Below are 57,671 nucleotides of genomic sequence, written 5' to 3'. Positions count from 1 at the left end.
CTCCAGGTGCGCAGTAGGAGCGGAACTCATCCATCCGCTGGTCGGCTCGGGAATGTCATAGACCGGTGTGCGATCCGCGGGTGAGGTACGAAAGCCGGGAAGGATCTCCCACTTCTCCGCCCCGTCGGCGAACATGACGGCGACGGTGGGGCGCCGGATCTGTACGACGGTGGTCGGGAAACTGGTCTGCAACGTCTCCTTCACCCAGAGCAGGGCGGTCTCGGACGTGGGCCGGTTCGCACTCATACTGACAAGCAGGTCGACATCGCAGTGATTGCGGACACCGGTTCCGTGCCCGAACGAACCAGACTCGCGGAAGAGCTGGACGCTGAACCGGGCAGAGTTCGTCAGTGAGATTTCGACGCTGCGTCGATGCCGCGCCTTGGCGTCCCGCTCACTCTGCAAAGGTGTCAGTCGTTCCAGGAAGATGTCGAAGCTCTGGGATACCGAGAATGCCATCGCGTGTTCTACCGTCCTGTCGGTGTTGTCGTCTCGTCGACGGCATAGGTCTGTCCACCGCTGCCGATGTTGCGGCGGGCCTTCTTGTAGGCCCGTCTGTTCGGCGGCTCAGCAGTCTTGTTCTGCTCATCCCGCCGCGTTGTGATCTCGGCCAGTACCTGCCGTGCCTCATCAATGGCCAAGTACGGCAGGTCGACTTCCCTGGTCTGGCGAGCCGCGGTCTGAATCTCGAGATAGGAGTTGGCGGACGCCGCGGCCTGGTTCATCCGGTGCGAGGCGTTAACCGTGGTGAGGACGGCGCCGAAGCCGGACGCCACGAGAGCGATAACACCAGCTGCTACCCGTCCCGTGGCCGAGACGAGAGCGACGGTGCCCGAGATAGCCGCCAACCCGCTCGCGGGCAGGCCGAGCCAGAGGTTGATGCCGCGCCACTGCTTGGTCATCTCGAACTGCATCTGCCCGCTGTACAGAGCGCTTTCTTCAAGCCGTCTCAACTCGGCCTCGATCGCGCTCCGGCGAGCGGAATCCGTCGTGCTGTCAGGTTCTGCCATACGCACCAAGGTACGAGTCAGCACTGACAATGGGCGCCTGATGGAGCTCTGGGGCCTGCTGATTGGAGCTAACTACGGCGGTCTTTTCGCTTAGTTGGACAGCCAGAAGGGCCCTCGCGAAGAGAATGAGGAGGGTGCCGTGACGCCCTCCTGATGAGCTTGCGCCACGCCCGCGTCATCCCGCGGCGTACCGGACTACGTGTCCGGTAGTCGAGGGCTATGTGGGTTGGCACCTTCCGGCAGGTGACCATGGTGTCGGTAGGGCATCTCGTCGGGGTACAGGTCGATGCGGACGCGCCGCCAGGCGGCGTCGAAGCTGACGTTCCCGTCGGGGGATCGTGTCAGTCGCCAGGCTCGCCAGCTCGTACGCGGTGCGAGCAGGCACCGCCACAGAGAGGTCTTCATCCGTGACGCCGGCGAGCACCACAAGTGAGCGCGCTTCGAGGAGTAGTTCATACGTTGCCTGAAGCGTCGGGGAGCGCACGCCCGTTGAGTATCGCCTGGACCTTCGCTGCGTGGTGGGGACGCTGTGCGCCCTCCATGCCGGCTGCCAGGAGCGTGTAGAGCATGCGCTTTTGAGCGTGGTCAGGGAAACTGCTCAGGAACTCGCGCAGGACTTCAACGGCCTGATACTCGACCGTCCGCTCGTGTTCCGGACGGTACTGCGCGAAGACTTCCGCTAGCGTTTTCACCTCCCCGGTGAGTGAGGGGATCTTCGACCAGTCGGCGTCGTCCCGCTCGACCCAACGAACCAGCAGGGCAGCGGGGTCGGCGAGTTCCGCCGCTACCGCCTTCGCCTTCTGCTGGCGCAGGATGTCTGCTGTGGCTTGCTTGCGCTGCGCTGCGAGCAGGGCCGCGACAGCTTCCCTGTCGTCGGACAGCAGATCGAGAGTGAGCTCGGCCCGGAAGACGACGGGCGGCTCAGTGGGCAACGTGCGCTCTCGGTTCAGGTGGTTTGCGACACGGTCGTATGCGGTTGCCAGGTCCGCCGGATCGCACGTCTTGGACACATCTTCCGCGGCAGTCCTCAGCGCTGTTCGTGCAGCGCTCACGATCCCCTCGTCCGTATCCGGGAAGGGGGGCTCGGTGAGGACACGGGCTGTGATCCGGGATGTGAAGGCTATGCCGGGACAGGAACTTCGCAGTCGGGCGTCGAAGCGGGTCAGGCCACGCCGCACCCGTCTACGGGTGCGGCGTCGTGCCCATCGGGAGATCGCCACCGTCAGGACCTCGCGGATGTGGGCTCGTCGGGAAGGGCCGCGGAGAGTGACGGCGGCAGCCTGAGGTCCTTTCGCAGTTCGATGACGGCCGAGTCATTGGCCACGCCGGGTTCGCCGAAGATCAGGGCCGAGATGGGCGTGGAGTACAGGTGCTGCACCACGACTTCGTTCAGGATTTCGGTGATGGTGTCTTCCGGCACCTGCTCCGATTCCCGTGCTCGGGCCCAGGCGACGAGGAGGCCCCGGCATTCGACGTCGACCCGGGAGTCGGCCAGGGCCACGTTCCAGCCCTCCACCAGGGCTTCCTTGATGTCGGCATCCTGTTGGGCGGCGGCGAGCATGACCTGTAGGACGTACGGGTCGACGCTCGGGTCCAGGAGTGAGAGGAACGCCCGGTGGCCCGCCAAATGCTTCTTCTCGGTGGCCCACTTGATGACGGTGCTCCACACGCGTGGCAACTGACCTTCACGGGCGGCGATGTCCCGCAGCGCGTCCTGCGCCGTCAGCACGGCCTCGTCAGTACCGGGCCGGTCGAGGATGTGCCGCAGTCGCACAAGTGACTGGCGTGGGTAGTGTTCGGCGAACTCACCCTGGCAGACCAATGCGACGACCGTGGCCACGGCCTGGGATGCGTCATGCGCCGAGTCCAGCAGCAGGGCGCGGACCTCTGCCCCCAACGTGTCGGATTCGGCTGCGACGGTGAGGACGCGGGCGATCAGCTCGCGATGTTCGGTGCTGTTGTCGCCCTTGTCGATCCAGGCGTGGATCTGGTCGATCACGCGGATGTCGTTCTCGGCGATGGCCAGTTCGACCAGGAGGTCGCCGATGTCGGCCAGCCGGTCGGCAGCGAGTCCCTTCGGGGCGGTGACGGTGTCGAGCCACTTCAGCAGGGGCGGGTGGATGTCGGCGCGCTGTTGCCACAGGTGCAGCAGAACAGCTCGGGCGTAACCGGGCTTGTGTTCGAGGGTGACAGTGCGACCGGTGACCTTGGCTCCCATCTTCTTCAAGCGGGTGGTCAGGTCGGGTCCGGTCAGAATCGCGCGGACATCCGTCTTGTCGGGCTCTCTGAGCAGGAGTCGGGCACCGCTCTGGATGGTCAGCGCATCCTTACCGTCGAGGAAGAGGGCAGAGACGAGCAGGGCTCGGTCTTCCGGGGCCTCGTCCGTTGCCTTGAAAACTCCTTGGACATCTTTGTGCCACTGCTGGAACGTGCCCAGGGCCGTCTTGAGGCTCTCGGGGGTTCCGTCGCCGTCGGCGAGCGCGGCGGCGAGGCGTACACCGTCTGCCGGGCGGCTGCTGTCGTTAAGTAGATGTGCGGCTGAACTGGCCTGCTCGACATTCCCGGTGGTCGTGCTCAGCAATCGGACCCGGTCCGGTTTGCGGTGCACCGACTCCAAGTGCGCCTTGGCCACGCGGAGTGCGGAAGGCCGTGTCGTCGTGCGGACGACTACGCGGGCGAGTGCTCCCGAGTCGTCCGGCCACCCGTGGTCGTCAGCGATCACAACCAGGTACGAACCCAGGTAGACGAGCTTTTCCGCGTAGCTGATCAGCTGTTCGGCCACGTTGCCGGGGTTGTGCCACGAGCCGATCTCGGCCGCGACGTCCAGCAAGTAGCCCCTACCTGGTTCGTCGGGCAACACGGAGATGTCGGGCGAGCCCGGTCGTTCCCAGTCGGGGCGGATCTCCTGCAGGGTCAGAGGCTTGCCCCGCGTCTCCTTCTCTCTTCGGGAGACCTCCGCCAGGGCCTTGAGCCCGGCGGTGCGCTTGCCGTAGCCGAAGGGGCCGGCTACGACGGCCAAGCGTGACGCTTCGCGAGTGAGGCGTTCGATGGCCTCGTCCGCCGTCCGGACCTTCTCGTCCCGGGCGCTCAAGTCCACCCAGGCCAGCTCCACGACATCAAGTTCGGCTTGGGGGATGTCCGCCACGGGCAGCTGAGGTTTGCTGGTCATGGTGACGGACCCAGCCGCCACGATGATCTTCGAGTTCTGGTTGTTGCCCACGTCCACACGGAATCCGGGAGCAGGTGGAGCGGCGGGTGGAGCAGGCGGACCGGGCGGAGGCGGTACGGGGCCGAAGGTGGAGTCGTCGCTCACTGGCCTGCCTCCGGCGTGCGGTAGTGGAACCCGCCCGAGGCATTGATCGCGCCAGCGGAGATGACGACCTGGCTGTTGGTGTTGTGGTGCACGCTCGTGCGGGCCCCGGGCGCCTCGTCCGGCCCCTGGACCTGGTCCGCGAACTCCTGCAGCTCCGCTGTTGCGTCCGGATGCCGCTGCAGGAAGGCTGCCAACTGAATCATCAGCTCACCGCGCAGCCGTTCCTCCACCGAGGCGCGCTCGTTCTCGGGACTGTCGACGAGTTGCTGCCGGGCCGTGTCAACGAGCCGCAGCACTTGGTCCGCGCCCTGTTCACCGTCCCGGTGCAGCAGTCGCGCCACGACTCCCCGTACGGAATCCCAGGTGCTCTTGACCATCTCGGTGACCAAAGCGGCAGCTCCGACACCCGCGACCTGCATGATGTCCGACGTGTCCCCCATGAAGTTGCGCCCGCACAGCTGAGCAGCAGGCGCCGGCGGCATATTCGACACATCAGGGTGGGCGCGGGCATGAGACCTCGCAATCGAAAGTATTTGCTACATATCGGAATCCGAAATTCCTACCCAGCTGGAACAGGCCATCGCGCAGGAAGACCTCTCGCCTCACACGGACGGGACCGACGGAACGTGCAGCACAGGATGCCGCCGCAAACCGAGACACGGCGCAACTTAGCCAGAGCACGCCCTTGGCAGTTTGTCTGAAAGCGGACAGAGCAAGGAATCTTTGCGCATAGGAGTGGGCATACAGGGGCTCCACCACGCGCATGATGCTGAGGTGCCTCATGGGATGCTTATGACACTTGCGACGGCCACATGTCCGCGAGTCTGGGCGCTAGCCGGCGCTGGAGCTCTCCAGGGCAACGGCTTCGCCCGCGGACACATTCAGTCCGGTCTGCTGGTCGCAACACCGTGTCACCGTCGCACGCGGGGCATCCCCAGGCCGATCCAGGAGATGATCTCCCGCTGGATCTCATTGTTCCCGCCGCCGAAGGTGAAGATGACGGCGGAGCGGTAACCGCGCTCCAGTTCCCCATGGAGCACCGCGCCCGCCGAGCCCTCCTTCAGCGGCCCGGCCGCGCCGACCACCTCCAGCAGCCAGGCGTAGGCGTCGCGGCGCGCCTCGGAGCCGTACACCTTGACGGCGGAGGCGTCCTGCGGGGTGAGGGCGGCGCGCTGGAGCGCGTCGACCATTCGCCAGTTCAGCAGCTTCAGGGCGTCCAGCCTGGTGTGGGTGCGGGCCAGCCGGGTGCGGACCCAGCCCAGGTCGATGACGCGCCGGCCGTCGGCGAGCTTGGTGTCCATGGCCCAGCGCTGGACGTCGTGCAGCGCGCGGATGGCCATCGTGCCGTGCGCGGCGAGGGTGACGCGCTCGTGGTTGAGCTGGTTGGTGATGATGCGCCAGCCCTCGTTCTCCGCGCCGACCCGGCGGCTCACGGGGACGCGGACGTCCTCGTAGTAGCTCGCGGTGGTGTCGTGGCCGGCGAGGGTGTTGATGAGGGTGCAGGAGTAGCCGGGGTCACTGGTGGGGACGAGGAGCATGCTGATGCCCTTGTGGGGCGGCGCTTCGGGGTCGGTGCGGACGGCCAGCCACACCCAGTCGGCGGTGTCCCCGTTCGTGGTCCAGATCTTCTGCCCGTTGACGACGTAGGAGTCCCCGTCCCGCACCGCGCGGGTCTTCAGGGCCGCCAGGTCGGTGCCCGCGTCGGGTTCGCTGTACCCGATCGCGAAGTCGATCTCGCCGGAGAGGATCCTCGGCAGGAAGTACGCCTTCTGCTCGTCGGTGCCGTACTTCATGATCGTCGGGCCGACGGTGTTCAGCGCCATCAGGGGCAGCGGCACGCCCGCCTGGGCCGCCTCGTCGAAGAAGACGAACTGCTCCATCGGCGTGAGGCCGCGGCCTCCGTACTCCTTCGGCCAGCCGACGCCGAGCCAGCCCTCGGCGCCCAGGCGGCGGACCGTCTCGCGGTAGAAGCGTTTCCGTTCGGCGGGCGCCGCGTACCGCGCGTACGCGTTGTCCGGCACCAGTTGGGCGAAGTAGGTCCGCAGTTCGGCGCGCAGCCGCTGCTGTTCGGGCGTGTATTCGAGGTGCACGGCCCCTCCTGTCCCGGTCTGACGGCCCGTCCCTGCCGTGGACTGACGGCCCGTGGGGTCGCCCGCACGGTAGAACGTGTTCCAGTAATACGGAAGGGGCGGACGCGCCCCACTTCCGCGCGCAGCCCGCCGGGTGATCTGAGAAGGTCGAGCCATGCTGCGTACCGTCCGGGCGGTCGCCGGCCACTGGACCGCCGCCCTCCCCGTACTCGCCGTCGTCCTGCTCGCGCTCGCCTGGGGCCGTTCGCTGCCCGGTCCGGTCGTGGCCCTCGTGGCGTGCTTCCTGGCCGGCGCGGTGCTCGCGGCGGTGCACCACGCCGAGGTGGTGGCCCACCGGGTGGGCGAGCCGTTCGGGTCGCTCGTGCTCGCCGTCGCGGTGACCATCATCGAGGTCGCGCTCATCCTCACCCTGATGACCGACGGCGGGGACAAGTCCGCCTCGCTCGCCCGCGACACCGTCTTCGCCGCCGTGATGATCACCTGCAACGGCATCGTCGGACTCTGCCTGCTGGTGGGCGCCCTGCGGCGGCGGGTCGCGGTGTTCAACCCGGAGGGCACGGGCGCGGCGTTCGGGACCGTGGCCACGCTGGCCGGGCTCAGCCTCGTCCTGCCGACGTTCACCACGAGCAAACCGGGCCCGGAGTTCGCACCGGCACAGCTGATCTTCGCCGCGCTCGCGGCCGTGGTGCTCTACGGGCTCTTCGTCACCACCCAGACCGTGCGGCACCGGGACTACTTCCTCCCGGTGACCGCGTCCGGCACGGTGATCGACGAGGACGACCACGCCGATCCGCCCACCCGGCGCACCGCCCTGACCAGCCTGGGCCTGCTGGCCCTCGCGCTGGTCGGCGTGGTCGGGCTGGCCAAGGCGGTGTCCCCGACGATCGAGGCCGGGGTGGCCTCGGCGGGGCTGCCGTCCTCGGTGGTCGGCGTGGTGATCGCGCTGCTGGTACTCCTGCCGGAGACCATCGCGGCGGTACGGGCCGCCACCCGCGACCGCGTGCAGACCAGTCTGAACCTCGGGCTCGGCTCGGCCATGGCGAGCATCGGCCTGACCATTCCCGCGGTCGCCGCGGCGTCCATCTGGCTGAAGGGCCCGCTCGTCCTCGGACTCGGCGCGACACACATGGTGCTGCTCGCCCTCACCGTGGTCGTCGGCACCCTGACGGTCATCCCGGGGCGCGCCACGCCCCTCCAGGGCGGCGTCCACCTGGCCCTGCTGGCGGCATATCTGGTGCTGGCGGTCAGCCCCTAGCGACTGCCTTACGGAGCGGGCGGCTCGTCCTTCAGGTCCGCGCGGTCCTGCGTACGGCTCTGGATACGGCTTTGCGCGGGGTCGCCCTCCGTGCGCGTCCGGCCGGAGTGGCGCCGCAGGTGGAAATGGGGGCCGTGCGGCATGTGCGGCGTGTGCTCATGGCGCTCGGGGCTGGACTGCGGCGCGGTCTCCGCCTGGAGGGCCCGCTCGGCCAGCCCGACCGGCACCGCGTGCACCCGCCGGCTCTCGCAGTGCGGGCAGACCGGCGAGGTCAGCGGGGAACGCACCCTGCGCCCTTCGATGCGGTACTCCTGGGAGCGCTCGCCCGCGAGGTCGGTGACGATCACGATGTCGTAGGTCTGCTTCCAGGCGTGTCCGCATCCGGTGCAGCTGAATGCGTACGTCTGCCGCAGGTCACCCGGTTCGGCCATGGCTCGCTCCCTTGTGGCCGGCGCGCCGCGCCCGGCGCCGCCGCTCCCAGGCAGCCATCATCACGCGCCCGGAGGCGTCCCGCAACGCTCGCGGCCTCCCGCGGGGCCCCCGTCCGCACGGTCACGGTGCTGCCCGAGCCGAGCGTGTATGTGGCGCACGTAGGTGGCGGGCTCCATGGGGGCCACCCCGCCGCTGCCGCCGGGCCCCGCGGCCAGTACCTTCTCCTCGACCGAGGGAGACGAGGACACACGATGCGTTATGCGGACGGCCCGGCGGCCGAGTGCGAGATACGGATCGCGGCGGCCGCGCCGCGGGTCTGGGAGCTGGTCAGCGACATCGGCCTGCCCGCCCGGCTGAGCCCCGAACTGCACCGCGTGGAATGGCTCGACGGCGCCACCGCGCCCGCGCCCGGCGCACGCTTCACGGGACACAACCGCCACCCGAAGATCGGCGAGTGGCAGACCGTCTCGCAGATCGTGGCGGTCGCCGCCGAGCGCGAGTTCGGCTGGGCCGTCCTGGACGCCGGCGGCCGGTTCGGCGCGCCGGTGGCGGACCCCGCGCAAGCGATGGCGACCTGGCGTTTCGAGCTGGAGACGGCCTCCGACCACGTCCTGCTGCGGCACTCCGTACGCGTCGGCCCCGGCGCCTCCGGGCTCAGCGTCATCATCGCCCGCCTGCCCGACCGGGAGGAGCAGCTGATCGAGGCCCGGCTCGCCGAGCTGCGCGCGGGCATGGAGGCGACCCTGACCGGCATCAAGGCGCTCGCGGAGGGCTGAGAGCCCGCGCCCAAGCCCCTCGGAGGGCTGATGAGCCTGCGCCCAAGCCCCTGACGCGACCCCCTGCGTACGGCGCGTTTGGCTCGGTTTGTACGGATTCCTGTCCGGGTACTCGACGACCGCGATCCGGACAGGAACGCCGACAGGAACGCGGGCAGGAACCGGGCAGGACCGGGGCCGGGATATCGACCGGGAGGCCGCACATGCGGGACAGAGAGCCGCAGGACCAGACGCCCACGCCCTCGCAGGCGGAAGGCGAGCGCCAGGGGCCGGAGAAGACGCGGGGGCAGCGGAGCGGCGCCGAGCGCGGCCGGGACCGCGACGTGCCCCGTACGACGCCCTCGCAGGCGGAGGGCGAGGACGAGGACCGGGACACGGAACGGCGCCGGGACCGCTGACGCGGCACGGCGGGCCACGGACGATGACGTACCGAGGACGTAGCGAGGACGACGTACCCAGGACGATGACGTACCGGCGGCCTACCGCAGCCCCGACACCTTGAAGACCAGGCGCGCCGTCTCGCTGTCGACGTGCCGCGCCAGCTGCCGCATGGCCACCGTGCCGCACAGCAGCAGCCCGCGCTCGGCCGACGTCCGGGCGCCCGCCGCGACGAACCGCCAGAGCGCGGGATCGCCGGTGAGCACGGCCGGGTCGATCTCGACCCGGCCGCCGCGCATGTCGCGCAGCACCAGCCGCTGCGCGACGCCGTCCAGCCGGCGCACCGACACCAGCAGGTCGGTCCTGACCCGCCGCTCCCCCAGCAGCCCGTGCACGGCCAGCCAGCCGGGCCCCGCGCTGACGCGGGGCGGCAGCAGCACGGCGAACAGCAGCGCCGCGAGCCCGGCCCACAGCACGGCACGCGGCGGGGTGAGCCGCCCCGTACCGCCGTCGAGCAGCAGCAGGAGCCCCAGCAGCGTGGCGGCGCACAGGCAGGCGTCCCGTAACCCGGCGGCCCACCGGCAGTCGTGGGCCACGGCGTCCGGCGGCTGCGGACATTCGTGGATGCGGTCCATGTCCATGGTGCCGACGCTAGAGAGCCGGCCGGCGAATGCCTCTCGCTTTGACGCCGTACTGATGCGCTGCTGATGCGGTACAGGCCGAGCGTTGACGGTCCGCTGACGGTGCGTCACTGTATGGCGCCGCCGCCCCACCGGGCCCCGGAAGCGGAGGCAACCCGCCGGCAGGACTCGCGATGCGTCAGCATCCCGTCAGGAGCGGCCCCTCCCCCGTCAGCGTCGCGTCATGGACCGCCGGTCCGCCCGTTTCCCCGGGCATAGCGTCGGCGATGGCCCCGGCACGCCCTCACCGTGCCGGGGCCATCGCCTTCAAGCCCGCGCCTCAAGGGGAGAACACCATGGCGGACACCGCGCTCACCGACGACCCGGAGCCCCTCGAACCCGTCCCGGACGGACCGCTGTACGTACCGGTCCGGCCGGGACCCATGGGGTACACGGCCCGCCTGTGCCGTACGCCCCTCGGCGGCCGTACCGCCGTCGGCTTCACCACCGAGCGCGGGCTGGTCTCGGCGCTCGGTCCCGGCCAGCCGTGGATCCGGCTGGCCGAACCGGCGCTGCGCGCCCTCACCGCGCCGCTGGGCATCACCCGCGTCACCGTCGACCCCCGCTTCACGGCCCCGAACCCCCGCACCGCCGACGGACCCCGCGCCGCCGCCGGGCCCCGTTCCACCGCTCCGGCCCGCGCCACCGATCCGGCCCGCACCACCACTCCGGCTCGTTCCGCCGCTCCGGCCCGCGCCACCGCGCCCGCCGGCCCGTTCCTCGTCCGGGGACGCGCCTCATGACCACCGTCGACCTGCCACCCACCTCGGCTGCGCCGGCCGGCCCGTACGAGCTGTCCGTCTGGCCCACCACCACCGTGCCGCTGCCCTCGGGCGACCTGGCGGTGGGCGGGGTGCCGCTCGCAGCGGCCGCCGAACGCTTCGGCACGCCCCTCTACCTGCTCGACGAGCACGACGTACGGGCCCGCTGCCGTACGTATGCGCAGGCGTTCCCGGACGCCGACATCCTGTACGCGGCCAAGGCGTTCCTGTGCCGGGCCATGGCGCGCTGGGTGGCCGAGGAAGGACTCGGCCTGGACGTCTGCTCGGCGGGCGAGCTGGAACTCGCGGTGGCCGCCGGCGTCCCGCCCGAGCGCATCGTGCTGCACGGCAACGCCAAGAGCCCGCACGACCTAGAGGCCGCGCTGCGCCTCGGTGTGGGCCGCATCGTCATCGACAGCCCCTCGGAAATCGCCCGGCTGGCGGCCGCCGCCGGTGGCGGCCGGGACCGCCTCAAAGTCATGATCCGAGTGGTGCCCGGCATCGCCGCCGGGGCGCACGAGAAGATCCGTACCGGTACCGAGGGGCAGAAGTTCGGCCTGTCGGTCGCGGACGGCAGCGCGCAGCACGCCGTCGCCCGGGTGCTGGCCCAGCCGTCTCTCGAACTGGCCGGTCTGCACTGCCACTTGGGATCACAGATCACCAGCGCCAAGCCCTATCTCGCGGCGGTGCGCCGGATGGTGGGGCTGATGGCCCGCATCCGCGACACCCACGGCATGGTGCCGCGCGAGCTGGACCTCGGTGGCGGGCACGGCATCGCCTACCGGCCGGGCGAGCCCGCGCTGGACGTCCCCGCGCTCGCCGGAAAGGTACGCAACGAGCTGATCGAGAGCTGCGCGGCGGCCGGGCTCACCGTGCCCCGGCTCGTCATCGAACCGGGCCGGGCCGTCGCGGGCCCCGCGGGCGTCGCGCTGTACCGGGTGCTCGCGGTCAAGCGCACCGAAGCGCGCACCTTCGTCGCCGTGGACGGCGGGATGAGCGACAACCCGCGGCCCGCGCTCTACGGGGTGCGCTACGCGCCGCGCCTGGTGGGCCGGCACTCCCCCGCCGAGCCCGCCCCGGTGACCGTGGTCGGCCGGCACTGCGAGGCGGGCGATGTGCTCGCCGCCGGGGTCCCGCTGCCCGGCGACATCCGGCCCGGCGACCTGCTCGCCGTACCGGCTGCGGGCGCCTATCACCTGTCCATGGCCTCCGCGTACAACCTCGTCGGCCGTCCGCCGGTGGTCGCCGTGGCAGGCGGCGAGGCCCGGCTGCTGGTACGCCGCGAAACCCTGGCCGACCTCAGCAGGCGCGACGTCGGCCGATAGCCCCGCCACCCTCCGCACCGGTTTTCCGCGGCTCGGAGCGGGGCGCGTATGGGTTGCGTCAAGGGCGGGCCGCCGCTCGTAAGGGAGCCGTCAACGGGCACGGGGATGGCTCAAAACGGCGCTTTGCTCTCACCATCCGTTCATTTCCCGACCTACCTCAATCAGGAGCTCTCCATGGCCGACGTGGCCTTCGTCGTCACCACGCTCGCGGTCTTCGCGCTGGTGGCCCTCGTCGCCAAGGGGGTCGCAAAGCTGTGACCACCGAAAACATCGTCGGCCTCGTCGTGGCCGTCGCCCTGCTGGGCTATCTCGTCCTCGCCCTCATCGATCCCGAGAGGTTCTGAGCACAGACATGAGCCCCGTACTTGCCGGCGTGCTCCAACTGCTGGTACTCATAGCCGCGCTGGCGCTCGCGTACCGCCCGCTCGGTGACTACATGGCCCGGGTCTACTCCTCCCCGCGCCACCTGCGGGTGGAGAAGTGGATCTACCAGGGCATCGGCGCCCGCCCGGACACGGAGATGCGCTGGCCCGCGTACCTGCGCGGCGTGCTGGCCTTCTCCGCGGCCGGCGTCCTCTTCCTCTACCTGCTGCAGCGGCTCCAGGGCTCCCTGCCCGGCTCGCTCGGCTTCGCCTCGATCGACCCGGACCAGGCGTTCAACACCGCCGCCTCCTTCGTCTCCAACACCAACTGGCAGTCGTACGCGGGCGAACAGGCCATGGGCCACGTCGTGCAGACCGGCGGCCTGGCGGTGCAGAACTTCGTCTCGGCGGCGGTCGGCATGGCCGTCGCCGTGGCCCTCGTACGCGGCTTCGCCCGGTCCCGCACCGGCGAACTGGGCAACTTCTGGGCCGACCTGGTGCGCGGCACCGTCCGCATCCTGCTGCCGATCTCGGTGCTCGGCGCGCTCGTCCTGGTCGCCTGCGGCGCGATCCAGAACTTCGCCGGCATTCACGAGGTCGGCCAGTTCCTGGGCGGCCACCAGCAGTGGCAGGGCGGCGCCTACGCCTCCCAGGAGGTCATCAAGGAGCTGGGCACCAACGGCGGCGGCCTCGCCAACGCCAACAGCGCCCACCCCTTCGAGAACCCCGACGGCTTCACCAACCTCTTCGAGATCTTCCTGATCCTGCTCATCCCCTTCGCCCTGACCCGCACCTTCGGCCGCATGGTCGGCTCCCTCAAGCAGGGCTACGCGCTGCTGGCGACCATGGGCGTCATCTGGCTGGGCTTCGTGGCGCTGATGATGTGGACGGAGTTCCACCACGGCGGCCCGGCGCTCCAGGCCGCGGGCGGCGCGATGGAGGGCAAGGAGACCCGGTTCGGCATCGGCGGCTCCGCCCTCTTCGCGGTCTCCACCACGCTGACCTCGACCGGTGCCGTGGACGCCTTCCACTCCTCGCTGACCGGCTTCGGCGGCGGCATCACGATGCTGGGCATGCAGCTGGGCGAGATCGCGCCCGGCGGCGTGGGCTCCGGCCTGTACGGGATGCTGATCATGGCGATCATCGCGGTGTTCCTCGCCGGGCTGATGGTCGGCCGCACGCCGGAGTACCTGGGCAAGAAGATCGGCACCCGTCAGATCAAGCTGGCCGCCTGCTACATCCTCATCACCCCGGCGCTGGTGCTGTGCTTCACCGCCGCCGCGATGGCCCTGCCCACCCCGCCCCACTCCATGACCAACACCGGCGCGCACGGCTTCTCGGAGATCCTGTACGCCTACACCTCCGGCGCCAACAACAACGGTTCGGCCTTCGCCGGGCTCAACGCCGACACCCAGTGGTTCAACACCACCATCGGCCTGGCGATGCTCCTCGGCCGCTTCCTGCCGATGGTCTTCGTCCTCGCACTGGCCGGCTCGCTCGCCGAACAGACACCGACACCGGCCACCGCGGGCACCCTCCGCACGGAGAAACCCCTCTTCACCGGCCTGCTGACCGGCTCGATCCTGATCATCACCGGCCTGACCTACTTCCCCGCCCTCGCGCTGGGCCCCCTCGCCGAAGGACTGGCGTCTTGACTTCTCTTCCTCGCGAACGAGGAGATTCTCACAGCTCGCGCCGTGAGGGTTTCTGCTTCATCGCCGACTGCCCGCCCGGAGTTTTCCGTTGAGGTCTTACATCAGCTCCACAGACTGTCACCGCCAGCCCGGCGGCCAGAAGGTTCCTCGCCGCGTTCACGTCCCGGTCATGGGCCGTGCCACAGTCAGTACACGTCCAGGCGCGGACGTTCAGCGGCATCTTTTCTGCCAAGGCGCCGCAGGCGGAGCACAGCTTGGTGGAGGGGAACCAGCGGTCCACCACCACGAGGTTCCGCCCGTGCCAGGCGCACTTGTACTCCAGCATCGTCCGCAGCTCTCGCCATGCGGCATCGCTGATGGCGCGGGCGAGGCCGCGGTTCTTGACCATGTTGCGCACGGTCAGGTCCTCGATCACGAGCGTTTGGTTTTCACGCAGGAGACGAGTGGTGAGCTTGTGCAGACCGTCTCGGCGACGGTCGGTGATGCGGGCGTGGATCTTGGCGACCTTCCGCCGGGCCTTGGCCCGATTCGCCCCGTCACCCCTGGCCTTGCGGGACATCTCTCGCTGGGCACGGGCGAGCCGGGCTCGGTCTCGACGCTCATTCCTCGGATTGGTGATCTTCTCCCCGGTGGAGAGCGTCACCAGGTGATCCAGACCCGCGTCAATGCCGACCGCTGCCTCGACGGTGGGGAGCTGCGCGACGGTGGGATCTTCGCACAGCAAGGACACGAACCAGCGCCCCGCCGCATCCTGGGACACCGTCACCGTCGAGGGCTTCGCGTCATCCGGCAACGGCCTGGACCACACGATGTCCAGCGGCTCGGCCATCTTCGCCAAGGTCAGATTGCCGTTACGGAAGCGAAAGGCGCTGGTGGTGTACTCGGCGGACTTCCGGGACTTCTTCCGGCTCTTGAAGCGCGGGTATTGGGCCTGCTTGCCGAAGAAGTTCGTGAAGGCGGTCTGCAAGTGCCGCAGGGCCTGCTGGAGCGGGACGGAGGAGACATCATTGAGGTAGGCGAGTTCTTCGGTCTTCTTCCACGCGGTCAGCATCGCCGAGGTGGCGTTGTAGCTGACCCGCTCCTGACGTGCCCACGCCTCAGTACGGGCGGCGAGCGCCATGTTGTAGACCTTCCGCACGCACCCGAACGTGCGCGACAGCTCCATTGCCTGCGCATCCGTCGGATAGAAGCGGCACTTGAACGACCGCTTCACGTGAGTCGCCACAGCCCGCACGCTAACACGTCAACCACCGTCTTTTTGCGGGGGTTTGGGGACGAACGACGAGCCACCCTGATGGGTGGAGTAGCTATGGAGAAATCGGAATGACCACCGACACGACGAAACAGACGGAACACGACCACTCGATGCGCACCGTCACGCCCACCCCGGCGCCGCACCTGGACCCGCCGCCGACCGGGCATGAGGGCCAACGGCGCGTCGGTTCGGGGATGTTCGCGCCCGGGCAGTTGGTGAAGTCGTTGCCGGACGCGGTGCGCAAGCTCGATCCGCGCGTCATGGTGAAGTCGCCCGTGATGTTCGTGGTCCTGGTCGGCTCGGTGCTGACCACGGTGTTCTCCTTCACGGACCCCGGTGACTGGTTCGGCTGGACGATCAGTGGCTGGCTCTGGCTGACGGTCCTCTTCGCGAATCTGGCGGAGGCCGTGGCCGAGGGGCGCGGCAAGGCGCAGGCGGACACGCTGCGCAAGGCCAAGACCGACACCGTGGCCCGGCGCCTCACCGAGGACGCCGAAGAGCGCGTCCCCGGTACCGAACTGCGCGTCGGTGACCGGGTGGTGTGCGAGGCGGGCGACATCATCCCCGGTGACGGTGACGTCGTCGAGGGAGTGGCGTCGGTCGACGAGTCCGCGATCACGGGCGAATCGGCGCCGGTCATCCGGGAGTCCGGCGGCGACCGGTCCGCGGTCACCGGCGGTACGAAGGTGCTGTCCGACCGCATCGTCATCAGGATCACGGCGAAGCCCGGCGAGACGTTCATCGACCGCATGATCAACCTGGTCGAGGGCGCGGCCCGGCAGAAGACGCCCAACGAGATCGCGCTGAACATCCTGCTCGCGTCGCTCACGATCGTCTTCCTGCTCGCCGTGACCACCCTGCCGTCGTTCGCTTCGTACGCGGGCAAGCACCTGACCATGGTGGTGCTGGTGGCCCTGCTGGTCTGCCTCATCCCGACCACGATCGGCGCGCTGCTCTCCGCGATCGGCATCGCCGGCATGGACCGCCTCGTCCAGCGCAACGTCCTGGCGATGTCCGGGCGGGCCGTCGAGGCCGCGGGCGACGTCTCCACCCTGCTGCTGGACAAGACCGGCACGATCACCCTCGGCAACCGGCAGGCCGCCGAGTTCGTACCGGTCAAGGGCACCACCGCCGCCGAGGTCGCGAACGCCGCGCAGCTCTCCTCGCTGGCCGACGAGACGCCCGAAGGCCGCTCCGTCGTCGTGCTGGCCAAGGAGAAGTACGGCTTGCGCGAGCGTACTCAGGGGGAGCTGGCGCACGCGGAGTGGATCGCGTTCACCGCGCAGACCCGGATGTCGGGCGTCGATGTCGACGGGCGCCGCATCCGTAAGGGCGCGGCCGGTTCGGTCCTCACCTGGGTCGGGGAGCAGGGCGGCACGGTCGCCGAGGACGCCGACGAGATCGCGAACGCCATCTCGGAGGCGGGTGGCACGCCGCTGCTGGTCGCTGTCGAGGACGCCGACGGCGCGCGGGTCCTGGGCGTCATCCACCTCAAGGACGTGGTGAAGGAGGGGATGCGGGAGCGGTTCACCGAGCTGCGCCGGATGGGCATCAAGACCGTCATGATCACCGGCGACAATCCGCTGACCGCGAAGGCCATCGCGGACGAGGCGGGCGTGGACGACTTCCTCGCCGAGGCCACGCCCGAGGACAAGATGGCGCTGATCAAGCGGGAGCAGGCGGGCGGCAAGCTGGTCGCGATGACCGGCGACGGTACGAACGACGCTCCGGCGCTGGCCCAGGCGGACGTGGGGGTGGCCATGAACACCGGCACCTCCGCCGCCAAGGAGGCCGGCAACATGGTCGACCTCGATTCCAACCCCACCAAGCTCATCGAGATTGTGGAGATCGGTAAGCAACTCCTCATCACACGAGGGGCGTTGACAACCTTCTCGATCGCCAACGATGTCGCCAAGTACTTCGCGATCATTCCGGCGCTGTTCGCCGCGGTCTACCCCGGCCTGGACAAGCTCAACATCATGCGGCTGTCCTCCCCCGACTCCGCGATCCTCTCCGCGGTCGTCTTCAACGCGCTGATCATCATCGCGCTGGTGCCGCTGGCCCTGAAGGGCGTGCGGTACCGGCCGACCAGCGCGGACAGGATGCTCCGCCGCAACCTGGGGCTCTACGGCCTCGGCGGGCTGGTCGCCCCCTTCCTCGGCATCAAGATCATTGACCTGCTTCTCTCCCTCGTCCCCGGGCTGCGTTGAATCAGAAAGCGTGCTGATCACTGTCATGAACAACTCGGTCACCAACACCGCCCGGCTCGTCGGCGCGGGGCTGCGCGCCCTCCTGCTGCTGACCGTCGTGTGCGGCGTGCTCTACCCGCTCGCGGTCACCGGCGTCGCCCAGGGCCTCTTCCCCCATCAGGCCAACGGCTCGGAGATCAAGGCCGCCGGGAAGGTGGTCGGCTCCGAACTCATCGGGCAGCGCTACGACTTGCCGCTGAAGAAGGGGCAGCAGGCTCCCGCGCCGGACCTGAAGTGGTTCCAGCCCCGCCCCTCCAACGGCCTAGGCACCAACAGCGTCAACACCCAGTACAGGCTGCTGGTCTCCGGCGCGACCAACCGTTCCGCCGACAACCCGGAGCTGCTCACCTGGGTGAAGGACGCCAAGGCCGCCGTCATCAAGGACAACAGCGTGCCCGGCTACCGCGTACGCCCCTCCCAGGTCCCCGCCGACGCGGTCACCTCCTCCGGCTCCGGTCTGGACCCGGACATCTCCCCGCGGTACGCCCGGCTCCAGGTCCACCGCGTCGCGGAGCGCAACCACCTCCCCGTCGCCCGGGTGGCCAAGCTGGTAGAGGACCGCACCGAGGGCCGCGTCGCCGGCTTCATGGGCGAACCTCGGGTCAATGTCCTCCAACTCAACGTCGCTCTGAGGGACTTGACGCGGCGTTGAGAGACCCGGCAGGCAGAGCCCGGTGGCCGTCCCGTGTGGCGCCACCGGGCTTTTACCCGCCCGAGGCCGCTCAGCGGAGGCGGGTGTTGAGGGCGTACGCGAGGCCCTCCTCCGTTTCGGTTTCCAGGCCGTCGCGGAACGCCGCTTCGTAGGCCGCGTCGCCGATCCGCTCCCGGATCCGGCGTTCGCACGACTCGCGGGCCGCGATCAGTTCGGCAAGGCCGATCTGCTGCCTGCCGAGGGTGTGCCAGAGCCGTTCGGCGATGCCGATCAGCCGGGCCGCCTGTGCCTCCCGGCCGACGTCCGCCGCGAGCGCCGAAGCCAGTACGTCGGTGCACATGGCCCAACCCAAACTGTCGTTGAGCTGCGACTTCACCGCCAGCGCCGTACGGGCGCAGTCGGCCGCCTCGCGCGGCCTGCCGAGAGCGAGCGCGTTCCAGGCTTTCGCGTAGTAGGCCCACCCCAGGGAGTGACGCTCGCCGCGGCTCTCGCACGTCGCGCACACCGCGTCGACCTCCGCCATGGCCTCTGCCGACTCACCGGCGTGGACGAGGACGAACGCCCGGCTGACCCGGATCAGGAGCCCCACTCCCGCGTACGGGCCGCTGTCGTCCCGCCGGCGCAACGTCGTGCCGTACACCGCGATGCCCTCTCGCAGCCGCCCCCGCAGCACCAGGGCGGTGCCTTCGAGATAGGCCGCGGCGTTCCGGATGCCAGGGCTGCCGTCCCTCTCGGCCGCCACCTCGAGCTCCCGGCCCGTCGCGGCACAGACTTCGGCGTCCCCCTGCGCAATGGCGACGACACCGCGCGCGAACACCCCGCTGCTGCGGACCCGGCCCGGCACCGGCCAGCGGTCGAGCGCCCGGTCCAGGTAGTGACGCCCCTCGCGGGCGAATCCGCAGGCGTGCCAGAAGAACCACAGCGTGCCCGCCAGGTCCAGCGCACTGCGGCCGTCGAGGTCGGACAGGCCGTACTCCAACGCGGCCCGGAGATTGGCGTGTTCGGTGACCATGCGCATGCACCAGCGCACCTGCTCGGGGCCGACCCACCCGGCGGCCGCCTGCCGGGCCAGCCCCCGGTAGTACTCCCAGTGCCGGCGCCGCCACTCGTCCTCCTCGCCGAGCCGGTGCAGCCACTCCGCGCCGTATTCCCGCACCGTGTCGAGCAGGTCGTAGCGCGGGCGCGCCGGGGCGTCCGTGGGCAGGCGGCGCACCAGGGACTTGGCCGCCAGGCCGGCCAGTACGCCGGGGACCGTGGCGGCGGTGAGCGGGCCGCCGGAGCACACTGCCGTCGCGGCCGCGCGGTCGAAGCCGCCGGGGAAGACCGACAGCCGTGTCCACAGCAGCCGTTCGGGCGGCGAGCACAGCTCGTGGCTCCAGCCGATCGTCGTACGGAGGGTCAAGTGGCGCGGCAGTACGCCGTCGCCGCCGCCGGCGGTCCGTGCGGTCAGCACCTCGAAGCGGGCGCGCAGCCGGTCGCGGAGCTGCTCGACCGACAGCTCCGCCGCCTGCACCGCCGCCAGTTCGATGGCCAGCGGAATGCCGTCGAGCCGTCGGCACACGGCGCGTACCGCGTCCCGGTTGGCGGTGCTCACCGTGAAGCCCGGCAGCACGGTGGCCGTCCGTTCGGCGAAGAGCGTCACGGCGTCGCCGTCCCGGTGCTCCGCGTCTTCGACGGAGAGCGGGCTGACCTCCAGTTGCCGCTCTCCCGTCACGCCCAGTGGCTGCCGGCTGGTCACGACCACGTGCAGTTCCGCGGCGGCTGCCAGCAGAGTGCGTACCAGGTCGGCGCAGGCTTCGACCAGGTGCTCGCAGGAGTCGAGGACCAGCAGCAGCCGTTTGTCCGCGAGCCACTCGGCGACCACGTCGGCGGACGGCCGGGTGGACGCATCGGCCAGCCCCAGGCCCTCCAGCAAGGTGATGCCGAGCAGCTCCGGGGCGCGCAGCGGGGCCAGCGGCACCAGCCACGCTCCGTGGTCGAAGCCCCGCACCGACCGGGCCGCCGCCCGCAGCGCCAGCCGCGATTTGCCGACGCCGCCCACGCCGACCAGCGTCACCAGCCGCGATTCGGCCACCATGGCGTCGAGGACGGCGAGTTCGCCCTCCCGCCCCACCAGGCTCGTCGACTCCGCCGGCAGGTTCCCCGTCAACCGCCCGGGTCCGGACACGTCCGTCACGGCCCCTCCCGCTTCCGGCCACCGTTCGACCGCCGTACCAGTCTGCCCGCCGCCAGGGAACATGGCGCGGGATCCCTGTGAGCGGCTCGCTCTTGGTGCGGTACCGGGCAGAAACCCTCGGGAAGCCGTCCCCTTTGGTTCACACACCGCCACCTTCGGTCTCCGGGCTTCCGCCTTGCCGGTGCACGCCATGCAACGAGTCGCGCCCGCACCGCAACACAACGCAACGCATCGCACCGCAACGCCAGGGTTCGTCGACGCTCCGTCACCGGATTCCGGAATTTCGTCAGCAACGCGTCAGGATTCGTACGTTTTTCCGCTCCAGCGGGCACATGGTTTCTGGCGCGCCCCGGAGGACCCCAGCTCCTCAAGGAGGAAATGCCATGTCGGACGTCTCACCGGCCGAAGAGCCGGAAGCGCGTGGCCAGGGCCGGGCGGGAGCACTGTACGTACCCGTCCGGCCCGGGCCTGCCGGATACGCGGCCCGCCTGTTCCGTACGCCGCTCGGCGAACGTACCGCCGTCGGCTTCACCACCCTGCACCAGCTGGTCACTACGCTCGGCCCCGGCCAGGCGTGGATCAAGCTCTCGGAACCGGCTCTGCGGGCCCTGACCGCCCCGCTGGGCATCACGCGTCTCCTGCTGAACCCCGCGCTCGCGGCCTCCACCGCGGCGCCGAGCGCACTCGCCGCGGCACCGCCCCTCGCCGTCCGGCGCGGCGGAGCCCGGAAGCGTTCCCAGGTGACCGCAACGCTGCCGAAGCGCTCGGAGGTGGCCACGGCACTGCATGCGATAGCCATCCGTCAGCATCTCGTGAAGACCGGCACCGTCGGCGCGAAGACCGCGTAAGGACGGCGTCCGGCCGGTCGGGAGCGGCGGGAACCTGGGCGGACCTGCGCATGTAAGGAGTCAACCGCATGTCCGTCCTGACCACGGAGCCCGAACCCGGGCCCGGCACCGCCCTCGCGCGGTCCGGGTGCGGCACCGCCCCCGCGCGCGAAGAACCCGCGGACCCGGCCGACCCGGCCGACCCGCCCGACCCGGCCGACCCGCCCGACCCGGCCGACCCGGGTGACCGGCACCGGCTGACGGCCGTGACCGGGCTGGCCGCGCTGTCGCTGGACGCGATGGCGTCGGTGGCGTACGGGCCCGAGGCGATCGTCCTCGTCCTGGCCGCCGCGGGCGGCTACGGGCTCGGCTTCACGCTGCCGGTGACGCTGACGATCGCCGCGCTGCTGGCGGTACTGGTCGCCTCCTACCGGCAGGTGATCGCCGCGTTCCCGGCCGGCGGCGGCTCGTACGCCGTGGCCAGGACGTACCTGGGCCGCCGCACCGGCCTGGTCGCCGCCGCCTCCCTGGTCCTGGACTACGTACTGAACGTCGCGGTGGCGGTCACCGCCGGCATCGCCGCCCTGACCTCCGCCTTCCCCGCCCTGTACGCGGACCGGCGCTGGCTGTGCCTGGCCGTCCTCGCCCTGGTCACCGCGGTCAACCTGCGCGGCATCGCCGACTCGGCGCGGCTCTTCGTCCTTCCCACCGCGGTCTTCGTCCTCTCGATCCTCGCGCTGATCACGGTGGGGCTGTTCCGCTCCGCGCCGGTGAGCACCGCGACCGCCGCCGGACACGCCTCGGTACTCGCGGACCACGCGACCACCGTCGGCGCCCTGTTGCTGCTCAAGGCGTTCGCCTCCGGCTGCTCCGCCCTCACCGGCGTCGAGGCGATCGCCAACGCCGTGCCGTCCTTCCGTGCCCCGCGGGCCCGGCGCGCCCAGCACGCGGAGGTCGCCCTCGGCGCGCTCCTCGGCGTGCTGCTGATCGGACTCGCGGTGCTGATCTCGCGGTTCGGGCTGCGGCCGGTCGCAGGCGTCACGGTCCTGGCCCAGCTCGCCGATGCCGCGCTCGGGCACAACTGGGCTTTCTACCTCGTGCAGTTCGCGACCATGGTGCTGCTCGCACTGTCCGCGAACACGTCCTTCGGCGGACTGCCGGTGCTGCTGAAACTGCTGGCCCGTGACCACTGCCTGCCGCACGTCTTCGCGCTCAAGGCCGACCGTCAGGTCCACCGGCACGGCGTACTGGCACTGGCCGCGGTCTCGGCGGCGCTGCTCGCCCTCTCCGGAGGCGATACCAACGCCCTCGTCCCGCTCTTCGCGATCGGCGTCTTCATCGGCTTCACCCTCGCCCAGGCCGGCATGGTCCGCCACTGGCGCCGGGTGCGCGGCCCGTGGTGGCGGGCCAAGGCGGTGCTGAACGGTTCCGGTGCGGTCCTCACGGGTGTCTCCGCGTTGGTGGTCACCGCCACGAAGTTCGCCGACGGCGCGTGGCTCGTCGCGCTCGCCGTGCCGTTGCTGGTCGCGGCGTTCGAGGCGGTGCACCGTACGTACGCGGCGATCGGCGAGCGGCTCGGACTCGGCCGGGTCCCCGAATGTCCGCGCCGGGTCCGTTCGTTGGTGATCGTGCCCGTGGCGAGCCTGTCGAAGCTGACCAGCGAGGCGCTGACCGCCGCGGTGTCCCTCGGCGACGAGGTCCGCGCGGTGACCGTCTGCCACGCGGCCCCGGAGGACCGCGCCGAAGCCGACGCCCTGGCGCGGGACTGGGCCCGGTGGGGCCCGGGCGTCCCGTTGGTACGCCTCCTTCACCCCCACCGGGCACTGGGCGGCCCGATCGCCGCGTACGTACGCGAGATCACGGCCGCCGAGCCCGGCACGCGGGTCACGGTGCTGATTCCGGAGGTGGAGCCGGCCCGCCTGTGGCAGAGGATGCTGCAGAACCAGCGCGGCGCCGTGGTCGCCCACGCGGTCCGCCGCGACACCGACGCGGCCATCTGCCGACTGCGCTTCCGCCTGCCCTGACGCGCGACCACATCAGCCACCGGCCGCGTCAGCCGCCGACCGCGTCCGTCTCCGCTGCCGCGTTCGTCTCCTCGGCCGCGAGCTTGCGCACCAGCGAGATGAACTGGTGGGCGGTCGAGTGGGCGTAGAACTGTCTGGGCGTCACCTTGGGCAGGTGGTGGGTGCGCAGTGCGGCGATGGCCTGGATCACCAGGAGGGAATTGCCGCCGAGTGTGAAGAAGTTGTCGTCCGGCCCCACCTCCGTCCTCAACAGCGCGCTCCAGATGCGGAGGATGTCTTCGGCGGGGTCGGCCGGGGCCGCTTCGGCCTCCGCTTCAGGGGTGACGGGCGAGAGCGGCGCCGCCGCGCGGGGGTCGGGCAGCCGGGTCTCGTCCAGCTTGCCGTTGAGGGTGAGGGGGATCTCGGCGAGGAGCGTGACCGTGGACGGGACCATGTAGTCCGGCAGCACGGCACGGACGTGGGCACGGACCTCGTCGAGGTCGAGCGGGCCCATCGCGGCCACGTAGGCGTCGATCCGTCTGTCTGCCGGGTCCGCCGGGTCGTCCTGACGGACGACAACGGCGGCTGCGATGACCCCGCTCGCGCCGAGCAGCACCGTCCGGATCTCGTCCAGTTCGATCCGGTAACCGCGCACCTTGACCTGGTTGTCCAGCCGGCCCAGGTGGTCGAAGCCGCCGTCGGGACGCAACCGTCCCCTGTCTCCGCTGCGGTAGACGCGCTCTCCGCTCAACGGGTCGCGTACGAAGCGCTCGGAGGTGAGGCCGGGCTTGCCGAGGTAGCGGTCGGCCACCCCCGCCCCGCCCACGTAGAGCTCTCCGGGCGCCCCGGGCGGGAGCAGCCGGCCGTGTGCGTCGCGGACGGAGAGGTGCCAGCCCGGCAGTGCCCGGCCCACCGACCGGGAGCCGGCGACGACGTCCTGCGGCAGCACGGTACGGGCGCTCACGTGCACGGTGGTCTCGGTGATCCCGAACATGTTCACCACGCGGCAGTGCGCGGGCGAATGGCGGGCGAACCACGGGCCGAGCATTCCGGCGTCGAGCGGTTCACCACCGAAGACGATCAGCCGGAGCGCCGTCTCGCGTGCCGCCCGGCGGTCGGCGTTGATCAGCTGGGAGAACGCCGAGGGCGTCTGGTTCAGCACGGTGACCCCCTCGCTGCTCAGCAGTTCACAGAACTCGTCGGCGTCCCGCGTCACCCAGTGCGGCACCACCACCAGGCGGCCGCCGGTGAGCAGACAGCCCCACATCTCCCAGACCGAGAAGTCGAAGGCGCTGGAGTGGAAGAGGGTCCAGGAGTCGTCCGGGCCGAGCCCGAAGTCCGTCGTTGTGCTGTCGACCAGGGCCAGGACGTTGTGATGCGGCACGACCACGCCCTTGGGGCGGCCCGTCGAACCGGAGGTGTAGATCACGTAGGCGGCGGCCGTCCCTGCCTCGTCCGAGGCCCGTGGCGCGGCCGGCGCGGCCGGCGGGGCCGAGCTCGCGCGGGCCGCCAGCTCGGCGGGGCTCACCACGACCGTCCCTGTTCCCTCGGGGAAGCCGTCCATCGCCGTGACGACGACGGACAGTGCCGCGTCCTCGGTCGTGTACCGCAACCGGTCGACCGGGTGCCGGGTGTCCATCGGTACGTAGGCGGCGCCCGCCTTGAGCACGGCCAGCAGGGTGACGACGAGGTCCGCGTCGCGTTCGAGACAGACCCCCACCAGGTCTCCGGGGACGACACCCAGGGCTCGTAGCCCGGCGGCTTCCTCCTCCGCGCGCGCGTCGAGTTCCCGGTACGTCAGCCGGGTGTCTCCGGCTGTCAGGCAGACCGCGTCGGGCCGGTGCCGGGCGATCTCCGCGAAGCGCTGATGGATCAGTCCGCCCGTGGAGCGGAGGGTGGTGCCCAGGCCGCCCATGGCCAGGATCTCCCGCGCCCGGTCACCGGTCAGCGGATCGATGTCGGCGAGCCGTCGCCCACTCGGCCCGTCGACGAACTGGGCGGCGCTGCTTGCGAGTTGGTGGCAGAAGTCCTGGGCGATGCCGGCCGCGACGGCGCTCTCGTCGAAGAGGCACGTGGCGGACAGCGTTCCGTCGGCCTGCTCCGCGACCTGGAGGGTGAGCGGGAACAGCGGGGCCAGGCAGGGCTCGTACTGACCGTCGCCGGCATCGTCCGTGCGGACAATACCCACCGCGGGCAGCGGCTCCGGCTCCGTCTGCTCCTCGGGCCGTTCGCCGGCCTGTCCGAGCAGCCCTGCCACATCCTGGTCCCCGTGTGCGGTGAGCGTCAGGAGGCCCGGCCGCCCGTTCGTGGCCGGGTCGAGGACGCCCAGCCGGACGGTCTCCTCCCCGCTGTACCGGGCCAGGGTGAACGCCGTGGCCGCGATGAGGGTGCGTACGCCGATGTCACCGCCGGGGGCGAGCTCCAGCGGCAGCCGGCCCGCCCGGGAGGGGGTACGTGGGTCAGCGAGCCCCCAGGAGGGCCGGGTGGCGGGCCGGGGGCCGGTCTCCGGGGCCGCGGGGAAGGGCGGTATCGCGTCCGGGGCGGAAGCCTCGTCGCTGAGCAGGGCCGCGACCTGACGCAGAGCCGGGAGCGGCACGCGGGAGCGGTCGGCCACGAGGACCAGGTCGTACACGTCGTCGGCGTAACGCAGCAGGACCGCTCGCAACGGGAAGGCCCCCGCGCGCACCGGGCGGGCGGCTTCGGTGCTCCGGCTGCGCCGCGCGTCGGCATCCGTGGAGCGCGCGTGCACCTCGGTCTCCCAGAGCTTCAGCTCTGCCAGTGGCGGCCGGTGTACGGCGGCCGCGGCGATCCGTTCACGCGCGCGCACGCAGTCGTAGCCGTCATCGAGGCGGATGACAAGGCTGTGGCATGCCGCACCCGGCGAGAGTGTGGTGAGGTCTGTTGTCGCGTGTGTCGTCATGAGCGGCCTTCTGCCTGTGCGATCCGGGGTGGGAGCGGTGGACGCCGTCAGCGGGCGGTGAAGCCCCCATCGACCGTCAGGACGGTGCCGGTCACCTGGCGGGATTCGTCTCCGGCGAGCCAGAGGGCGGCGTTGGAGATGTCGGAGGGGTCGATCAGCGCGTTCATGGGCTGATCGCGGACGAAGATCTCTTCGTGTTCGGCGACGGAGACGTCCAGGGACCGGGCGATCTCGGAGAGCATGCGGCCCTCGCGTACCGGTTCGTCGTGGACCGACCCCGGGCAGAGCGCGTTCACGCGTACCCGCACCGGCGCGTAGTCCAGTGCCGCGGCCTTGGTCAGCCCGATCAGGCCGTGCTTGGCGGCGACGTATCCGGCGAAGCGCCGGTATCCGACCGTGCCCGCGGTGGAGGAGACGTTGACGATGCTTCCCGACCGCTGTGCGGCCATCGTGGGCAGCGCCGCCTTCATCATCCGCCAGGCGCCGGAGAGATCGACGTCGAGCATGAGCGACCACTCCTGCTCGGTGATGTCCTCGACGAGCTTCCCGGAAGGCGCGGCGATGCCCGCGTTGTTGACGAGGACGTCCAGCCGTCCGAACCGGTCCAGGGCGGTGTCGACGGCTGCGCCGCAGTCCTGCTGTTTCCGCACGTCGGCGGTGAGGACGACGACGGCCGCACCGGCCCGTTCGCACTCTTCGCCGGTGTACTCCAGCTGGGCCCGCGAGCCGAGCGGGTACGGAACGCCGTCGAGGTCCGTTCCGATGTCGAGGAGCACCAGGTCGGCTCCCTCCTCGGCGAACCGGACAGCGCAGTCGCGCCCCAGCCCGCGGGCCGCGCCGGTGATCAGGGCGGTCCTGCCCTTGAGTCTCATCGTGTGTCTTCCGTTCGGTGCAGTGCGCCGGACAGGAGCCGAAGCAGCGGATCGGGGTTCTCGGCCAGGTACATGTGGCCGCCGGGGAGTTCCTCGTACCCGAAGTCACCCCTCGTCGCGGCCGCCCACTCCCGCGCCTGTTCACGGGTGACGAGGCGGTCGTCGGCGCCGCGGAGTGCGGTGATGGGGGCGGACAGCGGCTCGTGGTCGGCGGGCCGGTAGTCCTCGTGCATGGCGACGTCGGCGCGCAGGACGGGCAGCAGGAGCTCGCGGAGCTCCGGCACGTCGAACGCCTCGTGGCGGTATCCGGCGAACTCGTGGACGCGCGCCAGGAATTCCTCGTCGCCCAGTCCCGTGGCGCGCTCGCTCCGTCCCCCCTCAGGCCCGGGGGATCCGCTCACGTACAGCCGGCGCAGGCGGCCGGGGTGCGTCCGCTCGATCGTGCGGGCCATCTCGTACGCGATCACCGCGCCGAGGCTGTGTCCGAAGAGCACGACGGGGGACGCGGGATCCGACTCCGCCAGCACTTCGGGAACGAGGGCCGCCGCGGCCGCACGCACGTCTTCGAACAGGTCCTCGCCGAACAGCTCCTCTCGGCCGGGCAGTTGGACGGGAAGGAGGCGGGCCCTGCCCGCCAGGGGCGCTGGTGACCAGGCGCGGTAGAACGCCGCTCCGCTTCCGGCGAAGGGCAGGCAGACGAGGGAGAAGGGCTGAGTCGACATGGTCCTCTGGTGTCCGTGGAGGCGAGCGGTGGAGATGGTCGGGTGGTCGGCGCGGCGGTGGCGGACGCGCGGGGCGGGCGGGGAGGACGAACCGTGGAGGTCCGTGAGAGCTCGCTAGCGCTCCCGCTCCCCCCGTTCCGTGTCCGCGCCTGTGCGGGCCGCCATCTGGCGCTGAATCCGGCCGGTGACCGCCGCCATGTGGTCGTTGAGGTAGAAGTGGCCGCCGTCCAGTAGGTGGACTTCGCCGGATCCGGTGGTCAGCTCCGGCCAGCGCGCCACGTCCGCCGGGGCGACGGCCACGTCGGTGGTGCCGCCGAAGGCGACGACCGGGCAGTCCAGCACGCGGCGTTCCTCCCCGTAGTGGTACGACAGCGTGACCTCGCGGTCGGCGCGGCACGCTTCGAGTACGAGTTCCAGCAGTTCAGGGTGTTCGAGGGCGGCCCGGTCCATGCCACCGCGGTCCACCAGGGCTTCGACGAGCTCGGCGTCCGTCGGCTCGGCGGGTGTGGGTGCGGGGTTGCGCGGAATGTGTGAGGCGGGCGCGGCCGACGGGAAGAACGCTCGTACCGGCCTGCCCATGCGCGCCAGCCGCCAGCACACCTCGAAGCCGAGCATGGCGCCGAGGCTGTGGCCGAAGACGTGGAGTTCCGTCTCCTCGGCCAGGGCTTCGGCGATGGGATCGACCAGGGCGGCCATCGAGCGGGCGGCCTCTTCTCCGAAGCGGGGGCCCCGCCCGGGGTACTGCACCGCGATGACCCGTATGTCCTCGGGAAACCACCGGGCCCACTTGGCGTAGCCCTGGGCCAGTCCGCCGGCGTGCGGCAGCACGACCAGCGTCGCGCGTACCGGCGCTCCGGCCGGCCGCGGCTCCCACAGCCACTTCTTTCGGTCCCGCACGAGTGCGTCCGCGTTCGCCGTGCTCATCGCTCCCCCTCTTCCTCGCTGCGTGCACTGCGTGTCCGCTCGGGCCCCCTGTGCCCTCCGGCGGGGAACAGGGGGGAGTCCGGCTGGTGTGCGAACCGGTTCGGCAGGGCGGTCACTTCGTCCGCCATCGCGCGCAGCGCGGGCTCGCCGATCCGTTCGGGATCGAAGTAGAACCGCCCCGTCATCGCCTCGCCGGACAGTTCGATCATCAGGGTCAGATCGAACCGGGCCGGGGGAACGAACAGCCAGGGGTGGGCGGTCACCACCGCACCGTGCACCGGGCCGGGGTCCTGCGGCTTCTCCTCGACGGAGAAGGCAACATTGCACAGCGCCGGCGCCGCTGAGCCCCCGCGAGCCGGGGCGAGGGCCCGGACCACGTGCTGGAACGGAATGTCCTTGTGGAGCAGTGCGTCCACCGCGACATCACGCACCCGCTCGACGAACTGTCCGGCCGTCGGGGCGCCGTCGGTACCGACGCGGAGCAGCAGTGTGTTGTCGAAGGGGCCGATGACCGCCTCGAACTCCTCGGCGGGGCGGTCGGTGACGGACGTGCCGACGATCAGGTCCTCGGCTCCTGTGTGGTGTGCCAGGGCGCCGGTGAACGCGGCGAGCAGCACCATGAAGGGGGTCGCGCCGAGACTGTCGCAGGCCGCGGTGACGTCGCGCACCGCCGCCGGCGGGAAGGCGAATTCCACCACCGCGCGGCCGGTCTCGGCGGGCGCCCCCGGCACCGGGCCGGGGCCGCCCAGGACCAGAGCGGTCGGCGGATCGTGGAGCCGCCTCGTCCAGTGGGCGAGCTGGTCGGCCGCCTCCGGAGTGTCCAGCCAGGCGCGTTGCCACTGGGCGAAGGCGGCGTACGTGCCGACGGGTTCGGGCAGGTCCGGGGCCTTCCCGGAGGCATGGGCGTCGTAGAGGTGCCAGAGCTCCCGGGTCAGGAGGGGGCCGGACAGCCCGTCGAAGGCGCCGTGGTGCAACACGACCAGCACGATGTGGACATCGCCGGGGAGGGCGACGATCCGTACGCGCAGCAGTGGCCCGGTGAGCAGGTCGAACGGGCGCAGTGCCGCCTCGTACAGCAGGGTGTCCAGGGACTCGCCCGGGCCGTCGGCGGCGGTCCGCTCGATGTCGGCCTCGACGGCTTCCGGCGCCGTCAGCCGTCCCACGAGGAGGCCGTCCTCGGTGTCCTCGATGCGGGTGCGCAGTGCCTCGTGGCGTCGGGTCAGGGAGAGCACCGCCCGGCGCAGGGCGTCCTCGTCGAGGGTTCCGGCGAGCTCGAAGCACAGGGCGACGTTGTAGCTGCCTTCGGGGGACAACTGGTCCAGGAGCCACAGGCGTTCCTGGGTCGCGGACAGCGGAACCTGCCGGTCGGTGTCGGGCATGTGTCTCTCCAATGGGCGGTGCGGCACGGGCTCAGGCCGACGGGGACGAGAGGCCCGTGCGGTTGTTGCGGAGCGGGCCGGAGACCAGCCCCAGCAGCCCGACACCGGCGATCACCACGGCGCAGACGATGACGGCGGCCGCCGGGCCGCCGAGTCCGGCGAGGTTGCCGAGTACGTTGTTCATCAGCAGCAGGGCGAGGCTCTGTACGAGGACGAGTACGGCCTGGATGCGGGACAGGTGGCTCTCGGGTGTCACCGCGAGGACCAGCGGCGCGATGTGCGCGGCGAAGACGCCGTTGCCGATGCCGATGACCAAGCCGGCGGCCGTCGCCGCCGGCACGCCCGGCGCGAGTCCCAGTCCGAGTACGCCCAGGCCCGCCACCACGAGTCCGCTCGCGGCGAGCAGTCCTGGGCGGCCCAGTGGTCCGCGCCGCACGACGATCAGGGTGACCGCCACCATGCCGGCCCCTTCCGCCCCGATCACCAGGCCGGCGGCGCCCGCGCCCCAGTGCTCCGCCCGCGCGAGCAGGGGCAGCAGCAGCGGCAGGACCGGCAGCAGGAAGCCGGCCGCGACACCCGTGAGCAGCAGCCCCGGACGCAGCACCGGGTGGGAGAACGCGACGCGTACGCCGTCCGAGGCGTCCTTGACCAGGCCGGCCGTCTTCGGCGCGGGCGGCACCTTGCGCCATGACCGGACGACGATCAGCACGATCAGTACGAGGGCGAAGGTGACGGCGTTGACCAGGGCGACGCCCGCCAGCCCTGCGATGCCCACGAGCACGCCGCCGAGCGGCCCGCCCCCCATGTTGACCACCTGGCCGCCGACCTGCCGGAGGGAGAGCGCGCGCGGCAGCTGCTCCTTGGTCACCAGCCGGCGCGGCATCGCCCCGGAAGCCGGAAGGTAGAAGGCGTCGGCGACACCGACCACGACTCCGGCCGCGATGAGGAGGGCGGGCGGGGCCCCGAGCCGGTAGGCGACAGCGGCCAGCACGAGGGAGAAGACCAGCATCGCCGCGTCTCCCGCGATGAGGACTCGGCGCGCGCTGACCCGGTCGCTCACCGCGCCGCCGATGAGCAGGAGGAGCACGCGGGGCAGTGTGACCGCGCTCAGGACCAGGCCCGCGACGGCTCCCCCGTGCGCACTGGCCGCCCAGCCGAGAGCGAAGTAGAAGACCGCGTTGCCCGCGAGGGAAGCCAGGATGCCGGCGAGCCACAGCAGGTAGGAACGGGGCAGCCGGGCCGCGCCGGGCACGCGTTCTTCCTCGGCCGCTTCGGGCGGGGCGGCCTCGGAGGCGCCCGTCGACGGGCTCAAGAGGTTCTCTTCGGGAGCTGAAATCGGGCACTCCTGAGGGGCTGACAGCTGATGTGGGGGGTGTCGTCCTGCGGCGCCGGGTCAGGCGCCGGCGGCCTGGGCGGCGACGAGTTCGTCCAGTACGGCCGCCAGCGCTTCCACGGTTCGGTTGGCGAAGAGCTGACGCATCGTCAGCCGTACTCCCAGCCGGCTGCGGAGCGTGGCGACGACCTGGGTGGCGATCAGGGAGTGGCCGCCGAGCTCGAAGAAGTCCGCGTGCGCACTCTCGACCGGCAGGTCGAGGACCTTGGACCAGACCTGCGCGACGAGTTCCTGAGTGGGCGTCGACAGCGCGGCGAAGGATGCCGGACGGTCCGCGGCCTCCTGGCTCAGCCGGACCAGCTCCGCCTGGTCGGTCTTGCCTGCCACGGTCTGCGGGAGGCGGTCCAGGCACAGTACTTGGGACGGCACCAGGTGCTCGGGCAGCTTCGCCCGGAGCGCGTCGCGCACCGCCTCCGGCTCCGGACCCGCGTCGCCCTCGGGCACCACGGCCAGGGCCAGGACGGAGCCGGCCGGCCCGGGTACCGCGAAGGCCGCGGCGGCCCGGACTCCCGGCACCGCGCGAGCGGCGGACTCGACCTCCGCGGGTTCCACGCGAAAGCCACGGATCTTGAGCTGGTCGTCGGCCCGTCCGGCGAATTCGAGCGCCCCGTCGGTCCGGCGCCGCACGAGGTCGCCGGTTCGGTACATCCGCTCGCCGTTCCCCGAGGGGTCGGGCCGGAACCGAGCGGCCGTCACGCCGGGACGGTTGTGGTATCCGCGCCCCACGCCGGCACCGGAGATGAAGAGCTCACCGATCTCGCCGTCCGGGACGGACCGCAGCCGTTCGTCCAGTACCTGCACGCGGTAGTGGGGCAAGGGGTGCCCGATGGTCGACGGGTCGTCGCCCGCCTCGCTGTCCGCCCAGGTGGCACAGATCGTCGTCTCGGTCGGGCCGTAGGCGTTGATGAACCGCCTGCCCACCGCCCAGCGGGCCGCGAGGTCGGGCGCACATGCCTCGCCTGCCGAGACCACCGTCCGCAGGCCCGCTTCCGGCGCGGGCGGTTCGTGCACCGCGAGGAGGGAGGGAGTGGCCGTCACGACGGCCACCTCGCCCTTCAGCAGGGTGTTCTCCTCGTTCCGCGGATCGGCGAGCACGACGCCCCGGCCGTTCACCAGCGGGATCAGGGTGGACCAGAGCCAGCCGTCGAAGGAGGGGGCCAGCACGTTCCCGCCCTCCTGGCCCTCGGCCGGCGCGAGGGTGCCCACGCTGTCGAGCAGATTGGCGAGGTTGCCGTAGGTGATGCCGACGCCCTTGGGCTCGCCCGTGGTGCCCGAGGTGTAGACGATGTAGGCCAGCGACTGGGACGGCGACGCGCCGGCCGGAGTGCCGGCTTCCCTTACGGTCGCGGTGTCCGGGTCGATGCGCGCGATCCGGCCGTCCGCGAAGGGAGCGTCCTGGCGCGAAACGACCACCGCGAGACCGGCGTCCTCGGCGATGGCGGCCAGCCTGGCGTGCGGGTGGGCCGGGTCCAGCGCGACGAACACCGCGCCGGCGCGCCAGGTGCCGATGAGCGCGGCGACCAGGTCGCGGGACCGGTCCAGATGCGCCCCCACCGCCGTCTCCGCGCCGGCACCCAGGCGCGTCAGCTCGGCGGCTATCGCATCCGCTCGCCGGTCCAACTCCCGGAAGGTGTACGTCCCGTCGTAAGCGCGCACGGCGATGGTCTCCGGCGTCCTGCGGGCGTGCTCCCCGACCGTCCGCGCCGGGTTGGCGGGTGCGTCAGGCACCCTCGGCGCTTCGTCACGGACTTCGGTTTCGACGGCATCCAGGCGTGCGGTCATTGGCTGAAAACCCACTTCCATTCCAGAGGCACGGGATCATCACAACGCTCGGTGGGGCGCGCGCCTCCGCGAAGCTACGAGGTCGGCGAAGCCCGCCGACCGTCAACGGAGCACGAGGGGGGTGGCTGAAAAACTGCCTCATTGGGGGATGCAATGAGAGGGAGATCATCGGAACAGCCATATCCGGTCGGCCAGTAGAGCACCTCGATCCGGTAAATACAAGAGTGGATCTTGCGGAAAAAATCTGTTTATAGTGCTCCGCCCACGCCATCCCGACTTGGGCTCATGTCCCGTCCCGCACTGACCAGCGGGGCCGCATGGACCGCGGCCCGGAACAGCCGCGCCCATGCCCGACTCCGCCGCACGGAAGATTCCTTGAACCACTGACGTTCCGGTTCGGCTTTCCGTGCGCCATCCACGCCAGTTACGGGAGCACCCATGACCGACACCCCCACCACGATGTGGACCGTTCTCGCCAACTCGGAGGAGCAATACGGGCTTCACCCTGCCGACCTGGCGATTCCGGAGGGCTGGCAGGCCGTCGGATTCACCGGCAGCGAGGAGGAATGCATCCGCCACGTGGATGCCGTCTGGACCGACATGCGGCCGCTGAGCCTTCGGGCCGCGCTGGGCTCCCCGGCCTCCTGAGCTCCCTGCCGACGAGCGGCTCCCCGGAGGATTGCCCTCATGCAAACGATGAAACTCCCCAACGGCCTTACCGTGAATCATGTGGATGCCGGTGAAACGGCACTGTTGTACCGGGACATATTCACCGAGCGCTGCTACATGCAGCACGGAATATCGCTCTCCCCCGGTGACACGGTGTTCGATGTCGGCGCGAACATCGGCATGTCCGCGCTCTTCTTCCACTCGGAATGTCGCGGGCTCACCTTTCACGCCTTCGAGCCGGCGCCGATTCCCCACGCGGCGCTCACGGCGAATTTCGCCGTACACGACATCAAGGGAACGGCAACTGCCTGTGCGCTGTCCGATTACTCGGGCACCGGCACCATGTCCTACTACCCGGACTCCTCCACGATGTCGGGCTTCCACGCCGACCCGGAGGCCGAGTCGGCGCTGATGCACACCTTCCTCGAGCGCAGCGGATTCGACGACGAGGACATCGACGACATGGTGAGCGGCCGCCACTCCTCGCTGTCCATCGAATGTCCGGTGCGGACCCTGTCCGAGGTGATCGCCGAGCGCGGTGTCGACTCGATCGACCTCCTCAAGGTCGATGTCGAGAAGAGCGAGCTGGAGGTCCTGCGCGGGGTCGCGGACGCGGACTGGCCGAAGATCAAGCAGGTCGTCGCCGAGGTACATGACATCGACGGCGCGCTCGACGCGTTCACCTCGCTGCTGCGCGGCCACGGATTCACCGTCGCGCTGGAACAGGACGCGCTGCTGAGCGGGACCGAGATCTACGAGGCGTTCGCCGTCAGGAAGGAAGGCTGAGCCGTGTCCGTCACCACCGACGTCGCGGACCCCGGTCTGTACGAATCGGGTGATCCGGTCGCCACCTGGGCACATCTGCGCGCGACGACGCCCGTGTTCTGGAACGAGCACCCGCCCGGCCCCGGTTTCTGGTCGGTCATGTCCTACCGGCCGGCGCTGGAGGTCTACCGCAACACGAGCGCCTTCACCTCCGAACTGGGGATGCGGGTCGATTCCGATCCCGCGGCCGTGAAGGCCGCCGCGGGCAAGATGCTGATCGTCACCGATCCGCCGGTGCACCCGCGCCTGCGCCAGCTGATGAACTCGGCCTTCGTCCCCCGCGTCGTGGCGACGCTGGAGGAGTCCATGCGCCGGGTGATCGAGCCTCTGGTGGATCAGGTGCTGGAGAAGGGGACCGTCGAGTTCGTCAGCGAGGTCGCCGCCGTACTGCCGGCCGCGATCATCTGCGACATCATGAACGTCCCGCAGGCGGAGCGCTCGACGATGATCGAACTCACCAGCCAGGCGTTCGGCGCGTCCGTGGGCACGTCCGGCGGCTGCCCGATGGACCAGCTCCAGAAGACCGAGGCGCACTCGGAGATCTTCCTGTACTACACCGACCTCGTGGCGGAGCGTCGGCGCAACCCCGGCGACGACGTGGTCAGCGCGCTGATCCAGGGCGACATGGGCGGGCGCCCGCTCACCGACGAGGAAGTCCTGCTCAACTGCGACGGCCTGGTCACCGGAGCGAACGAGACCACCCGGCACGCCTCCGCCGCCGGCCTGGTGGCCCTCATCGAGAACCCCGGCGAATGGCACCGCCTGAAGACGGGCGAGGTGGACATCGAGTCGGCGGTCGACGAAGTACTGCGTTACACCAGCCCGGCCCTGCACGTTATGCGTGTGGCGACCCAGGACGTGGAGGTCGGCGGGCAGCAGGTGCGCGCCGGTGAGGCCGTCGCGCTCTGGAACTCCTCGGCCAACCGGGACGAGAGCGTGTTCCCGGACCCCGACCGGTTCGACCTGGGGCGTACGCCGAACCGGCATCTCACCTTCGGCCTGGGGCCGCACTTCTGCCTGGGCGCACCCCTCGCGCGGGTGGAGCTCAAGGTCCTCCTCCAGGTTCTCGCCGACCGTGTGGGTCACATGGAGATCACCGGCCCTGTGAAGCGCATGCGGTCCAATTTCATGTGGGGCATCGACCGCCTGCCGGTCGCCCTGTCGAGGGAGACGCAGTGACCGACCACACCATCGGCCCCGTCCGGGAGCACGCCGCGGCCGTCTGGGCGGAGGTCCTGAACGGCCACGCGCCCACCGACGCCGACAATTTCTTCCGGACGGGCGGCACCAGCCTGAAGGCCCTGCGGCTGTGCGCGCGACTCGGCCCGCTCCTCGGGCACCAGGTCTCCGTCAAGGTCCTGCTCAAGAACAGCACCTTCGGCGCCTTTGTGAACGCTCTGGAGAAGGGCGCCACATGAAGAAGCTGGCTGTCGTCCACGACAAAGGCGCTGTACACCCCATGGAGGTGTACAGCGGTCTGTCCGGCACCGCCTCGCTCGTCTTCGCTGTGGCGTCCACGCCCGCCGCACAACGGCTCCTGCCCGTGATGGAGCGGCTCGGCGACGTCGTCGCACTTACCGGCGAGCACACTGCCGACGTCAGGGCGCTCGCCGCCCACCGCCCCGACGGCATCGTGACCTTCAGCGAGTCGATGCTGCCCACCACGGGCGCGCTCGCCGGTTCCCTGGGCCTGCCTTACCACGATGCCGCCACCGTCACGCGGCTCACCGACAAGCACGCACAACGCGCCGCCCTGCGGCAGGCGGGCATCGACACCACGGCACAGCGTCTGCTGCGCGGTGCGGAGGACTGGGACTCCGCGGTGGCGGCCGTCGGCCTGCCGGCGGTACTCAAGCCCGCTTGGGGCGGCGGCAGCCGGGACACCCACCGCGTGGACGACGCCGAGGCCGGGCGCCGGACCCTGCGGACCCTGCTGGCGCGGGGCCCGTCCACCGCCGGTTTCGTCCTGGAGGAGCTGCTGTCCGGCAGCCCGGACTCGCCCTTCGGGGACTATGTGTCGGTCGAGAGCCTGGTCCTCGGCGGCGAACCCGAGCACATGGCGGTCACCGGCAAGTTCCCGCTCGCCCCGCCCTTCCGCGAAACGGGTCAGTTCTGGCCCGCCGCACTGGACGACGGGGCGCGGAGCGAGGTCCTGGCGCTGACGACGGGCGCGATCCAGGCCATGGGCGTCACCTCGGGCATCACCCACACCGAAATCAAACTCACCCCGCAGGGGCCGCGGATCATCGAGGTCAACGGCCGCCTCGGCGGACACATCAACGAACTGGCCCTGCGGGCCTGCGGCGTGGACATGGTCCGGCTCGCCGGGCTGACCGCGCTCGGCGAGCCGGTGGTCCCCGTCCGCACAGCCCCGGACCGGGTGTTCTGGCAGTACAACAACCCCGCCCCCACCCGCCCTTGCCGACTCGTCGAGGTCACCGGGTGGCGCGCGGCGTGCGCCGTCCCCGGAGTGAGCCGGTACACCCCGTACATACGCGCCGCGGACCTCGTGGACAGCGGTGTCATGACCCAGGCGCTGGATCTGGTCAGCGGTGACGCCGCCGACCACGCGGAGATGCGGCAGCAACTGGCGCGCGTCATGGACCTGGTGTCCTTCACCTTCGACTTCGAAGGCGAGACCCGGACGGTTCCGGCGTCCGCGCTGGCCGCCCACTGACAGGAGCCCGTTCCCATGACCGACCCGACATCCCTCGCCGGGGCCCCGTCGCTGAATGTGGACCTCACCGATCCGCGCGTCCACGCCGAGCAGGACCTCCGCCCCCTGTTCGCGGAGCTGCGGGCCGGCCGGCCGGTGGTCTGGCACCCGCCGCGCTCCGCCGGCGCGCCCGGCTTCTGGGTGGTCACGCGCCACGCCGACATGACGGCCGTGTGCCGCGACGCGGACCGCTTCGTCTCCACGGGCGGCAACGTGTTGTCCACGCTGCTCGGCGGCGGTGACTCCGCCAGCGGCCGGATGCTGGCGGTGAGCGACGGGCACCGGCACAACCGACTGCGGCGGCTGCTGTGGCAGGCCTTCACGCCCGCCGCGCTGGCCTCCCTGCGGGAACGGATCTTCGCGGCCACCGGATCTCTGATCGCCGCCGCGCTGGAGAAGGGCGAGTCCGACTTCGCCCAGGACGTCGCGGCGCGCATCCCGCTCACCGCGATCTGCGACCTGCTGGGCGTCCCGGAAGCCGATCGCGCGTTCATCCTGCGGCACACCAGCTCGGCCCTCAGCTCGGACTCGGCCCAGGAGGCGGATGCCGGTACCCGGCTGTCCCAGGGCGAGTTGCTGCTGTACTTCGCACGGCTGGCGCGGGCCCGGCGCGCCGACGCCCAGGACGACCTGATCACCCTGCTGGCGAACGGGACCGTCGACGGCGGCCGGCTGACCGACGACGAAGTGGTGTTCAACTGCTACAGCCTGATCCTGGGCGGCGACGAGACGACCCGCCTCGCCATGATCAGCGGGGTGCGCGCGCTGCTGGAACATCCGGACCAGTGGCGCGCCCTCAAGGACGGCTCGGTTTCCCTTGAGTCCGCGACCGAGGAGATCCTGCGCTGGACCTCCCCGGCGATCCATGTGGGACGTACCGCCACCCAGGACACGGTCCTGCACGGGGAGCAGATCCGGGAGGGTGACGCGGTCGTCGCGTGGACGCTGTCGGCCAACTTCGACGAGGCCGAGTTCGACCGGCCCCTCCGCTTCGACCTGGCACGCACCCCCAACCGCCATCTCACCTTCGCCTACGGCCCGCACTTCTGCATCGGCGCCCACCTGGCACGCATCGAGATCTCCGCCCTGCTCGCAGCGCTGCGCGACCTCGTCGGCAGCATCGAAGCGGCCGGGCCCGCCCTGCCCATCTACTCGACGTTCCTCCGGGGCTTCAGCAGCCTCCCGGTCCGCCTCCACCCCTGACGCCCCGACGGACGGAAAAGCCATGCCCCACGACAACCAGCCCCACGGCGACACGGCCGAGCCGATACACGTCCGCTTCGACCGGGTGGCAGCGCAGGATCCCGGCCATACCGCGCTGACGAGCGGCGAGCGGACCGTCAGCTACGGCGAACTGCGGGAGCTGACGGACGCGCTGGCCCGCCGACTGCGCCGGGCAGGCGTGGAGATCGAGACTCCGGTCGGGGTACTCGCCCACCGCTCCGTCGCGTTCGTCGTGGCCGCGCTGGCCGTGCTCAAGGCCGGCGGAACATACGTACCGCTCTCGCCCGAGTACCCCGCCGACCGGCTGCGGCACCTCGTCGAGGACGCCGACGCGCGAATGATCCTGACGACGCCCGAGCACGCCGAGCAGGCAGCGGAGTACGGCCGCCCGGTACTCGGCATCGAGGGCCCCGAGGAGGACACGGCCACCGGCGGCGTCGACACCGGGACCTTCCCGCTGCCCGACGTGCCCGTCGACTCCCTCGCGTACCTCATCTACACCTCGGGCTCGACGGGGGTGCCCAAGGGCGTGGGCGTGACGCACCGCAATCTGACCGGGCTGGTCACGCACCAGAAGTACGTCCACTTCGGCCCGGAGGAGACCTTCCTCCAGTTGGCACCGACCTCTTTCGACGCCTCCGCCTGGGAGATCTGGGGAGCGCTGCTGTCCGGGGCCCGGCTGGTGATCGCGGCGCCCTCGTACCAGGCCATCGAAGAACTGCCCGCGGTGCTGCGCGAACAGCAGGTGACCACGCTGCTGCTCACCCCGCCGCTCTTCCACGAACTGGTGCGCACCCGTATCAGCAGCTTCGCCTCGGTCCGTCAGCTCATCGTGGGCGGTGAGGCCATGGCCGTCCCCGTCGCGCGCGCCTATGCGGCCGACGCGGGCCGGCGAGGCGCCGTATTCGCCAATGTCTACGGCCCCACCGAGACGACGACGCTGGTCAGCCGGTACGAGATCAGCCACGTGGCCGAGGACGCGGCGTCGGTCCCGATCGGCCGACCGATCGAGAACGCCACGGTCCGGTTGCTGGACTCCCGGCTGCGGCCGGTGCGGGTCGGCGAGATCGGGGAGATCCACATCGGTGGAGCCTGTGTGACCCGCGGCTACCACGGCCTTCCCGGGCTCACCGCACGGCGCTTCGTCCCCGACCCCCACTCCCCCGTCCCCGGTGCGCGCATGTACGCGACCGGCGACCTGGGCCTGTTGCGCCCGGACGGGGAGATCGAGTTCATCGGGCGGGCCGACGAGCAGGTGAAGATCCGCGGCCACCGGGTGGAGCCCGGCGAGGTGGAGTCGGTGCTCATGGGACACCCCGGGGTGCACGCGGCCGCAGTCGTCGCCACCCCGTCCGAGAGCGACACCCGGCAGCTCGTGGCCCACGTGGTCACCGTGCCCGGAGCGGACGCCCCGGAGGTGCTGGCCGAAGTACGCGAACTGGCCGCGGCCGCGCTGCCGGCGTACATGGTGCCGTCCGCCTACCGCACCACGGACGCGCTCCCGACGACTCCCGGCGGCAAACTGGACCGGGCCGCGCTGCGGGACGTACGCGGCGACACACCGCCCGCGAGCCGCCCGGAAGCCGCGCCGGAGACGGCGATGTCCGAGGCGCAGCGGGCCCTGGCGGAGATCTGGCGCACCGTGCTCGACCTGCCGGAAGTGGGCCTCGACGAGGACTTCTTCGCGCTGGGCGGCGACTCCATCCTCGCGATCCGGGTCATCGGCGCCGCGGAGGAACGTGGCATCGAGATCTCGCTCACCACGCTGTTCAGCACCCCCACCATCCGCGCCATCAGCCCGGACGCCGAGCCGGAGGCCGCCGAGGCCCCCCTTGAGGAAGCCGCCCCCGCCGCGGCGGTCCCCGCGCTGCTGAGCCAGGAGGACCGGGCCGCGCTCCCCGACGGCGTGGAGGCGGCCTACCCGGCCACGACCATGCAGCTCGGCCTGATCTTCGAGAGCGTCCTCGACGAGGACGGCGCCCTCTACCACGACGTCATCTCCCGGCGGGTCGAGGGAGCCTTCGACGAGGGGTTGTTCCGCCGGGCTCTCGGCCTCGTCTCGGCCGCGCATCCGGTGCTCCGCACGCGCTTCTCCCTCGGTGATTTCAGCGTCCCGCTCCAGCTGGTCGAGCAGGACCTGGCGATTCCGCTCACGGTCGTGCGCCGGGATGCCGCGAGCGCGGGGCCCGAGGCGCCGGAGGAAGACATCGCCGACGCGGCGCGCCCCTTCGACCTGGCGCAGGGGCCGCTGATCCGCCTCCGCGTCAGCACGTTCGGCGACACCGCCTTCCAGATCACGTACGGCTTCCATCACGCGATCATGGACGGCTGGAGCGAGTCCGTCTTCGCCGCCGAACTCCTCAGCGCTTACGTGGAGTTGCTCGACACGGGCACCACCATGGTCGCCGCCGAGCCGGCCGCCGGCTACGCCTCCTTCATCGGCCTGGAACAGGCGTCCCTCGACTCCGCCGTGTCGCGCGCCTTCTGGGCCGAACGTCTCCGTTCGCTGCCCAGGAACGCCCGCCCGCAGGAGGCGCCGCGCTCCGCCGAGCGCATCAGACTGACCGAGACACTGCCGCCGTCCGTCGGCCAAGGGCTCGTGAGCGCACGGGAACTGACGCGACTGCCGCTCAAGAATCTCGCACTGGCTGCCCATCTCGCCGCCCTCGGTGCGCTCCGGAACACGACCGTCCCGGTGACCGGTGTGGTGATGAACGGACGCCCCGAGACGCCCGACGGAGACCGGCTGATCGGGCTCTTCCTGAACCTGCTGCCCCTGGGGATCGATCTCGGGGGAAGCTGGGCCGATCTGGCACGCAAGACCTTCGACCAGGAGCGCGCGCTCCTGCCGCACCGCCGGTTCCCCTATGCCGAACTGCACGAGATGGCCGGCGGGGCGCCTTTCGACGTCTCGTTCAACTATGTGCAGTTCCACGAGCGGTCGCGGCTGTCCGCACTCGGCGGCATCACGGTCGGTGAGGCCGACATCCGGGACCGGTCGAGCCACCCGCTGCGGGTGGAGGTCATCCAGGAACCGGACAACGACCTGTTGGTCCTCGATGTGGCCGCCGACCCGGGATTCTGGTCGCCCGCGCAGGTCCGCGAGGCGGTGGCCGCCCATGTCGACGCCCTCACACGGCTGGCCGAGGACCCGGCCGCACCGGCCACGGCGGCCGGCCGTCCGTGATCACCGGCCCCCGGCGGCCGGGCCCCTGAGGTCCCGGCCGCCCCGGAAGGAGCACCCGCGCATGTTCACGTTCCCCTCCTTCGACGGCGTCGAACTCGCCTACCACTCCGCAGGGGAAGGCCCCCCGGTCGTCTGCCTGGCAGGTGGCCCGGGACGCGCTTCGGCCTACCTCTCGGACCTCACCGACTGCCTGCCGGGCCGGACCGTCGTACGCCTCGACAACCGCGGCACCGGGGACTCCGCGGCACCCGATGACGCTGCCACCTACCGCGCCGCCGCGGCGGTCCAAGACGTCGAAGCCCTGCTGAAGCATCTCGGCCACGAGCGCCCCGCGCTGCTCGCGCACTCCTCGGCTGCCAACACCGCGATGCTGTACGCCCTGCGGCACCCCGATCGCCTCTCGCACCTGATCCTGGTGGCGCCGAGCAGCCGGCTGGTGGGCATCGACGTGGCGGACTTCCACCAGGCACTGCTGCTGCGTAGGCACGAGGAGTGGTACCCGCGTGCCCGTGCGGCGATCGACCGCTGGGTCGGCTCCGCCACCATGGCGGAAACCCTCCCGTACCGGGTGCCGGCGGCCCCCTTCTACTACGGCCGTTGGGACGACCGGGCACGCTCCCACGCCGCCGCCGAGCCGGAGCAGATCGGCCTCGCCGCCGCCGAGGGGTTCTACGCGGGATTCGACTTCGACGCCGCGGCCGTACGGACGGCGCTGGGACGGCTCTCCGTCCCCGTACTGGTGATCACCGGCGAACTGGATCCCTTCCCCACCCCGCGCACCGGCGAACAACTCGCGGCGGTGTTCGCCCACGGCACGTCCTTCGTCCAGCCGTCGGGCGGCCACTTCCCCTGGCTCGACGACCCCACCACCCTCGCAGCCGTAATCAATGCCCATCTCCGCGGAACAGCCGCCCGCCGGACCGGAACACCACGGCACTGACTTACGGCATCGAGGCCCCGCGCCGCCGCGCAGAAAGATGGCGCCGCGGCCCCGCGCGGCTCAGGCGGGTACGGCGTCCTCGTCCACGGGATCGCGCAGCCGTGGGATGAACAGGGAGAGCGCCAACGTCGCGAGAGTGACGAGGGCGCCGAGCCAGAACACCCCGGTGTACCCGGCGTCCTGGTAGAGCGCGGTGCCCTTCGCCACGGTGCTGTGGGCGTTCAGGACGGCGTAGGCGCCGGCGGTGAGAACGGCGCCGAACAGGCTGACCAGCATGTTGAGCATGCCGCTGCCGAGCCCCTGCTCCTCGCGCGAGACGACGCCGACGACGAGTACCGGTGCCACCGCCATCACCACGCCGGAGCCGATGTTGGCCAGGCAGGACGTCAGGGCGAGTTCGAGCTCGTCGCCGTGGAAGAAACCGACGAGCGCGTAGCCGACCGCCATGAGCACCAGCCCCGCGCTCCACACTCTGCGCGGGTCCAGGCGGCGCAGGCACCGGCCGGCGAGGAGGCCGGTGCAGAGCATCACCAGATTCCAGCTCACACTGACCACGGCGTTGTGCTGTGCCGTCCAGCCGAGACCCGCCGAGACACCGGGAATACGGGGGTACAGGGCCAGCACGATGGCGAGACCGGGCATCGTGAACGCGACGGTCTGGGCGAGTCCCGCGGCGGTGAGCGCCACAGCCACCGGGCGACGGCGCAGCACCCGCAGATCCAGGATGGGATGGGCACTGGACCGCTCGACACGGAGGAAGACGGCCAGCGCCACGAGACCGGCGGCGAGCCAGCCGAGCGTTCTGCCGTCGGCCCAGCCCCAGCTCTGCCCCTGGCCGACGCCGTAGACCAGGGCGGTCAGCCCGCCACCGAGGAACAGGCCGCCGAGCCAGTCGAAGCCGGAGTCGAAGGCGTGCCGCGGCGTCTCCGGAATCACCCAGGCGACCAGCGCGAACGCGAGGGCCGTGGAGCCGGCGAGGAACCACAGCCCGCCGCGGAAGCCCCAGGCGTCGATGAGCCAGCCCGCCAGGAAAGGTGCGCCCAGACCCACGAGCCCGACGCTGCTGCCCATGACGGCGCTCGCCGACTTCACCAGCCGGTGCGGGAAGATGTCCCGCACCGCGGCGAACGACAGCGCGCCGAACGGCCCGTAGAAACCGGCGATCGCCCGGCCCGCGAGGACGAGCCAGAAGCTGCCGGCCATGGCGGCGATGGCCTCGCCCAGCGCCCCCAGAGCGGTCATGGCGAGCATGACACGCCTCTTGCCGTACAGGTCGCCCAGCTTGATGACGAACGGCGTGAGCAGCGTGGACACCAGCGTGAGCGTCAGACCGAACCACGCCACCTGAGTGGTGTGGAAGGTCTGCGCCACGCTCGAGGTGGCGTTGGCGCCGATGATTCCGCCGGCGGCCAGCAGCTGCGTGGGCCAGGCGAGCGCGATCAGCACCAGGACGAGACGGAAGGACCATCGTCCGCTCGCGTCGGCCGGAGACGCACTGTCGGGTGAGGGGCTCGGCGACGTCAGTGTCATGCCAGCCCTCCTTTCACGGAGGTGCGGGAAGGTGAAGGCGCAACGGGAGGCGCGGAGGAACCAGTCCGCCGTCGCACAGCCCTGCGGGGGTGACAGCGCGGCAATCCATCGCGGCGTGGGGTCGATGATGACCCGAACACTTAGTGGCCGCTAGGTGTTCGTTACGTGACCCACGTCACACGTCACTTCGCCGCACGACCGGCTCGCGGCGCCGCCCCGGTAACGTGCCCTCATGGCAACACCCAGGGGGCCGCGCGGCGGCTACACGACAGGCCGCGCCCGGCGCACCCAGATCCTCGAGGCGGCGTTGGTGCGCTTCGGGCAGGACGGCTACCGCAAGACCTCGCTCGCCCGCATCGCCCGGGACGCCGAGATCACCGACGCCGGGCTGCTCCACCACTTCCGCGACAAGCAGCAACTCCTGCTGGCCGTGGTCGAGTACTGGCACGAGCGCATGGACAAGCAGTGGGAGCGCGTCTCGGACTCGGTACGGGACGCCTTCCGCTGCCACCTGGAGGACACCGCCGAGACGCTCACCATGCCGGGCATGGTGGAACTCGCCGTCGTGATCGCCGCCGAGGCGACCGCGCCCGACCACCCGGCCCACGACTTCTTCGCCCAGTGGCAGGAGAAGGGCGTCCGCGAGCTCACCGACCGGCTGCGCGACGGCAGTAACAGCGGCGAACTCAAGCCCGGCATCGACCACCAGGGCATCGCCCGCGAGTGCGCGGCCCTGGACGCCGGGCTGCGTCAGCAGTGGCTGGCCGGCGGCCGCTCCTTCGATCTCATCGCCGTGATGCGCGCCCACCTCGACCGCTTGATGCGGTCCGTTTCGGCCGACGGGCAGGGGTTGTAGCGGGTCGACCACCTGCACGGCAGGCGCACGGCGCCGATGTGGTGTTGTCATGTACTCGTCACCCCACGGGGTCGTGGTGCGCGTCACACAACTCAACACCTAGTATTCACTAGGTGTTGGCTGCATGATCGGGCCTGCCCGTCCCGCTCCAAGGAGATCCACATGCCCCGCCACTGGACTGCCCGTGCCATCGCCCCCTCCCCGGACGGGCGGCCGTCCACCGCGGCGCCCCGGCCGGGCGCGCTGCTGCGCGGCACGTTCACCGCGCGGGGAGCGGTCGCGACGGCCGAGCTCTGCGTCACCGCGCTGGGCGTGTACGAGCTGGAGCTGAACGGGACCGTCGTGGGCGATCACGTCCTCGCGCCCGGCTGGACGAGCTACCGCCATCGCCACCGCTATCAGGTCTTCGACGTCACAGGGCTGGTCCGCGAGGGCGCCAACGCCTGGGGAGCACACCTGGCCGACGGCTGGTACCGAGGCCTGCTCGGCTTCAACGGCGGCACCCGCGACATCTACGGCAGGCACACCGCACTCTTCGCCGAACTGCGCGTCGAGTACGCCGACGGCACCATCGACACCGTCGCCACCGGCAGCGACTGGCGCTGGAGCCCGGGACCCGTCGTCGCGGCCGGCCTGTACGAGGGCGAGGAGTACGACGCCCGCCTCGCGCAGGACGGCTGGAGCGAGCCCGCCTTCGACGACTCGGCCTGGCGTCCGGTGCGTGTCCTGGACTCCGGCAGCGTCGACAACTCCGACGGCTTCGACACCTCCGTGCTCTTCCCGGCCGACAGTCCGCCGGTGCGCCGCACCGAGTTCCTGCGTCCGGTCGCCGTCACCACCTCGCCGGCCGGCCGTACGATCGTCGACTTCGGCCAGAACCTGGTCGGCCGCCTGCGGCTGCGCGTCCGGGGCGAGGCGGGCCGTACCGTCACGCTGCGCCACGCGGAGGTCCTGGAGAACGGCGAGTTGTGCACCCGGCCGTTGCGGCACGCCACCGCCACCGACCGTTACACGCTGCGCGGCGCCGACGGGGGCGAGGAGTGGGAGCCCCGCTTCACTTTCCACGGCTTCCGCTACGCGGAGATCGAGGGCTGGCCGGGCGCTCTGGACCCGGCCGACGTCACCGCCGTGGTCCTCCACAGCGACCTGCGCCGCACCGGATGGTTCTCCTGCTCGGACCCGGCCCTGGAGCGGCTGCACGAGAACATCGTGTGGGGCATGCGCGGCAACTTCCTCGACGTGCCCACGGACTGTCCGCAGCGCGACGAGCGCCTCGGCTGGACCGGCGACGTCCAGGTCTTCGCCCCCACCGCGGCCTTCCTGTACGACGTGCGCGCCTTCCTGCGCTCGTGGCTCCGGGACCTGGCCGCCGACCAGGGCGACGACGAACGGCGGATCCCGCCGGTGTTCAGCCCCGACATCCCCGTGCACATCCCCGTACCGACACCCCCGGGCAACCCGCCCATGGCCGGCTGGTGCGACGCGGCCGTGATCGTCCCCTGGGTGCTGTACGAACGCTACGGCGACGCTGATGTGCTGCGCGCCCAGTACCCCTCCATGCGTGCCTGGGTCGACGCCCTCGACGGCCTCACCGGCCCCGACCGCATCCGGGACGAGGGCTTCCAGTTCGGCGACTGGCTGGATCCGACCGCGCCGGCGGACGATCCCGGACGCGCCATGACCTCGCCCTCCCTGGTCGCCACCGCGTACTTCGCGCACTCAGCACGGCTGCTCGCCCGCACCGCCGAGGTCCTCGGCGAGAAGGACGACGCCGGGCGGTATCACGCCCTGGCCGATTCCGTACGGGACGCCTTCCGGCACCGCTTCCACACCGGCGGCGGACGGCTGACGGAGGAGACCCAGACCGCCTACGCCCTCGCCCTGTGCTTCCGGCTCCTGGAGGACGGCGCCGAGCGCGCTGCGGCCGGGCGCCGGCTGGCCGCCCTGGTGGCCGACCGGGGCCACCGCATCGGTACCGGATTCCTCGGCACGCCTCTGGTGTGCGACGCGCTGACCGACACCGGCCACGTCGACACCGCGTACCGGCTGCTGACGCAGCGGTCCTACCCGTCCTGGCTGTACCAGGTCGACATGGGCGCCACCACCGTCTGGGAGCGCTGGGACAGCCTGCTGCCCGACGGCAGTGTCAACCCCGGCGAGATGACCTCGTTCAACCACTACGCGCTCGGCGCCGTCGCGGACTGGATCCACCGCACCGTGGCAGGGCTCGCCCCCGCCGAGCCGGGCTACCGCCGCCTGCTGGTGCGCCCCCGTCCGGGCGGCGGTCTCACCTGGGCGAACGCCGCGCACGAGACCCCGTACGGACGTGCCGAGATCGGCTGGCGTATCGCGGAAGACACGCTGCGCGTCGACCTGCTCGTACCGCCGCACGTCACCGCGCTGGTCGACCTGCCGGGCCGGGAGCCCGTCGAGGTCGGCCCCGGCCGGCACTCCTTCCACACTCCGTAGGAGCACACATGACACACCGCATCAGCCTGCCCGACGGCTTTCTGTGGGGCGTTGCCACCGCAGGGCACCAGAACGAGGGCGACAACGTCGCCAGTGATACCTGGTTCCTGGAGCACACGACCCCCTCGCTCTTCCGCGAGCCGAGCGGACCGGCGTGCCGGGGCTACGAGCGGTGGGAGACGGACCTCGATCTCGTCGCGGGACTCGGGCTCAACGCCTTCCGGTTCTCCGTCGAATGGGCACGCATCGAGCCCGAGCCCGGCGTCGTCTCCACCGAAGCCCTCGACCACTACGAGCACATGGTCGACGGCTGCCTCGCGCGCGGCCTCGCCCCCCTCGTGACGTTCAACCACTTCACCGCCCCGCACTGGTTCGCAACAGTCGGTTCCTGGACGTCTCCTGACGCACCGTCACGGTTCGCCGAACAGTGCGACCGCGTGATGGCACGCTTCGGCGACCGGATCGCCTACGCCGTCACCCTCAACGAACCCAACCTCGAGCAGTTGTTGCAGACCGGCGGCAAACTGCCGGCCGAGGCGGAGCTCCTCAAGACACAGATGCTCGCGGCGGCGGCACGCGCCGCGGGCAGCGCCGACTACGCCGCCTCGAACGTCATCCCGGCCGCACGGCAGGAGGAGTTCCAGGAGGCGCTCACCCACGCCCACCGGGCCGCCCGCGAAGCGATCAAGGCCCGCCGCGGCGACCTGCCCGTCGGAGTGTCCCTCGCGATCGCCGACGAGGTCGCCGTTCCCGGCGGCGAAGAACGCCGCGACGCGAAGCGTGCCGCCGTGTACGACCACTGGCTGCGCGAGGCGCGCGACGACGACTTCATCGGCGTACAGAACTACGAGCGCATCGTGCACGGGCCCGACGGCGAAGTGGCCGTCGACGGCGAACTCAACGGCATGGGGACCGCCATCGCGCCCGGCTCCCTCGCCGGCGCGGCACGCTACGCCCATGAGGTGTCGGGGGTGCCGGTACTCGTGACCGAGCACGGCATCCAGACCTCGGACGACACCCAACGCGCCGCTTTCATCCCCGCGGCCATCGACGGGCTCGCGGCCGAGATCAGCGCGGGCACGCCCGTCCTCGGCTACTGCCACTGGACCCTCATGGACAACTTTGAGTGGATCTTCGGTTACGGTGCTCAGCTCGGCCTCCACGAGGTCGACCGCGAGACCTTCCACCGCCGCCCGAAGCCGAGCGCGACGGCCTATGCCGACGTGGTGCGCGCCTACCGCGGCATGCTCACCGACACGGCGAGCTGATCGCTCGTACAATCGTGGCATGGCATTCATGAGCACCCCGCACTGCTGCTTCCTGTGATCCGGAGGCGTTGAGGGCGATGCCGGCCGGCGTCGCCCTCCTTGGTGTGCCTGCTGCGTGAACCACCTTTCCGGCGCTGCCCGTACCGATGCGGCCGGACGTCGGCCCCGCCCCTTCCCGGGTCGGCGACTTCCCGAGCGCACAAGCAGGCACGGTCCCTCCCCTTCACCGTTGCCAGGAGTGCCTTGTGCCCGTGTCGCTTCCCCCCGCCCTCGAACCGCTCCTCGACCTGCTCCGCTGCCCGACATGCCGCGCCCGTCTCCACCCCGGCCCCGGCGCACTGCGCTGCCCGGCGGGTCACACCTTCAACATCGCCCGCCAGGGCTACGTCAGCCTCCTGACGGGCACCCGCGCCACCAGCAGCGACAACGCGGCCATGACCCGGGCCCGGGACCGGTTCCTCGCCACGGGCAAGTACGGGCCCATCTGCCGGGCCGTGGCCCGTCTGGCGGCCGACGCCGTGCCCGAGCAGGGCAGGGTCATGGACGTCGGATGCGGCACGGGCTACTACCTGGCCGACATACTCGACCAACTACCCGGCACCCGCGGCCTGGGCCTGGACACCTCGGTGCACGCACTGCGCTCGGCGGCCCGGGCCCATGCCCGGGCCGCCGCGGCGACCTGGGACGTCTTTCGTCCCTTCCCACTGGCCGACGGAGCGGCCGACGTCGTGCTGGACGTGTTCGCCCCGCGCAACCCAGCTGAGTTTCACCGGGTGTTGCGTCCGACCGGACGGTTGGTCGTGGTGCGTCCTACCGGGCGGCACCTGGCCGAGCTGCGTGACCAACTGCCCGCCGTGATCACGATCGACCCGGCCAAGGAACAGCGCCTGCACCAGGCCCTGACCCCCTTCTTCGCGGCCACCGGCACCGAGCAGATCGAGTACGCCACGTCCCTGACCAGGTGTCAGGCCATCGACTTGGTGGGCATGACGCCAAGCGCACGCCACCTCAACCGTACGGACCTGCACGATGACAACCTCCTGCCCGACCGGGTCACCGTCTCCGTACTGGCCACGGCCTACCGGCCTCGGTGGCCACGAACGGGCGCACGCGCCGAGCGGTGACACGTATCCCGGTAGGGGGCCATTCCCGGAGTGTCGTCAGCGCTGCTCAACAGCCAGCGCCGGCCGCCACGTGTACGGGATGGTCGAGGACCTGGTTGTACAGATATCCCAACTGGTTCCACGGGACAAGGTCCGGCTGAGTGCGGCCCCGGTCGTCGGTGGCGCGTACGGCGAGGGTGTGGTTGCCGGGATCGGGGTTCCAGGCGAACTGCCAGCGTGTCCAGGCGCCTGCCTCCTGGGGGCCGGTGAGCTGGGCCGCGCGCCAAGGGCCTCGGTCGATGCGGTACTCGACTGTCGCGATCCGGTGTTCTCCGGCGAACGCTCGCCCTCGGATGATCTGCGGCCGCGGCTTCAGGCGGGCGGGCCAGTCCAGTTCCACCAGGCTGGTCACCGGCAGTTCGTTGATCGGCGTGCCCAACGCGGCGCCGTTCCCCGGGTGTTCGGGGCCAATGAGCACGTAGTCCTCCGTGTCCCAGGGCACCTGGAGTGGCTGTCGCGACACCTCGATCCTGCCGACCCACTTGATGCTGGCCGCACCGAGCCAGCCGGACACCACGACCCGGGCCGGGTAACCGTGATCGGGCGGCAGCGTCTCACCGTTCATGGCGAGGGCGAGCAGGGTGTCGTCGGCCATCGCCTTGGCCAGGGGCATCGGCCGATGGGCGCGGGCCTCGTCCAGCGCTTCGGGCATGACGTCGTGTGCGTCCGGGCTGAGGCCCGCCGGTTCGAGCAGGTCGCGCAGTCGCACGCCGGTCCACTCGGCCGTGCTGACGGCGCCGCGACCCCACGGCGTGCCGGGGATGTGCTGACCGTACTGCCGACCGAACAGCACCCGGCGGTTGCCCGCACACTCGATCGTGCGGGTGAGGGAGACCAGTGGAAACGCGCGCCACAGGTCGTCGTAGGTGTAAGTGACGGGCGACCGTACAGCGTCGCCCTCGATCCGAAGCGACCACTCAGCGGCGTCGATCCGAGGAGTGGGGGCGTGACTGCGGACGAAGAAGCGGTCGTTCGGAGTGAGGTGGCCCGGCATGCGGTCCGCCCTGGTGCCGAAGTCAAGACCGGTACCGGTGTCCTCCATGTCCTCGGCCGAGGTCGGTTTGACGATCCCACGTGCTGCGCTGTTTGCACTGCTCCCTGTCGTCATAATTCCACCGTGGCCCCGTGTTTCCCGGTTCGGTAGGCTCTCCGTCCCTATGAGGCCATAACTACGGCCTATGGCTTGTGGCTTGCGTGCTGGTCAGCGCCAGCGGCCTGCCCCTCGGCCCGGTCGGGTGTCGGAACACCCCGCCTTACAGCCCTACGACTGGGGCGTCCCGTCCCAACGCCATGTGGCGAGACGAGGGCGCCCAGGCAGGTCGGCGCGCCCCGTGGCGAGCACCTGCAACAGCCCGGCGGGCCCTGTCGCTCGGTCCGCGTGCACGGTGTTCACCGGGCCACCCACTGGGCCACCGGGCCGTCGACTTTCGCACAGGAACGGAACCCAATCCCACAACGGCGGTACCCCGGGCGCGAGTTGGGTGGCGTAGGTGAACAGGTCGTCGCTGAGGTGCTCGACGGTCTCCCAACAGTCCCACTCCGGTCCTTGGCATCCCGCCGCTGTTGTACGACGCGTTGAAGGTGAACTCGTCGCAGTCCGGGGTGTCCGTGCTGCTGTTCATCGCGTCCGAGTCGTACAAGCTGATGAATCAATCAGCGACGCCGGGGACGGCCCGACGCCCACGCTTTGCGGCGCCTCGCCGTGGGGCGCTCGCGACATCCGCGGCCGCTCACGAGGACCGCCAACCCTTCCGACTGCTACTGCTTCCGGGACCCCTGGACGAACTCTTCCTTGGAGATCTGACCGTCCGAGTTGCGGTCCACCTGACTGAAGGCCTTGCGGATGTTGGACTCGGAGACCCCCTCCCGCTTCCCCGCCACGAGCAGTTCCGGCTCGCTGACGGTGCCGCTCCCGTCCGTGTCGATCTGCTGGAAGGTCGGAGGGGCGCTCGCGGGGCCGGTGGCGAAGGCGGAACCGCCGGCTCCGAGAACGCCGGCCGCCGTGAGAGCCATCGCGATGACAGCGGTACGAGTCTGCATTGGTGTCTCCCCTCGGCCCTCCGCCGGACGGCGGGAAGGCCGGATGCGTAACGGTCACTTCCACGTACAGGCACCCACCGTAGTGGATCAACAGCGCAACGTCACGAACGGTGTGGAGTCGCTACGCGAAGCACGAGGTGTCGCCCGCTCCGCGGCGCACGATCTCCGCCTCACCGCCAGAGGCTCGACGCTTGGCAGATACTGGCGCAGCCCCCAACACGCTTTCCACATATTCATCCGGGGTTCGCGGCGTCCGCGCGCACTTTTCCCACGCGCACTGCTGAGCCTGCTTGGCGGGGCGTCGGAAATGAGACTGCCCAGGAGAACCTGAGTGCGCCCGTACCGCCGTGTTCGCCTGCGCACGCCGTCCCGCATTGTGCGCGCGGTTGCGGCCCAAGTGCCACCGATCCACTGGTTCGTGTGGGTTTGACAAGCCGGACGTGTGGGCGCTGCGGGGCGGGAGCAGAATGCCGGCGGTCCGTTCCGTTCGGGTTCTGTGGGCTGTCACGTTGGTTGCCCTGACCGCTGCCCGCTGCCCGCTGCCCGCTGTCGACGGAGGTGGTTCTGCGCACGAGCGAAAGAGGCACCGGAAAGCCAAATGCCGCCCAGGCCCCGGCTCTTGACCATCTCCAGCCCGCAGCCTGCTTCAAGGAGGCGCCCATGCCGCAGACCGTGAACGACTTCGCCCTGCCACCCCTCTACTGTCCGCTGCCGAAAGCGGTCAGTTCCTTCACGGACCGCGCCGAGCAGCATGTGCTGGAGTGGCTGGACTCCACCGAGCTGGGCCGACGGCCCCACTTGCGTAACCGGGCGCTGGAACTTCGAGGGCACCGCTCGGCGGGCTTCTGCCTCAATGGCGCCGAGGATGAGGAACTCTTCCGCATCATCGCGTGCTTCGGGGTGTGGATCCTGACGAGTGATGATGTCCTCGAGGCCCAGCCGGATGCGGGACGGGCCGCCGAGGTGGCGGGCCGGTACCTTCGAGCCTTCACCGCCCCCGGCTACCGGCTCCCGAACCGTGAACTGGCCGGGGATGAGGAGGTGTTCATCGACGCGGCGTGCGGCCTCGCCGAGCAGCTGCGGGCCCGTTGCCATCCCACCCACTACAACCGGCTCGTGCACGAGCTGCGCCACTACTACCTCGGCGCGCTGCGCATGCTGGCCTCCGGGCAATGCGAGACCCCGCCGAGCGAGGACCAGTACCTGGCGATGCGCATGGAGGACGGGGCCGTCCGCCACATCTGGGTGATGATGGAGATCGGCCGACAGGAGGTCGTGCCGGACGATGAGTTCTGTGCTCCTGCCGTCCAGGCCGCGCTGGACTCCGCCGCCACGAGCGTGATCTTGGACAATGATCTGTACTCCTACCGCAAGGAGCTCGACGAGCCCGGCAAGGTCAACCTGGTCACGGTGATTCGGGACAACCGTGGGGTCTCGCTGGAGGAAGCGGTTGCCGAGGCCGTCACCATCCGGGACCGCACCCTGCTTCTGTTTCTTCGTCTGCACGAGAGGCTGAAGCAGACGGCCGGCCCGGCTCTGAGCGGCGTGCTCGATCAGATCGCCCGGGTCACACGCGGACACCTCGAATGGGCCATGGAAACCCCGCGCTACCGGCTCAGCATCTCACCGGAGGAATTTCCCTGGCCCTCGGCCCCCTCCACCACCGACAGCAGTCCGCTGCCCTACCCCAGCATCTCCTGGTGGTGGAACCACCTCTGACAGCAGCCAAGCCCTCGCTGCTTGGAGCAACCCGGCTTCCGGACGCGCTGCCTACCGAGCGGAGCAACCCACAACGCAGCACGTGGATTGGGAGGTACTTGATGCGAACGGGGACCACGAAGGACGTACGAGGTCGGGTCTGCCTGGTGACCGGTGGGGCCGGCGGGATCGGCTGGGAGATCAGCAAGGCGCTCGCCAACGCGGGCGCTTTGGTCCATATCTGCGACAGCTCCCTCAAGAACCTGCGCACTGCGGCGGCGCAGGCACCGAAGGACGCTTGCGTCTTTCATCAGCTCGATGTCGCCGAACGGCACTCTTTGGAACGCTGGATCACGGACACGTACACCGCTGCCGGACGGGTCGATGTACTGGTCAACAACGCCGCGTTCGTCCGCTGGACCGACGTGACGGAGATGTCGGCCACGGATACCGAACGAACTCTGTATGTCGGCATCCACGCCACCGCGCACGCCATCCGTACCGTCCTGCCGCTGATGCAGGCCGGGGGCAGCGGTCACATCATCAACATGGGCTCCGCGGCCGGCACGCTCCTCGTGCCGGGCCCCTCAGCCGCGTATGCCGCCTCCAAGGCCGCCATCGCCGCCTACACCGACATCCTTCGCGCCGAACTCCACCGCGCCGACTCCCCCGTCCACGTAACCCTGGTACGCCCGGGAGCCGTGGCCGGTACAGACTTCTTCCGCCGCCATGTGCCCTCCAGCCGGATGCCGCGCGCCACGGACTGGCTTCCCGCCACCCGGCCCGAACAGGTGGCCCAGGCCGTCCTCCGCGCCATCGAGCACCATCGCCCAGCTGTCGACATTCCCCCCTACCTACCGCTCCTGTACCGGCTCTACGCCCTGGCCCCCGGACTCTTCCGCCGCTTCGCTGCCGCCTCCGGCCCCAGCAGACGCGACTACGCTCACCACCCCGGCGACCACTCGCCCGCGAAGAAACGCGCATGACCGCTGTGGACACACCCTTCCCGCCCCCGCCGTGGCGGTCGACCGGCACCCTGTGGGCAGCCTTACTCACGACGTGCCGCCCCCTTCCCCTGCCGCCCGCCCTACGCCCTCTCGGCAGCCCACAGCGGCTGGTGATGCTGCTGATTCGCTACCGTCATGGCACCCTTCGCTACGACGAATTCGCCCTCGCCAGTCCAGCCCGCTCCGGTGTCAGGGCGGGGCTGTTCACCCATCACATCTGGGTCGACACTCCCGCCTCCCTGTCCGGTGGGCGACAGATCTGGGGCGTGTCAAAGGAATTGGCGCACTTCGCGTGGAGCCGGCACTCACTCCTGGTCTCCGACGACGACGGCCCCATCGCCGGCCTGCGCTTCGGGCCTCGCGGCCCCCGCCTGCCGACGCTACCCGCCCTCGGACCAGCTTTCGGTCAACGCGACGGTCGACTACTGCACTTCACTTCTCGGCTCACCGGCCGGATCGCCCGCCACCCACTGCACATCACCACATGGGCACCGCGACTCCCCCGCCTCGACGCACCACCCCGCCAGGCCCTGACCGTCGACCCATGCCACATGACCGTGCCCGCGCCTGGTCACCGCCGCCGGTGTCAGTGACACCGCGACCGGCCAGCGCCTGACGGGGGTCGAGGCAGCCCCTCCACGCATCCGCAAGGCCTGGATGGACGCGGGGTCACAGAGGGCTGTGCTGCCTTGGACATGACCCCTGTCGCATGCGGCGTCTGCATGCAGAGGTCCTCCACCCCGCACGACAGTGCCAAAACGCCGGCCTTACCGCGGCGGCCGCACCATGGAAGCCACCCTCCTGCGTGATCCGTGACCTCGGCCGCCTTGGGCCCGATACTGAGGCTGGACGGTTCCAGGAGGAGGTGAAGCAGGGTCTCGATTGCCGCTGTCGAGGCGTCAGGGAAGTCAGCGACGAGTCAGCGTCAGACCCGCCGGGAGCCGCTTCGGAGCGACATGGACCGCCAAGATCGAGAGCTGGGCATACCTACCGCGACCTGCGGAAACACTGCCCAGAGGCCAGGTTGTCAGTCTCACCAGGAGGTACCCGTGAAGATGTTGATGAATGTGCCGGAGAGTGTGGTTGCGGACGCTTTGCGGGGGATGGGGGCGGCGCATCCGGAGCTGGTGGTGGATGTCGAGGGGCGGGTGGTCGTGCGGCGGGACGCGCCGGTGGCGGGGAAGGTCGCGCTGGTGTCCGGCGGCGGGAGCGGGCACGAGCCGCTGCACGGGGGGTTCGTCGGGCCCGGGATGCTGGATGCGGCGTGTCCGGGTGAGGTGTTCACCTCGCCCGTACCGGATCAGATGGTGCGGGCCGCGGCGGCCGTGGACAGCGGCCGGGGCGTGCTGTTCATCGTGAAGAACTACACCGGTGATGTGCTCAATTTCCAGATGGCGGCGGAGCTGGCGGAGGACGAGGGCGTGCAGGTCGCCAGCGTGCTGGTCAACGACGACGTGGCGGTGACGGACTCGACGTTCACGGCGGGGCGGCGCGGGACGGGGGCGACGCTGTTCGTGGAGAAGGTGGCCGGTGCGGCGGCCGAGGAGGGGCAGCCGCTGGAGCGGGTCGAGGCGATCGCCCGTCAGGTGGTGGAGACCTCGCGGAGTTTCGGGGTCGCGTTGAGCGCCTGTACGACGCCGTCGAAGGGCAGCCCGACGTTCGATCTGCCCGCGGGCGAGCTGGAGTTGGGGATCGGGATCCACGGCGAGCCGGGGCGGGAGCGGCGGCCGATGATGACCTCGGGGGAGATCGCCGACGCGGCGGTGGGCGCGATCCTGGACGACTGGCGGCCGGCCGGACCGGTGCTGGCGCTGGTCAACGGGATGGGCGCGACGCCGCTGCTGGAGCTGTACGGGTTCAACGCGGAGGTGCACCGGGTGCTCGGCGAGCGCGGCGTGCCGGTGGCCCGTACGCTCGTCGGCAACTACGTCACGTCGCTGGACATGGCGGGCGCCTCGGTGACGCTGTGTCAGGCGGACGAGGAGGTGCTGCGCCTGTGGGACGCGCCGGTGCAGACGCCCGGGCTACGGTGGGGGCGCCGACCTGCCCGTATCGATGACGCTCGGACGACCGACGACTTCCCGTACTTCGTACCCGTCCCCGTACCCGTACCTGTCCCCGTACTCCCCCCGCACTCGTACTCGTACCCACACCCGTGCTCGTACCCACACCCGTACTCGTATCGCGATCTCAGGAGCAGCACGTGACCGAAACGGCCCTTGACGCCGCGTTCTTCGTCCGCTGGATGCAGGCTACCGCCGCCCTGGTGGACCGGGAGGCCGAGCGCCTCACCGAGCTGGACTCCCCCATCGGCGACGCCGACCACGGCAGCAATCTGCAGCGCGGCTTCACCGCCGTCGCCAAGGCGTTGGAAGCGGAACCGCCGGTGACGCCCGGCGCCGTACTGACCACGGCGGGGCGGCAGTTGATCTCGACCGTGGGCGGCGCCTCGGGGCCGCTGTACGGGACGCTGCTGCGCCGTACGGGCAAGACGCTGGGCGACGCGCCCGGCGTGACCGCCGAGGAGCTGCGGGCGGCGCTGCGCGGCGGGATCGACGCGGTGGCCCAGCTGGGCGGCTCTGCGGTGGGCGACAAGACGATGCTGGACGCGTTGTACCCGGCGGTCGAGGCGCTGGGCACGTCGTTCGCGGCCGCCGCGGAGGCCGCCGAGAAGGGCGCGGTGGACACCACGCCGCTGCAGGCACGCAAGGGCCGGGCCAGCTACCTGGGCGAGCGCAGCATCGGCCACCAGGACCCGGGGGCGACGTCCGCCGCGTTGTTGTTCGCGGCGCTCGCGGAGGTGACGGCGTGAGCGCGGCGGCCGGCGGCGGCGCTGACGCACTGGTCGGCATCGTGCTGGTCTCGCACAGCGGACCGGTGGCCGAGTC

Annotated in this window: 48 protein-coding genes and 1 pseudogene (1 of these 49 running past the window's edge); 29 read left to right on the top strand and 20 right to left on the bottom strand. The window is 70.8% G+C overall.

Features of this window, described 5'->3' with window-relative positions:
• The 6 genes from ABT381_RS10490 to ABT381_RS10465 all read right to left on the bottom strand — a co-directional run.
• Nucleotides 1–459: the 5' portion of an SMODS domain-containing nucleotidyltransferase gene (locus ABT381_RS10490; protein WP_351590765.1), read on the bottom strand. It extends 411 nt beyond the left edge of the window; the window shows 459 of its 870 coding nt (coding positions 1–459); it begins with the start codon at nt 457–459; its stop codon lies beyond the left edge, outside the window.
• 8 nt (nt 460–467) lie between these two features.
• Nucleotides 468–1,010: an SLATT domain-containing protein gene (locus ABT381_RS10485; protein ID WP_351590762.1), complete on the bottom strand. Its 543-nt coding sequence runs from the start codon at nt 1,008–1,010 to the stop codon at nt 468–470.
• Nucleotides 1,011–1,462: 452 nt separating this feature from the next.
• Complete coding sequence (locus ABT381_RS10480) at nt 1,463–2,062, bottom strand: hypothetical protein (protein ID WP_351590759.1); 600 nt, start codon at nt 2,060–2,062, stop codon at nt 1,463–1,465.
• A 170-nt stretch (nt 2,063–2,232) separates the two neighbouring features.
• A complete protein-coding gene (locus ABT381_RS10475; RefSeq protein WP_351590756.1) occupies nt 2,233–4,230 on the bottom strand; it encodes a hypothetical protein in 1,998 nt (665 codons plus the stop codon).
• Nucleotides 4,231–4,319: 89 nt separating this feature from the next.
• Entirely contained in the window at nt 4,320–4,763 is a 444-nt protein-coding gene (locus ABT381_RS10470) for a hypothetical protein (protein WP_351590753.1), read from the bottom strand.
• Between the two features lie 471 nt (nt 4,764–5,234).
• Nucleotides 5,235–6,413, bottom strand: a complete 1,179-nt coding sequence (locus tag ABT381_RS10465) for an acyl-CoA dehydrogenase family protein (RefSeq protein ID WP_351590750.1) — start codon at nt 6,411–6,413, stop codon at nt 5,235–5,237.
• Between the two features lie 154 nt (nt 6,414–6,567).
• Here ABT381_RS10465 and ABT381_RS10460 point away from each other — a divergent pair, with 154 nt between their 5' ends.
• Nucleotides 6,568–7,668: a calcium:cation antiporter gene (locus tag ABT381_RS10460; RefSeq protein WP_351590747.1), complete on the top strand. Its 1,101-nt coding sequence runs from the start codon at nt 6,568–6,570 to the stop codon at nt 7,666–7,668.
• Between the two features lie 8 nt (nt 7,669–7,676).
• Here ABT381_RS10460 and ABT381_RS10455 read toward each other — a convergent pair whose 3' ends face one another.
• Nucleotides 7,677–8,099: a hypothetical protein gene (locus tag ABT381_RS10455; protein WP_351590745.1), complete on the bottom strand. Its 423-nt coding sequence runs from the start codon at nt 8,097–8,099 to the stop codon at nt 7,677–7,679.
• A gap of 252 nt (nt 8,100–8,351) precedes the next feature.
• Here ABT381_RS10455 and ABT381_RS10450 point away from each other — a divergent pair, with 252 nt between their 5' ends.
• Together ABT381_RS10450 and ABT381_RS10445 are read left to right on the top strand one after the other, a co-directional pair.
• Nucleotides 8,352–8,876, top strand: a complete 525-nt coding sequence (locus ABT381_RS10450) for an SRPBCC family protein (protein ID WP_351590742.1) — start codon at nt 8,352–8,354, stop codon at nt 8,874–8,876.
• Nucleotides 8,877–9,079: 203 nt separating this feature from the next.
• Nucleotides 9,080–9,274, top strand: coding sequence for a hypothetical protein (locus ABT381_RS10445; RefSeq protein ID WP_351590739.1), 195 nt, complete (start codon nt 9,080–9,082; stop codon nt 9,272–9,274).
• Between the two features lie 81 nt (nt 9,275–9,355).
• Here the strand turns inward: ABT381_RS10445 and ABT381_RS10440 are convergent, their stop codons facing one another.
• Nucleotides 9,356–9,895, bottom strand: coding sequence for a hypothetical protein (locus tag ABT381_RS10440; RefSeq protein ID WP_351590736.1), 540 nt, complete (start codon nt 9,893–9,895; stop codon nt 9,356–9,358).
• A gap of 335 nt (nt 9,896–10,230) precedes the next feature.
• Here ABT381_RS10440 and ABT381_RS10435 point away from each other — a divergent pair, with 335 nt between their 5' ends.
• The 5 genes from ABT381_RS10435 to kdpA all read left to right on the top strand — a co-directional run bounded on the left by ABT381_RS10435 (nt 10,231) and on the right by kdpA (nt 14,037).
• On the top strand, nt 10,231–10,677 hold the full coding sequence (locus ABT381_RS10435; RefSeq protein ID WP_351590733.1) for an SAV_915 family protein: 447 nt from the start codon (nt 10,231–10,233) through the stop codon (nt 10,675–10,677).
• Complete coding sequence (gene lysA, locus ABT381_RS10430; RefSeq protein WP_351590730.1) at nt 10,674–12,020, top strand: diaminopimelate decarboxylase; 1,347 nt, start codon at nt 10,674–10,676, stop codon at nt 12,018–12,020. Before ABT381_RS10435 ends, lysA begins: the two co-directional genes overlap by 4 nt.
• Before the next feature lie 123 nt (nt 12,021–12,143).
• The gene (locus tag ABT381_RS10425; RefSeq protein WP_351590728.1) at nt 12,144–12,278 is read left to right on the top strand and encodes a hypothetical protein; all 135 of its coding nucleotides are present in this window, start codon (nt 12,144–12,146) and stop codon (nt 12,276–12,278) included.
• Nucleotides 12,275–12,364 (top strand): K(+)-transporting ATPase subunit F, encoded by a 90-nt coding sequence (gene kdpF, locus ABT381_RS10420; protein ID WP_351590726.1) that lies wholly within the window; start codon nt 12,275–12,277, stop codon nt 12,362–12,364. Before ABT381_RS10425 ends, kdpF begins: the two co-directional genes overlap by 4 nt.
• Before the next feature lie 8 nt (nt 12,365–12,372).
• A complete protein-coding gene (kdpA, locus tag ABT381_RS10415; protein ID WP_351590723.1) occupies nt 12,373–14,037 on the top strand; it encodes a potassium-transporting ATPase subunit KdpA in 1,665 nt (554 codons plus the stop codon).
• Between the two features lie 28 nt (nt 14,038–14,065).
• On the opposite strand, the gene ABT381_RS10410 is transcribed toward kdpA, so the two are convergent.
• A complete protein-coding gene (locus ABT381_RS10410) occupies nt 14,066–15,262 on the bottom strand; it encodes an RNA-guided endonuclease InsQ/TnpB family protein (RefSeq protein ID WP_351590720.1) in 1,197 nt (398 codons plus the stop codon).
• A 98-nt stretch (nt 15,263–15,360) separates the two neighbouring features.
• On the opposite strand from ABT381_RS10410, the gene kdpB reads away from it, so the two are divergent.
• Nucleotides 15,361–17,502 carry a potassium-transporting ATPase subunit KdpB gene (kdpB, locus tag ABT381_RS10405; protein ID WP_351590717.1) on the top strand — a complete coding sequence of 714 codons (2,142 nt, stop codon included), beginning with the start codon at nt 15,361–15,363 and terminating at the stop codon, nt 17,500–17,502.
• Nucleotides 17,503–17,527: 25 nt separating this feature from the next.
• Nucleotides 17,528–18,193: a potassium-transporting ATPase subunit C gene (locus ABT381_RS10400; RefSeq protein WP_351590799.1), complete on the top strand. Its 666-nt coding sequence runs from the start codon at nt 17,528–17,530 to the stop codon at nt 18,191–18,193.
• A gap of 70 nt (nt 18,194–18,263) precedes the next feature.
• Here the strand turns inward: ABT381_RS10400 and ABT381_RS10395 are convergent, their stop codons facing one another.
• A complete protein-coding gene (locus ABT381_RS10395) occupies nt 18,264–20,369 on the bottom strand; it encodes an ATP-binding protein (protein WP_351590714.1) in 2,106 nt (701 codons plus the stop codon).
• 383 nt (nt 20,370–20,752) lie between these two features.
• On the opposite strand from ABT381_RS10395, the gene ABT381_RS10390 reads away from it, so the two are divergent.
• Together ABT381_RS10390 and ABT381_RS10385 are read left to right on the top strand one after the other, a co-directional pair.
• Nucleotides 20,753–21,217, top strand: coding sequence for an SAV_915 family protein (locus tag ABT381_RS10390; RefSeq protein WP_351590711.1), 465 nt, complete (start codon nt 20,753–20,755; stop codon nt 21,215–21,217).
• Nucleotides 21,218–21,285: 68 nt separating this feature from the next.
• Nucleotides 21,286–23,220 (top strand): APC family permease, encoded by a 1,935-nt coding sequence (locus ABT381_RS10385; protein ID WP_351590708.1) that lies wholly within the window; start codon nt 21,286–21,288, stop codon nt 23,218–23,220.
• A gap of 28 nt (nt 23,221–23,248) precedes the next feature.
• On the opposite strand, the gene ABT381_RS10380 is transcribed toward ABT381_RS10385, so the two are convergent.
• From ABT381_RS10380 to ABT381_RS10350, 7 genes are all read right to left on the bottom strand, one after another.
• Nucleotides 23,249–26,119: an amino acid adenylation domain-containing protein gene (locus tag ABT381_RS10380; RefSeq protein WP_351590705.1), complete on the bottom strand. Its 2,871-nt coding sequence runs from the start codon at nt 26,117–26,119 to the stop codon at nt 23,249–23,251.
• Nucleotides 26,120–26,166: 47 nt separating this feature from the next.
• The gene (locus ABT381_RS10375) at nt 26,167–26,991 is read right to left on the bottom strand and encodes a mycofactocin-coupled SDR family oxidoreductase (protein ID WP_351590702.1); all 825 of its coding nucleotides are present in this window, start codon (nt 26,989–26,991) and stop codon (nt 26,167–26,169) included.
• Nucleotides 26,988–27,713: a thioesterase II family protein gene (locus tag ABT381_RS10370; protein ID WP_351590699.1), complete on the bottom strand. Its 726-nt coding sequence runs from the start codon at nt 27,711–27,713 to the stop codon at nt 26,988–26,990. The genes ABT381_RS10375 and ABT381_RS10370 overlap by 4 nt, the downstream gene beginning before the upstream one ends.
• Before the next feature lie 114 nt (nt 27,714–27,827).
• A complete protein-coding gene (locus ABT381_RS10365; RefSeq protein ID WP_351590697.1) occupies nt 27,828–28,637 on the bottom strand; it encodes a thioesterase II family protein in 810 nt (269 codons plus the stop codon).
• On the bottom strand, nt 28,634–30,016 hold the full coding sequence (locus ABT381_RS10360; RefSeq protein ID WP_351590694.1) for a condensation domain-containing protein: 1,383 nt from the start codon (nt 30,014–30,016) through the stop codon (nt 28,634–28,636). The genes ABT381_RS10365 and ABT381_RS10360 overlap by 4 nt, the downstream gene beginning before the upstream one ends.
• 31 nt (nt 30,017–30,047) lie before the next feature.
• A complete protein-coding gene (locus tag ABT381_RS10355; protein ID WP_351590692.1) occupies nt 30,048–31,328 on the bottom strand; it encodes an MFS transporter in 1,281 nt (426 codons plus the stop codon).
• A gap of 81 nt (nt 31,329–31,409) precedes the next feature.
• Complete coding sequence (locus tag ABT381_RS10350; protein WP_351590689.1) at nt 31,410–33,137, bottom strand: non-ribosomal peptide synthetase; 1,728 nt, start codon at nt 33,135–33,137, stop codon at nt 31,410–31,412.
• Between the two features lie 492 nt (nt 33,138–33,629).
• On the opposite strand from ABT381_RS10350, the gene ABT381_RS10345 reads away from it, so the two are divergent.
• The 8 genes from ABT381_RS10345 (at nt 33,630) to ABT381_RS10310 (ending at nt 42,752) form a co-directional block, all read left to right on the top strand.
• Nucleotides 33,630–33,839 (top strand): MbtH family protein, encoded by a 210-nt coding sequence (locus ABT381_RS10345; protein WP_351590686.1) that lies wholly within the window; start codon nt 33,630–33,632, stop codon nt 33,837–33,839.
• Between the two features lie 81 nt (nt 33,840–33,920).
• A complete protein-coding gene (locus tag ABT381_RS10340; protein ID WP_351590684.1) occupies nt 33,921–34,646 on the top strand; it encodes an FkbM family methyltransferase in 726 nt (241 codons plus the stop codon).
• A 3-nt stretch (nt 34,647–34,649) separates the two neighbouring features.
• Nucleotides 34,650–35,864 carry a cytochrome P450 gene (locus ABT381_RS10335; RefSeq protein ID WP_351590681.1) on the top strand — a complete coding sequence of 405 codons (1,215 nt, stop codon included), beginning with the start codon at nt 34,650–34,652 and terminating at the stop codon, nt 35,862–35,864.
• Complete coding sequence (locus ABT381_RS10330) at nt 35,861–36,103, top strand: phosphopantetheine-binding protein (RefSeq protein WP_351590678.1); 243 nt, start codon at nt 35,861–35,863, stop codon at nt 36,101–36,103. The genes ABT381_RS10335 and ABT381_RS10330 overlap by 4 nt, the downstream gene beginning before the upstream one ends.
• Nucleotides 36,100–37,362, top strand: a complete 1,263-nt coding sequence (locus ABT381_RS10325; RefSeq protein ID WP_351590675.1) for an ATP-grasp domain-containing protein — start codon at nt 36,100–36,102, stop codon at nt 37,360–37,362. Before ABT381_RS10330 ends, ABT381_RS10325 begins: the two co-directional genes overlap by 4 nt.
• 15 nt (nt 37,363–37,377) lie before the next feature.
• Nucleotides 37,378–38,604 (top strand): cytochrome P450, encoded by a 1,227-nt coding sequence (locus ABT381_RS10320; RefSeq protein ID WP_351590672.1) that lies wholly within the window; start codon nt 37,378–37,380, stop codon nt 38,602–38,604.
• A gap of 22 nt (nt 38,605–38,626) precedes the next feature.
• Nucleotides 38,627–41,812, top strand: coding sequence for a non-ribosomal peptide synthetase (locus ABT381_RS10315; RefSeq protein ID WP_351590669.1), 3,186 nt, complete (start codon nt 38,627–38,629; stop codon nt 41,810–41,812).
• A gap of 61 nt (nt 41,813–41,873) precedes the next feature.
• The gene (locus ABT381_RS10310; protein WP_351590666.1) at nt 41,874–42,752 is read left to right on the top strand and encodes an alpha/beta fold hydrolase; all 879 of its coding nucleotides are present in this window, start codon (nt 41,874–41,876) and stop codon (nt 42,750–42,752) included.
• A 60-nt stretch (nt 42,753–42,812) separates the two neighbouring features.
• Here the strand turns inward: ABT381_RS10310 and ABT381_RS10305 are convergent, their stop codons facing one another.
• Nucleotides 42,813–44,282, bottom strand: a complete 1,470-nt coding sequence (locus tag ABT381_RS10305; RefSeq protein WP_351590663.1) for an MFS transporter — start codon at nt 44,280–44,282, stop codon at nt 42,813–42,815.
• A 232-nt stretch (nt 44,283–44,514) separates the two neighbouring features.
• Between ABT381_RS10305 and ABT381_RS10300 the strand changes: the two genes are divergently transcribed.
• From ABT381_RS10300 to ABT381_RS10285, 4 genes are all read left to right on the top strand, one after another.
• Nucleotides 44,515–45,138, top strand: coding sequence for a TetR/AcrR family transcriptional regulator (locus ABT381_RS10300; RefSeq protein ID WP_351590660.1), 624 nt, complete (start codon nt 44,515–44,517; stop codon nt 45,136–45,138).
• Nucleotides 45,139–45,300: 162 nt separating this feature from the next.
• Nucleotides 45,301–47,607 carry a family 78 glycoside hydrolase catalytic domain gene (locus ABT381_RS10295; RefSeq protein ID WP_351590658.1) on the top strand — a complete coding sequence of 769 codons (2,307 nt, stop codon included), beginning with the start codon at nt 45,301–45,303 and terminating at the stop codon, nt 47,605–47,607.
• Nucleotides 47,608–47,615: 8 nt separating this feature from the next.
• The gene (locus ABT381_RS10290; RefSeq protein ID WP_351590656.1) at nt 47,616–48,875 is read left to right on the top strand and encodes a family 1 glycosylhydrolase; all 1,260 of its coding nucleotides are present in this window, start codon (nt 47,616–47,618) and stop codon (nt 48,873–48,875) included.
• Between the two features lie 245 nt (nt 48,876–49,120).
• Entirely contained in the window at nt 49,121–49,999 is an 879-nt protein-coding gene (locus ABT381_RS10285; RefSeq protein ID WP_351590653.1) for a putative RNA methyltransferase, read from the top strand.
• 46 nt (nt 50,000–50,045) lie between these two features.
• Here the strand turns inward: ABT381_RS10285 and ABT381_RS10280 are convergent, their stop codons facing one another.
• Nucleotides 50,046–51,080 carry a sulfite oxidase gene (locus ABT381_RS10280; RefSeq protein ID WP_351590650.1) on the bottom strand — a complete coding sequence of 345 codons (1,035 nt, stop codon included), beginning with the start codon at nt 51,078–51,080 and terminating at the stop codon, nt 50,046–50,048.
• Between the two features lie 716 nt (nt 51,081–51,796).
• On the bottom strand, nt 51,797–52,078 hold the full coding sequence (locus ABT381_RS10270; RefSeq protein WP_351590647.1) for an EF-hand domain-containing protein: 282 nt from the start codon (nt 52,076–52,078) through the stop codon (nt 51,797–51,799).
• Nucleotides 52,079–52,738: 660 nt separating this feature from the next.
• On the opposite strand from ABT381_RS10270, the gene ABT381_RS10265 reads away from it, so the two are divergent.
• From ABT381_RS10265 to dhaL, 5 genes and pseudogenes are all read left to right on the top strand, one after another.
• A complete protein-coding gene (locus ABT381_RS10265) occupies nt 52,739–53,797 on the top strand; it encodes a terpene synthase family protein (RefSeq protein WP_351590644.1) in 1,059 nt (352 codons plus the stop codon).
• A gap of 101 nt (nt 53,798–53,898) precedes the next feature.
• Entirely contained in the window at nt 53,899–54,762 is an 864-nt protein-coding gene (locus ABT381_RS10260; RefSeq protein WP_351590641.1) for an SDR family NAD(P)-dependent oxidoreductase, read from the top strand.
• Entirely contained in the window at nt 54,759–55,376 is a 618-nt protein-coding gene (locus tag ABT381_RS10255) for an acetoacetate decarboxylase family protein (protein ID WP_351590638.1), read from the top strand. The genes ABT381_RS10260 and ABT381_RS10255 overlap by 4 nt, the downstream gene beginning before the upstream one ends.
• A 456-nt stretch (nt 55,377–55,832) precedes the next feature.
• Nucleotides 55,833–56,819 (top strand): annotated as a pseudogene (gene dhaK, locus ABT381_RS10250) (dihydroxyacetone kinase subunit DhaK); the annotation flags it as partial.
• A gap of 209 nt (nt 56,820–57,028) precedes the next feature.
• Nucleotides 57,029–57,595 carry a dihydroxyacetone kinase subunit DhaL gene (gene dhaL / locus ABT381_RS10245; RefSeq protein ID WP_351590797.1) on the top strand — a complete coding sequence of 189 codons (567 nt, stop codon included), beginning with the start codon at nt 57,029–57,031 and terminating at the stop codon, nt 57,593–57,595.
• Nucleotides 57,596–57,671: the final 76 nt, after the last annotated feature.

Origin of the sequence: Streptomyces sp. NPDC000151 (assembly GCF_040301705.1) — a bacterium.
GTDB lineage: Bacteria > Actinomycetota > Actinomycetes > Streptomycetales > Streptomycetaceae > Streptomyces.
The sequence above is the reverse complement of the archived record's forward strand: the minus strand, read 5'-3'. Positions and strand labels throughout refer to the sequence as shown.

Coding starts and splice junctions, on each gene's coding strand:
- ABT381_RS10470 (WP_351590753.1), bottom strand. CDS start 4,763: ATGGGGGACACGTCGGACATCATGCAGGTCGCGGGTGTCGGAGCTGCC.
- ABT381_RS10460 (WP_351590747.1), top strand. CDS start 6,568: ATGCTGCGTACCGTCCGGGCGGTCGCCGGCCACTGGACCGCCGCCCTC.
- ABT381_RS10260 (WP_351590641.1), top strand. CDS start 53,899: ATGCGAACGGGGACCACGAAGGACGTACGAGGTCGGGTCTGCCTGGTG.
- ABT381_RS10280 (WP_351590650.1), bottom strand. CDS start 51,080: ATGGAGGACACCGGTACCGGTCTTGACTTCGGCACCAGGGCGGACCGC.
- ABT381_RS10375 (WP_351590702.1), bottom strand. CDS start 26,991: ATGAGACTCAAGGGCAGGACCGCCCTGATCACCGGCGCGGCCCGCGGG.
- ABT381_RS10485 (WP_351590762.1), bottom strand. CDS start 1,010: ATGGCAGAACCTGACAGCACGACGGATTCCGCTCGCCGGAGCGCGATC.
- ABT381_RS10305 (WP_351590663.1), bottom strand. CDS start 44,282: ATGACACTGACGTCGCCGAGCCCCTCACCCGACAGTGCGTCTCCGGCC.
- ABT381_RS10455 (WP_351590745.1), bottom strand. CDS start 8,099: ATGGCCGAACCGGGTGACCTGCGGCAGACGTACGCATTCAGCTGCACC.
- ABT381_RS10325 (WP_351590675.1), top strand. CDS start 36,100: ATGAAGAAGCTGGCTGTCGTCCACGACAAAGGCGCTGTACACCCCATG.
- ABT381_RS10295 (WP_351590658.1), top strand. CDS start 45,301: ATGCCCCGCCACTGGACTGCCCGTGCCATCGCCCCCTCCCCGGACGGG.
- ABT381_RS10385 (WP_351590708.1), top strand. CDS start 21,286: ATGTCCGTCCTGACCACGGAGCCCGAACCCGGGCCCGGCACCGCCCTC.
- ABT381_RS10310 (WP_351590666.1), top strand. CDS start 41,874: ATGTTCACGTTCCCCTCCTTCGACGGCGTCGAACTCGCCTACCACTCC.
- dhaL (WP_351590797.1), top strand. CDS start 57,029: ATGCAGGCTACCGCCGCCCTGGTGGACCGGGAGGCCGAGCGCCTCACC.
- ABT381_RS10320 (WP_351590672.1), top strand. CDS start 37,378: ATGACCGACCCGACATCCCTCGCCGGGGCCCCGTCGCTGAATGTGGAC.
- ABT381_RS10365 (WP_351590697.1), bottom strand. CDS start 28,637: ATGAGCACGGCGAACGCGGACGCACTCGTGCGGGACCGAAAGAAGTGG.
- ABT381_RS10400 (WP_351590799.1), top strand. CDS start 17,528: ATGAACAACTCGGTCACCAACACCGCCCGGCTCGTCGGCGCGGGGCTG.
- kdpA (WP_351590723.1), top strand. CDS start 12,373: ATGAGCCCCGTACTTGCCGGCGTGCTCCAACTGCTGGTACTCATAGCC.
- ABT381_RS10300 (WP_351590660.1), top strand. CDS start 44,515: ATGGCAACACCCAGGGGGCCGCGCGGCGGCTACACGACAGGCCGCGCC.
- ABT381_RS10370 (WP_351590699.1), bottom strand. CDS start 27,713: ATGTCGACTCAGCCCTTCTCCCTCGTCTGCCTGCCCTTCGCCGGAAGC.
- ABT381_RS10345 (WP_351590686.1), top strand. CDS start 33,630: ATGACCGACACCCCCACCACGATGTGGACCGTTCTCGCCAACTCGGAG.
- ABT381_RS10445 (WP_351590739.1), top strand. CDS start 9,080: ATGCGGGACAGAGAGCCGCAGGACCAGACGCCCACGCCCTCGCAGGCG.
- ABT381_RS10380 (WP_351590705.1), bottom strand. CDS start 26,119: ATGACGACACACGCGACAACAGACCTCACCACACTCTCGCCGGGTGCG.
- ABT381_RS10435 (WP_351590733.1), top strand. CDS start 10,231: ATGGCGGACACCGCGCTCACCGACGACCCGGAGCCCCTCGAACCCGTC.
- kdpB (WP_351590717.1), top strand. CDS start 15,361: ATGACCACCGACACGACGAAACAGACGGAACACGACCACTCGATGCGC.
- ABT381_RS10360 (WP_351590694.1), bottom strand. CDS start 30,016: ATGCCCGACACCGACCGGCAGGTTCCGCTGTCCGCGACCCAGGAACGC.
- ABT381_RS10290 (WP_351590656.1), top strand. CDS start 47,616: ATGACACACCGCATCAGCCTGCCCGACGGCTTTCTGTGGGGCGTTGCC.
- ABT381_RS10270 (WP_351590647.1), bottom strand. CDS start 52,078: ATGCAGACTCGTACCGCTGTCATCGCGATGGCTCTCACGGCGGCCGGC.
- ABT381_RS10390 (WP_351590711.1), top strand. CDS start 20,753: ATGTCGGACGTCTCACCGGCCGAAGAGCCGGAAGCGCGTGGCCAGGGC.
- lysA (WP_351590730.1), top strand. CDS start 10,674: ATGACCACCGTCGACCTGCCACCCACCTCGGCTGCGCCGGCCGGCCCG.
- ABT381_RS10450 (WP_351590742.1), top strand. CDS start 8,352: ATGCGTTATGCGGACGGCCCGGCGGCCGAGTGCGAGATACGGATCGCG.
- ABT381_RS10315 (WP_351590669.1), top strand. CDS start 38,627: ATGCCCCACGACAACCAGCCCCACGGCGACACGGCCGAGCCGATACAC.
- ABT381_RS10440 (WP_351590736.1), bottom strand. CDS start 9,895: ATGGACATGGACCGCATCCACGAATGTCCGCAGCCGCCGGACGCCGTG.
- ABT381_RS10255 (WP_351590638.1), top strand. CDS start 54,759: ATGACCGCTGTGGACACACCCTTCCCGCCCCCGCCGTGGCGGTCGACC.
- ABT381_RS10265 (WP_351590644.1), top strand. CDS start 52,739: ATGCCGCAGACCGTGAACGACTTCGCCCTGCCACCCCTCTACTGTCCG.